The sequence below is a fragment of the Bacillus spizizenii TU-B-10 genome (assembly GCF_000227465.1).
GTDB lineage: Bacteria > Bacillota > Bacilli > Bacillales > Bacillaceae > Bacillus > Bacillus spizizenii.
Window position 1 is genome coordinate 3,984,074 of record NC_016047.1, and the last position, 57,671, is coordinate 4,041,744.

Sequence of the window (57,671 nt, forward strand, 5' to 3'; positions counted from 1 at the left end):
TCTCGGCGCAGACAATAAGGCCGGTATCGCCGAAATCATGACAGCCATGGATTACCTCATCAAACACCCTGAAATCAAGCATGGAACAATCAGAGTCGCCTTTACGCCAGATGAAGAAATCGGAAGAGGGCCGCACAAATTTGATGTAAAACGGTTTAATGCGTCTTTTGCCTACACAGTTGACGGCGGCCCGCTCGGCGAGCTTGAATACGAAAGCTTCAATGCCGCTGCCGCAAAAATCACGATCAAAGGCAACAACGTACATCCCGGAACGGCAAAAGGGAAAATGATCAACTCTGCGAAAATCGCAATGAAGCTGAACAGCCTGCTGCCGGCAGACGAAGCCCCTGAATATACAGAAGGGTACGAAGGCTTCTACCACCTGCTGTCGATTCAAGGAGATGTAGAGGAAACAAAACTCCACTACATTATCAGAGACTTCGACAAAGGCAACTTCCAAAGCAGAAAAGAAACAATGAAGCGTGTCGTTGAAGAACTTCAAAACGAATACGGGCAAGACCGGATTCAGATTGATATGAACGATCAATACTACAACATGAGAGAGAAAATTGAACCTGTCATCGAAATTGTCAACATTGCCAAGCAAGCGATGGAAAACCTCGGCATCGAACCGAAGATTTCTCCAATCCGCGGTGGCACGGACGGATCCCAGTTGTCCTACATGGGACTCCCAACGCCAAACATCTTTACCGGCGGGGAAAACTTCCACGGCAAATTTGAATACATCTCAGCCGATAACATGGTGAAAGCCGTAAATGTCATCGTTGAGATTGCAAAACTGTTTGAAGAACAGGCATAATACCAAAAGCCAGTCTTAAAAAAAGACTGGTTTTTTTTTGTGAAAACGAAACATTTTGAATACGTCCTCCGTAAAACAAGTATCAACAGTTGAGGAGGAAAAACAATGACAAAACATGCAATCGCTGCAAAGAGTCTATTGAAAAAATGGATGATGACAAGGCCGCTTAACATGCAAAAGAAATCCAGCCCCTTTCAAAAAATCAGAAAAATGTTCAAACGCTTCTTCAAATAAAACATTCAAATCCCCAAAACATAATCCGCAATCACTCGTACCGCCCAAATGCTCCGTAATTTGGGTTTTTTGTGTTTGATTCCGCAAAATAGGGTATAAACCAAACAAGCAAGAAAACAGCAACCAAAAACAGGTAATTTGAATTATGAAATTTTAGGTTAAAAGTTATATAAAGGAATTTATTTTATCGTCGATAGTAACTATAGAACCAATCATCAACCAGAACAATCATCATGTTGTAAGACTATTTTCAGGTCATCAGGTTAGACTGTTTTTGAGGGGCAGTTATTTATTTTTAATGGATTTAGAATTTTTTGAATACTTTTTGACATTTTATCCGTACAATAGAGAATACCAAAACTTTTTTTGGGAGGTATGTAAAATGATCCTATTTATTATCATCGCATTATGCGGCTATCTTCTTTTTTCTTTCAGCAAGGACAATCGCCGCAAACCGCAAAAGACAAGCCCTCTGCCAGCAGCCGCACCTCATCACAACAACCTAATCGACCTTGACGCCATCCGCCAAAAACGCCGGATGCCTCTTTCCTAATCCTATATTTCAAACGAAAAGGCTGCTGAATCATGCAGCCTTTTTCAATTTTAGAAACATTTATTACTCGGGAAAAACAATCAGCAGGGTTTCTGATCACTAGATTTGGAACTTGAAACCTTTTTGCCGCCTGTCCGTAATCTCTTACAAGGCAAATCCAAAAGGAGACTTCAGCAATGATCGAATTATTTATGAAACAAAAAATGTTCTCGTTTAAAGATGCATTTCACATTTATGACCGAGATGAACAAGAGACATTCAAGGTCGAGGGCCGGTTCTTTTCGTTAGGAGACTCGCTACAAATGACAGATTCATCCGGAAAAACACTCGTTTCCATAGAACAAAAAGTAATGTCTGTATTGCCGCGATACGAGATTTCAATTGGCGGGAAAACAGTTTGTGAGGTGGCAAAGAAATTAACGTTTTTTAAACCAAAATTTGAAATTTCCAAGCTCAACTGGGAAATTGACGGTGACTTGTGGAAGGATGAATTTCAACTGACGGACGGGGAGAATGTCCGGATGTCAGTGAGCAAAAAGTGGCTTAGCTGGGGTGATTCCTATCATTTGCAAATTGCAAACGAGGAAGATGTGCTGATCTGCACAGCCATTGCTATCGTGCTGGATATGGTATTATATGACGACGAAGATAATAGTATTTTCTAAAAAGGTGTTGACAATTGATCTAAAAGTAATAATATTAAGATAATTAAAATCTGAATATGAAGATGTACCTTATCAAGAGAGGTGGAGGGACTGGCCCTATGATACCCGGCAACCGCTGTTTCAAACAGAATGGTGCTAAATCCTTTAGAACATTGCGTTCTTGCAGATGAGGCGGAGATTTGATCATTCAAGCTCTTCCTTACTCAAAGGAAGAGCTTTTTTCATGCACAACACATTTCAGAAAAGAGGCGAATGACATGGCTCAACAAACAAATGTTGCAGGACAAAAAACAGAAAAACAAATTAACGCTCCTTTTCGTGCCGATCATGTTGGCAGTTTACTGCGATCTGCTCCGGTGAAAGAAGCCCGGCAAAAAAAAGCGGCTGGCGAGATCACTGCGGAACAGCTTCGTGATATCGAAAATCAAGAGATCACCCGCATTGTGGAAAAACAAAAAGAAATCGGTCTCGATGTGGTAACAGACGGGGAATTCCGACGTTCCTGGTGGCATTATGATTTCCTGGAAGGGCTTGACGGTGTGGAACCGTTCATCCCGGCTGAAGGGATTCAGTTCCATCATGCGAAAACAAAAGCACGCAGCATCAAAGTGACGGGAAAACTCGATTTTACGAGCCACCCCGCGCTTGCCGATTATCAATTTTTACATGAGATTGCCGGTGACGCGACACCAAAGCTGACGATTCCGAGCCCGAATATGCTGTTTTTCGGTGAAAAAGCCGATAAAGGGATTTATGACGACCAAGAGGAATACTTTCATGATCTGGCCCAAGCGTACAAAAAAGCAATCAAAGCCTTCTATGACGCTGGATGCCGCTATCTTCAGCTTGATGATACGTCATGGTCTCTCTTCTTTGAGGAAAAAGGCAGAGAGGTCGTCCGAGCGCTTGGCGGCGATCCAGAAACATTGCCTGCCTTATTCGCCAAAACGATTAACGATGCAGTGGCAGACCGACCTGATGATTTAGCAATCACGATGCACATTTGCCGCGGCAACTTCCGTTCAACTTGGGCGGCATCAGGAGGCTATGACGCTGTAGCGGAAACGATTTTGGATGGCTTACATTTGGACGGCCTGTTCTTGGAATACGATGATGACCGCTCCGGTAACTTTGATCCGCTCCGTTTCGTGAAACGCAAGGATCTGCAAATTGTACTCGGTTTGATTACATCGAAATACGGCGAGCTTGAAAATCCTGAGGATGTGAAGCGCCGAATCAATGAAGCGGCGCGCTTTGTCAGCCTGGATCAGCTGTGCCTCAGCCCGCAGTGCGGTTTCGCCTCTACAGAAGAAGGCAATCTTTTGACAGAGGAGCAGCAATGGGCGAAGCTGCGCCATGTGATCGACATCGCCAACGATGTGTGGAGATAATCTATCATTGACAGAAACATAAAATGTGTGAATAATATATACTATCAGAAAATTTCATAAAAAGGTTTTCCTTATCAAGAGAGGTGGAGGGACTGGCCCTGCGATACCCGGCAACCGCTGTTTAACAGAATGGTGCTAAATCCTTTAGAGCAATGATTGCTCTTGAAGATAAGGTTGAGATTGTCACACAAGCTCTTCCTTATCCAAAGGAAGAGCTTTTTTATATTCGAATGGAAAGAAGGAATGGACAACATGCCACAACAAACAACACCCACAGAACAAAAATCACTTCAAAGAAAAAAACCGCCGTTTCGCGCGGATCAAGTCGGAAGCCTGCTGAGATCTGAGCCCGTTAAAAAAGCGCGGCTGCAAAAAGCGGCCGGCGAGATTACGGCTGAGCAGCTTCGCCAAATCGAAAACGATGAAATCACCCGCATTGTGGAAAAACAGAAGGAAACCGGCCTGAACGTCGTGACAGACGGTGAATTCCGCAGAGCGTGGTGGCACTTTGATTTCCTTGAAAACTTAGATGGCGTTGAGCCGTTTACTCCTGAGCAGGGCATTCAATTCCATAACGTACAGACAAAAGCACGCGGCATAAAAGTGACCGGTGATATCGACTTTTCAACTCACCCAATGCTTGAAGATTACTCCTTTCTCCATAGCATTGCCGGTGACGCGACGCCAAAGATGACAATCCCAAGCCCGAATATGCTGTTTTTCCGCGGAAAGCTGGAAAAGGATGCATACAAAAACGACTATCACCTTTTCCAGCACGATGTATCCAAAGCATATAAAAAAGCGATTCAAGCGTTTTATGACAGAGGCTGCCGCTACCTCCAGCTTGATGATACAGCATGGGCTGTTTTCTTATCTGAAAAAGGCTTAAAACAAATCGAAGCGTTCGGAACAACGCCTGACGAGCTTCGCCAGCTATTTGCGAAATCCATTAACGACGCAATTGCAGACCGTCCGGATGACTTGACCGTAACAATGCACATTTGCCGCGGCAACTTCCAGTCCACTTGGACAGCGGAAGGCGGCTATGACGCAGCAGCAGAAACCATTTTTGACGGCTTGAACCTGGACGGGCTTTTCCTAGAGTATGATGATTCACGCTCAGGCGGATTTGAACCACTCCGTTATGTGAAGCGCTCTGATCTTCAGCTTGTCCTTGGCTTAGTGACATCTAAATTCGGTGAGCTTGAACATCCAGACGATGTAAAACGCCGTATCGAAGAAGCGTCCCGCTATGTGAGCTTAGACCAGCTTTGCCTCAGCCCTCAATGCGGATTCGCTTCAACTGAGGAAGGCAACAAGCTGACTGAAGAACAGCAATGGGCGAAGCTGCGCCATGTGGTTGAGATCGCTAACGATGTTTGGAAATAAACAAAGAAAAAACACACTTGATTCCCTGGCGGAGCAAGTGTGTTTTTTATGTTATTGAGCGGTATAGCCTCCATCAAGGACGACAGCCTGCCCGGTGACACCCTTCGCTTTCTCGCTTGCCAAAAACGCCGCATAATCCGCGATTTCCTTGACGGAAAGCAATCGTTTTTGCGGCACAAGCGGAAAAATGACCTGTTCAAGCACGGAGTCGTAAGGGACATTTCTCGTTTTCGAAAGATCGCTCAGCTGATTGCGGACAAGCTGTGTATCGACATAACCCGGACAAAGCGCGTTGACTGTAATGCCGTGGGGCGCGCCTTCCAGCGCCCCGACCTTTGTCAGTCCAATGACGCCGTGCTTGGCACTATTATAAGCGGATTTCCCCGCAAAGCCGACTAAACCATTAACAGATGCGATATTAATAATTCTGCCAAACTGCTGTTTTTTCATGATCGGAAAAACATACTTCATCGCGATGAAGGGCGCCGTCAGCATAATCTTGATCAGCTGTTCAAAGGTTTCTGTCGGAAACTCTTCAATCGGGGCGACGTGCTGAATACCGGCATTGTTCACCAAAATATCCAAGCGGCCGTATCGTTTTTGGATGGCGTTTACCGTATCAGCGACTTGCGCTTCCTTTGTCACATCACACGGAATGGCTGCTGCGTCAAAACCTTCTTCTGCAAGCTTGGAAGCGGTCTTTTCGCATGCTTCCTGATGAAGGTCCGAAACGATGACACTAGCTCCTTCACGGGCGAATTCCCTCGCGATTTCGAATCCGATTCCGCCGGCTGCCCCAGTCACCAAGGCGACTTGTTTTTTCATGTCAAACACCTTCCCATTAAGAATTTTGTTTGATCACAGACTGGCTTACAGCGAAAGCGGCTTCTGTTTTTTCATAAACCTCTTCAATTGTGACACCTTCCTGAAGCTCCGTCAGTGTCATGCGGCCGTTATCAAAATCAAAAACAGCCAAATCCGTAATCAGCCTGTGTACGACTTTCTGGCCTGTCAGCGGAAGCGAGCATGTTTTTTTCACCTTTGACTCGCCATGTTTATTGACATGTTCCATGATGACAACGATCCGTTTCGCCCCGTTGACGAGATCCATGGCGCCGCCCATCCCTTTTACCATTTTCCCTGGGATCATCCAATTGGCCAAATCGCCCTGCTCAGAAACTTCCATGCCGCCGAGGATAGCCAAATCGATATGCCCGCCTCTTATCATTGCGAATGACTCAGCGCTGTCAAAATAGGAAGCCCCCGTCACTTCAGTGATTGTTTCCTTTCCTGCATTGATCAAATCCGCATCTTCCGTTCCTTCCACAGGATACGGACCGATCCCGAGCAAGCCGTTTTCTGACTGAAGCATGACGTGAACGCCATCGGGTATCTCATTTGCGACAAGCGTTGGCATTCCAATCCCAAGATTGACGTTCATGCCATCCTTGATTTCTTGTACAGCCCGTTTGACCATTCGTTTTCTCGCTTCTTTCATTTCGCCTCACCCTTTCCCGCCGCTTGTCGGACTGTTCGCTTTTCAATCCGTTTTTCATGGCTCGCGCCAAGCACCACATGCTGTACGTAAATTCCCGGCGTATGGATATGATCTGGATCGAGCTCTCCCGCTTCCACGATTTCTTCTGCCTCGGCAATCGTAATCTTCCCTGCCATGGCGGCAACGGGATTGAAATTTCTCGCCGTTTTCCGAAAAACCAAATTCCCCATGGTATCCGCTTTCCACGCTTTGACAATCGCCACGTCGCCGGTGATGCCTCGCTCCAGTACATATGTCCGGCCGCCGAACGTTTTATGTTCTTTTCCCTCTGCTATTGAAGTACCAACGCCTGTCGCCGTGTAAAATCCCGGTATGCCCGCGCCGCCTGCACGAATTCTCTCAGCGAGCGTTCCTTGGGGAACAAGTTCAACCTCAAGCTCTCCGCTTAAAAACTGCCGCTCAAAAATTTTATTTTCACCGACATAGGATGCGATCATTTTCTTGATTTGCCTGTTAGCCAAAAGCAAACCAAGCCCCCAGTCATCAACTCCGCAATTGTTGCTGACAACGGTTAAATCCTTTACTCCCTGATCTCTTATCGCCAAAATGAGCTGTTCAGGAATGCCGCACAGCCCGAATCCTCCTGCGATCAGTGTATCTCCATCATGAATCAGTTCCGCAGCTTCCTTACTTGATGACAGTACTTTTCCCATATTGATGCCCCTTTCGTTTTCTCTTACACTAGACCGGTCAGGCTGTAAATCGCGATCACAGCAAATACGGCAGCCGTTTTAATGAGCGTGATTGCAAAAATATCCCGATACGATTGCCGGTGAGTCAGTCCTGTCACGGCCAGAAGCGTGATAACAGCGCCATTATGCGGCAGCGTATCCATGCCGCCTGATGCCATCGATATGACTCGATGCATCACTTCCGGCGGAATGTTGTAAGCCTGAATCGCCTGCAAGTATTGATCCGACATCGCGCTTAGTGCAATGCCCATACCTCCTGAAGCCGACCCGGTGATCCCCGCCAGTGCAGTTGTCGTGACGGCCCCGTTCACAAGCGGATCGGTAAAGGTGTGCGAGATTCCGCTGCTCAGCTTGTGAAACCCCGGCAGCGCGGCGATAACGCCGCCGAAACCATACTCGGCACCCGTATTCATAGATGCCAGCAAGGCACCGCCGATCCCTTCATTCAGCCCTTCCTTCATTTGGGCAAACACCCTTCTCCAATCAAATAAAATCGTTGTAATGATGCCAATCACCAGAGCGAGCTCCACCGACCAAATAGCAGCCGCTGAAGAAATATCGAGCTTGCCGAACTCCTTTAATCCGATCGATGAAAAATCAAATCCATTCGGATACCACTTTGGAAGGTATATGGTGAAACATTTATTCACTGCACCTACGAGTATAAGCGGGACAAAGGCAAGCGCATGCTGCACCGGGCTTTTGTCCGGTTCGGCCGTGAACTCAGGCGATTCAAGATCAGCAGTATTCTCCGAATCAAAACCGCCGTAGCCTTCGCCGGATGTCTGCGCTTTTTTTCGCCTCGATTCCAAATACATCATGCCCGCTGCCAGCACAATCACTGCGCCGAACAAGCCAAGCCAAGGAGCGGCATAAATGTCTGTTTTGAAAAACGTCGTCGGGATGACATTTTGAATTTGCGGCGTCCCCGGAAGTGCGTCCATTGTAAACGTAAAAGCCCCTAAAGCAATCGTTCCCGGGATGAGGCGTTTCGGTATGTTAGCTTCTCGGAACAGATTTTTCGCAAACGGATACACGGCAAACACGACAACAAATAGGCTGACGCCGCTGTACGTCAAGATAGCGCCCATCAGCACAATGGCAAGTATCGCTCTTTTTGCCCCGACAAGCCTGACAATCGTTTTCGCAATCGATGCCGCAAGCCCGGACATTTCAACGACTTTTCCAAAAATCGCACCGAGTAAAAATACCGGGAAATACAGCTTAATAAAACCCGCCATCTTCTCCATAAAAATCGATGAGAAAAAAGGAAGCACATGGCTTGGATCTGTCAGCAGCACCGCAAATAACGCGCAAATCGGCGCAAATAAAATGACAGAAAATCCCCGATACGCCGTAAACATCAGCAAGCCTAACGCCAATAGAATGATGATCAGTTCCACACACATCCCCCATTTCCACGGATAGGAAAGCGTTCACAAAGACTCTCCGCATCGACCGTTCCCGTCCCCTTTCCATATGTACGGGAAGCGGGGGCCAACTATTCCGATTAAAAAAAGGAAAGCTCCTTTTTTCGGAGCTTTCCTCTGCCATTCATTTCATTCCTATTAAGATATCAACATCAACCGTAATATCGGCTGATTTCATCTCTTTCAGCAGCCTGACTCTGTCTTCCGGCGCAGACCAGGCGAGCGGCGTCATCTGGAGCAGCCAATGTATCGCTTGGCGATCAAGCGTTTTGACATAACGCAGCCTCACATGATGGCTGTGTTCAACATTCGCTGTAAAACGCTCAACAGCTGCCATATTGGAATACGTACGCCTTGGTGAATCAGTATATAAAAATTGCCTTAATTCTATTAAATAATCTTTTCGCGGCACTACTTTTATGAGCATGCCATCATCCTTCAGCAGCCTATGAAACTCTGCATAATTGGATGGTGAAAAAATCGACAGGACAACATCGAATTGGCGGTCATGAAAGGGAGCACGTGCCACATCGGCAACCGCCCACATCTGATCTTTGAATGTCCTAGAAGCTTTTACAATCCCATCCTTCGAAAGATCGATGCCGGCTCCCGTCGCTGTTCTCCCCGCATAATCAAACCCGCAAAGCGCATTCAGATGAGATCCCTCACCGCACCCGCTGTCCAAGATGGTGAATGCTTCTTGACCAGATTTGGGATAACTAATGAGATTTGCAATCGCATGATGGAGCGGCTCAAAAAACTGGCATTCTCCAATCAGCCTGCTCCTCGCTTCAAAAAGCACGGCATCATAACCGGTTTTGACCGGCTTCGTCAGGAAGTTCACGTATCCGTGTCGAGATCTATCAAACGTGTGGCCTCGTTCTGTACAAATCAAGCTTCTTCCTGAATTCGCATCCATGGAAGAGCCGCAAAGCGGGCATCGAAACATAGGGGCGAATTGGCTGAAATCAACTATTCGTTTCATGATAAAAACACCTCATTCATTCATTTTTAGATAAATGAAAAAGGCATAGACAAATAAACCTGGGCCTATCCCAAAAGTTTGGCCAGGTCTGGCAGATTGTCTATACCTGTCATTATCTATAACGAATGAATTGGATAATCATGAAAAAAACTCCCTTTTTGCTGTATGGGTTTCCCCATTTACATCATACAACAAACCTCTAGGAGCTGAAACCATATGTTGAAGAAAAATCAATGCCATACCGCTTTTGTCCCCATCAACATCATATCAACATAGCAATCCAGCATATTTTCCCTTTATTTTCTCATTTCAAAATATAAATTTTATTATTGTGAAAATAGTTAAAAAGGTTGATTTTCAAAAAGTGAAAGGATAAAATACTGCTATCATCTTAGAAAAAAGACATTCTTGTATATGATCAGTAATATGGTCTGATTGTTTCTACCTAGTAACCGTAAAAAACTAGACTACAAGAAAGTTTGAATAAATTTGAACGAGTTGAAAAGGACAAGTTCTTTTCTGTTTGCTCTTATTTTTCACACTTTCTGCACTTCCAGAATTTGTGAAGGATAGGGGCTTTTTTTGTTTCCATAATAAACCTCATAGGAGTTGCTATCATGTACTTTTTATTAAACCTTGTCGGTCTCATTGTGATTATGGCAGTTGTATTCCTATGTTCTCCGCAGAAAAAGAAAATCAAGTGGCGCCCGATCATTACGTTAATTGTTCTGGAATTGCTGATTACTTGGTTTATGCTGGGAACAAAAGTCGGGAGCTGGGCCATCGGTAAAATTGGTGATTTCTTCACTTGGCTGATTGCTTGCGCCAGTGACGGTATCGCGTTTGCCTTCCCGTCAGTCATGGCGAATGAAACAGTAGACTTTTTCTTTAGTGCACTTCTTCCAATTATCTTTATCGTCACATTCTTTGATATTTTAACATATTTCGGCATTTTGCCTTGGCTGATTGATAAAATCGGATGGGTGATTTCAAAGGCTTCCCGCTTGCCGAAATTAGAAAGCTTTTTCTCTATTCAAATGATGTTCCTGGGAAATACTGAAGCACTTGCGGTCATCCGCCAGCAGCTTACGGTACTAAATAACAACCGCCTGCTTACATTCGGCTTAATGAGCATGAGCAGCATCAGCGGCTCCATTATTGGATCTTACCTGTCAATGGTGCCGGCGACATACGTGTTTACAGCGATTCCGTTGAACTGCTTAAACGCGCTGATTATCGCAAACCTGCTGAACCCTGTTCATGTGCCGGAGGATGAAGATATCATCTATACACCGCCTAAAGAAGAGAAGAAAGACTTTTTCTCTACGATTTCTAACAGTATGCTTGTCGGCATGAACATGGTTATCGTTATTTTGGCAATGGTGATCGGATATGTAGCATTAACGTCTGCAGTCAATGGCATTCTTGGCGTTTTCGTACACGGCCTGACCATCCAGACGATTTTCGCTTATCTCTTCAGTCCTTTCGCTTTCCTGCTTGGGCTGCCAGTACATGATGCAATGTATGTTGCTCAACTGATGGGCATGAAATTGGCAACGAACGAGTTTGTTGCGATGCTTGACTTGAAAAACAATCTCAAATCACTTCCGCCTCACACAGTTGCGGTGGCGACGACATTCCTGACGTCATTTGCCAACTTCAGTACAGTCGGCATGATTTACGGAACGTACAACTCGATCCTTGACGGCGAAAAGTCAACGGTCATCGGGAAAAACGTGTGGAAATTGCTTGTCAGCGGAATTGCGGTATCTTTACTGAGTGCTGCGATTGTCGGCCTGTTTGTATGGTAGAAACATTGAGCCATATCCCTTTGCGGATATGGCTCTTTTGATTATTGATAAATAGAGGAAGGCACCTGCACATCCCGGATTCCGGCTGCATATGGTCCTAAGTCATACTGGCCGAAGACGATGGCGATTCCGTTTTTCGTAAAGTAAAACGTTGTGTCTTGATTAAGGGTAATATCCTCTTTCTTTACATCAGGGAAAAACAGCTCATCGTGTTTTTTGATATAGCTATACAGATAATCTTGCGTTTTGCTGACTTTTGTTTTGGTATTCAGAATCTGGTTCAGTGTCACCCGCTTTTGTGTTTTCAAGTCATAGTTGAAGGACTGAACAGACGTTAAACCATGGGCGCCGCCTGAATATATATAATTGAGTGTTTGAATGCTGAGCTTGCCCGCCGCATTGTATTTGACGCTGAAGGATGTTTGGTATTCCGCTTTGAATCCCTGCTGTTCGCCTGCTTTTTTGTTTTTCAGGTATTCCTGATATGATTGTTCAATGTAGGCTTTCAGCTCTTGATTGATTTTCTTTTCAAACGCGGCATTCCCGATGTGATGCACCTGAGGATACTTTAGCTCCTTGATCTTTTTGTACGTATGGCTGCTGACAGTCGGTGTTTTCGCTTGAACCGCTTTTAAAGATGGGGCCGCATATGCCAATACAGAAAAAAGCAAAACAGCAATCCCCGCGGCTTTCAGCATGTGATTCCATTTCATACGATCTCCTCCTTTGATGTCGTTGCTTATCATTCCCTCTTTTAAGCAATACACACTTTTATAGACTGATAAAATCAAAAGAAGTTTCTAGGTCTAACAGCTCGATTTCCCCAATAAAAAAAGAGACAACACATGTCTCCTTTTATTGTTTACGCTCAGCAATGGCTTCGTGAACCGCTTGGGCCAAATCTATATTTCCAAACATTTCTAATACCGCAATGACGGCTTGGTCCGGAATGTGCTCTGATTCGTGTTTCGGCACGACCAGTTCGTCCATGGTTTTTTTCAAGCTTTCATTGAGCTTTTGCTGCGGATACGCTTTGGCGTACAGCTCCAGCGGATCAAGATCATGGTTCACGCACCATTGGGCAAACACCAAAATCATCATATTTTCATCGCGTTCGTAAGCTTCAGCGAGCTGTTTTTCGTTCATCTGTCATGCTCCTTATGAAAAGTATCTTCCTTTAAGATACAGGAGCGGATCAAATTCGTCTATCCCAATGGCGGTGAGCGGCGACCGCCTCAATAAACGCCTTGCTGAAGGCGGTGTAGTCAGCTTCATCTTTAGCAGTCACGATGCCCGAGCCTTCTGTTGTCCCGACAGAGGATTGAAGAAGATCAATTCCTTCATTTGCCGCACCGATCGCCTTATAGTGATTATAGGCTTCTCTGATAAATGACATCGCTTGTTTGTTGTCTTTTAACTCTGGTCCTCCTGCGGCATAGACGGAATCATACAGAACTGAATCAGCCGTCAGGAACGTGCCGCTGGCCTCAAGCTGCTGTCCGGTGCCGCTTGTGATGTACCCCAGCGTTTGGCTGATGATATCTGCTGTGATCCCTTCATGCTTTAAGGCGTTCAGCACTGTTTGCAGCTCTTCTTCATGAAATCCGTTTCCGGCGAGAACGGCGACTTTTCTCGTTGACGCTGTTTTCACAGTGCGGGCCTGGCTTAACGCAGGTGAGGTAAGAATTTCTTTTGATGCTTTTCGTTTCGCCGGCGGCGCCACACCTACTCCATTGGCGATTTCTTCCGCTAAGCCTGTATCGACATTGCTGAAGACGTCAACAACCTGCCGCTGCACGTCCTTGCTTTTGACCTTTCCGACCTCGAAGCAGAAAGCAGAGATGATATGCTGTTTTTCGACAGGAGACATGCTGTTCCAGAAAAGCTTCGCCTGTGAGTAATAATCGTTGAAGCTGTCGCTCCGCTGGCGGATTTTTTTGCCCTCGACTTTCTCCTGATAGTGGACGTAGCCGCCTTCTTCAGCTGGCGCAGGCGACGGGTCATTGTTTTGCAGAGAGTTTTTATGATAAGCGACCGGCCCCTTATTAATCGTCATCCGGTGATAGCCGTCGTATTGGTTGTTATGGAATGGACATACCGGCCGGTTAATCGGAATCTCATGGAAGTTCGGGCCGCCAAGACGGATGAGCTGTGTGTCGGTATAAGAGAAAAGCCGTCCCTGCAATAGCGGATCATTTGTAAAATCGATGCCTGGCACAACATTTCCCGGGTGGAATGCGACTTGCTCTGTTTCCGCAAATACATTATCCTGGTTGCGGTTCAGCGTCATTTTCCCAATGACTTTCACCGGTACAAGCTCTTCCGGCCATAGCTTGGTTGGGTCAAGAATATCAAAATCAAATTTGAATTCGTCTTCTTCATCAATCATCTGCACGCCGAGCTCATATTCAACCGTGCCGCCGTTTTCAATCGTTTCCCACAAGTCGCGGCGGTGGAAATCGGGATCTTTCCCGGCAATTTTCTGCGCTTCATCCCATACAAGAGAATGCACGCCGAGCACAGGCTTCCAGTGGAATTTCACGAAACGTGCCTTTCCTTGTTCATTGACAAAACGGAACGTGTGAACGCCGAAACCTTCCATCATTCTGTAGCTGCGAGGGATGCCTCTGTCAGACATCGTCCACATCACCATATGTGCCGACTCAGGGTTATTGGCGACAAAATCCCAAAACGTATCATGAGCAGTCGCGGCTTGGGGCATTTCATTATGAGGTTCAGGCTTAAACGCGTGAACCAGATCCGGAAATTTGATCGCATCCTGAATGAAAAACACTGGGATATTATTTCCCACAAGATCATAGTTTCCTTCTTCAGTATAAAATTTTGTCGCAAAGCCTCTGGCATCCCGCACCGTGTCTGCGGAGCCTTTAGAACCCGCGACTGTAGAAAACCGGACAAATACCGGCGTCTTCACCGAAGGGTCCTGAAGAAATTTGGCCCGTGTATACTCGGTCATCGGTTCGTAGACCTGAAAAAAACCATGCACGCCATACCCTCGCGCATGCACAACACGCTCCGGAATCCTCTCATGGTCAAAGTGCGTCATTTTCTCCCGGAAGTGAAAATCCTCCATCAGCGTCGGGCCCCGGACCCCGGCCTTTAACGAGTGCTCATCCTCTGACACCCGCACGCCTTGGTTTGTCGTCATTTTCTTCCCGCTGTTATCGGCCCTGTACTGCTCAAGCTGCTCGTCCTTTGCGTGTTCATTTACACGTTTGTTTTGATCATCATTCATGTCTGCTCCCCCTTTTCAAACGAAACATTCTACAGCACATTTACCCGTGGCATCCTTCATATAAACTGCTAATCCGCTCAATAGGATTTTAGGTCTACATATACATATGTGGTCATACATATTTGAAATAAGCCTTCTTTTCAGAAAGAAAAAGTGGAAGCGCTTACCAAAAAAATATGCTATTGAATGGGGGAGGTCATATCGTGCTTGCCATACTCGGTTTTGTGATGATTATTGTCTTCATGTACCTTATTATGTCTAACCGGCTTTCCGCTCTTATTGCTTTAATTGTCGTTCCTGTTGTGTTTGCCCTGATCAGCGGATTTGGCAAAGATCTCGGCGAGATGATGATTCAGGGCGTTACAGACCTCGCTCCTACCGGTATCATGCTGTTATTCGCCATCCTGTATTTCGGCATTATGATTGACTCAGGTTTGTTTGATCCTCTCATCGCAAAAATTTTATCACTTGTCAAAGGAGATCCGTTAAAAATCGCCGTCGGCACAGCGGTTCTGACGATGACCATTTCGCTGGACGGAGATGGGACAACAACCTATATGATTACCATTGCGGCGATGCTGCCTCTGTACAAACGGCTCGGCATGAACCGTTTAGTGCTAGCGGGAATTGCGATGCTCGGTTCCGGGGTCATGAACATTATACCGTGGGGCGGACCGACGGCGAGGGTTTTGGCTTCCTTAAAATTGGACATGTCGGAGGTCTTCACGCCGCTGATTCCCGCTATGGTCGCCGGCATTCTCTGGGTGATCGCCGTTGCTTATTTCCTTGGAAAAAAAGAGCGGAAGCGTCTCGGCGTCATTTCGATTGAACACGCACCGTCCTCTGATCCGGAGGCAGCGCCGCTCAAGCGTCCCGCCCTCCAATGGTTTAATCTGCTGCTGACTGTTGCTCTGATGGCCGCTCTGATCACCAGCCTGCTGCCGCTCCCTGTTCTTTTTATGACCGCATTCGCCATCGCCTTGATGGTCAACTATCCAAATGTCAAAGAGCAGCAGAAACGGATATCGGCACATGCAGGAAATGCGTTAAACGTTGTCTCAATGGTGTTTGCTGCAGGCATATTCACAGGCATTCTCTCCGGCACAAAAATGGTGGATGCGATGGCGCATTCTCTCGTTTCACTTATCCCTGATGCCATGGGCCCGCACCTGCCATTGATCACCGCCATCGTCAGCATGCCATTCACCTTTTTCATGTCAAATGACGCCTTTTACTTTGGTGTCCTGCCCATCATCGCCGAAGCCGCATCCGCTTACGGAATAGATGCCGCTGAAATCGGAAGGGCCTCCCTGCTGGGACAGCCAGTGCATCTTCTAAGTCCGCTTGTGCCTTCCACCTATCTATTGGTTGGAATGGCAGGCGTCAGCTTTGGCGATCATCAAAAATTCACCATCAAATGGGCAGTGGGGACAACGATTGTGATGACGATTGCGGCGCTTTTGATTGGGATTATTTCGTTTTAATGAGAAGAGGATTTCCGCTGGCGGAAATCCTTTCGTTCTGTATAATCCGAAAACCCAAGATCATACTATGGAAAAATCAACACAAAAAGGTGATTGCATGAATTTTGCTTGGGAAGCACTCATTTTAATTATATCCGGCATTATATTGCTCAGAATTTCTGGCAGAAAATCGATCTCTCAAATGACGTTAGCACAAACTGTGGTGATGATTTCAATTGGAACGATTATTGTCCAGCCGATTATAGAGACAAGTTTATGGAAAACCCTTGTGGCAGCCAGTATTTTTACTGTGGCGCTAATACTCATGGAATGGTTCCAGATAAAAGCCAATTGGATGGAAAAGTTCATAACAGGCAAAGCAAAGTTAGTCATTGAAGATGGCAAACTCAATATAGAAAATATGAAAAAATTGAGGCTGACAGTTGATCAGCTTGAAATGCGAATGAGGCTTCACGGAATCTCCAGCATAAAGGACGTTAAGAATGCAACGATTGAGGCAAACGGCCAATTAGGATATGAATTACGTGATGACAAGAAGCCGCTAACCATGGGTGATTTTAAGAAAATGATGAATGTTCCTGATGCAAATACAATGAATCGGCCTGAACCTGATAAGCAAGATAACATTTTTGAAGAGTTAAAAAACTCTAGTCATTCCGCTAGCCAATTAAAATAAGGCTATTTCATTGTAATGAAATAGCCTAAGTGAATTCTTATTGAATATACGAAATGACCGGCAAGCTTTCAACGCCTGATGCATAGTAGTAATTTAAAACACTGAAAAAGTCGATTGCTTTGCCGGTTTTTACATCAACGATTAAAATGTGATCACCATAGTTTTGATCATCTGCATCAAGTCTTCTAGGTGTTTTTTTGCCTAATGTATCAAGAAAAGAGTCATCGTAACCTACCCCTGATTGATACGCTGATACATGATGCATAAACAGCGTTCCTGTATCTAAGTAAACCATCACTGCCGCATTTGAGCTCGCATAACTTGAACGATAAGTTACAGGATCAGAAACATTTTTCACCTTCACATCGGAAATAGAATGGGTGCGCTGATTATACCCGCCGCCATACGAAAAATAATATTTTCTTTCCCAGCTTAATGAAGATGTTTTTGTGCTGGTATTGTACAACAATGTTCCGTTTGCATAGACAGAACCATCTGCGTACTCAGCAACAAAGGCTTGCAAATTAGAGGTGATCGACTTCACACTTGTGTAATTTGAAGGGTTTTTGGCATTTAACTGAATGTTGTATGAATCTCCCAGCGTTCCTTCAGAATAGACCCGAATCATATAATCGCCGGCCGGAAGCTCTTTTAAAAGCACTAAGTTCCCCGCATCCATTGTAATATTAGTCGGCTGTGCTTCACCCGTATCCCAATTGACAACATACAGTTTTAAATAGTACTGACTGTTGCCAGACAAAATCCGTGTGATCAGAGTTCGATTTGACGAAGTGCTGAAGAAATACATATCGTCAGGGTTATTATCGTTAAGTACAGATGAAGTATCGAATACTTGGTCTTCGGAGTTGTACATGGAAGTTGTTTTAAAAACATTCTCATTGACAGGCTTCTTCACTTTTATTGTTTCTGCTTTTTTATCCTTTTTAAGGCTCCCTGCATCTGCTTGCTTTAAAGAAACATCCTCCATTTCCTTATGGTTTTTCAATGTTTCCTGCTGTTTCGTGATTGCTTTCTCTTTTGGCACATTTTGCGCTGCAGCAGCATTTGAATTCAGACAAAAGCTAAAGGCCACAATCAAGACAACACACAATAGGGGTAATGAAAATATTTTTTTGTTCTTCATATACAAACTCCTTCCAGGTTTTATACTGTACATATCGGCAGGAAACTCCAGCCAGTTTACATTTATGACTCAATGTTCATAATTTGTATATATTTAACTACTCATTCGAAATTTCACCATTTGAAGCAATCAGCTCTTTATACCAATAAAAGCTTTTCTTCCGGATACGGCACAGATCCTTCAGATCAAATTCATCACGGTTGACGTAAATGAAGCCGTAGCGTTTCGAGCAGCCTTGGTGTGTAGAAATCAAGTCAATGGCTGACCATGGGGAGTAGCCGAACACATCGACGCCGTCTGTGATGGCCCACTGAATTTGTTCGATGTGCTGTTTTAAATAATCAATGCGGTAATCGTCATTGACCGTATCGTTTTCTTCTAGTTGATCGAAGGCGCCAAGCCCGTTTTCTGTGATGATCAGTGGCAGCTGGTAACGGTCATAGATTTCTCTTAGCGTGGAGCGGAAACCGACCGGATCAATCTCCCAGCCGAAGTCATTTTTCTTCAAATGCGGGTTGCTGCTTCCGCGGTAGACGCCAGCTTCTCCCGTTTTCAAATGCTGGTCACCTCCGCGCGCCACTTCGTCCGATCCGTCGCCTTGGCTCGCTGCCGCTGTTTGAGAGGTATAGTAGTTAAAGGCGATAAAATCAGGTTTCGCGGATTGCAGAATCTCCATGTCACCATCTTCAATAACTGGCGTATAGCCTTTTTCTTTCATATAAGCCCACGCCGTCGTATTGTAGCGCCCATGAACTGCCATGTCTAAATAGAGCCAGTTCCGAATCGCATTATAGTTAAAAGCCGCCACAATATCCTCCGGTTTAGAAGACGCCGGGTAGATGAGCGCGATATTCGGAGCAGGGCCGATTTTTGCGCCCGGCAGCATGTCGTGGCAGAGGTTCATGGCTTTTGCCTGCGCCACCAGCATGTGGTGGTTTTGCTGATACAGCTCTTTTTTCGGATTTTTAAGATTCGGATCAAGTGTACCTAAAGCGCTTCCGTGAAGGATCATCATGTTTTGTTCGTTGATGGTCAGCCAGTACTTCACGCGGTCGCCGAAGTGCTCAAACAACACTTTGGAATACCGTTCAAACGCATCTATTGTGGCTCTTTGCGACCAGCCGCCTTTTTTCTGCAGAGCATTCGGCAGATCAAAGTGATACATCGTGACGATCGGCTCAATCTTATATTTGAGCAACTCATCAATCAGATTGCTGTAAAACTCAATTCCCTTTTGATTGATGTCTCCGTCGCCATCAGGAATAATCCGCGTCCATGCGATAGAAAACCGGTACGCTTTAAAGCCCATTTCAGCAAACAAGGCAACGTCTTCTTTATAGCGATGGTAATGGTCGCTGGCGACTTTAAAATCAGTCGTTCCCTCAGGATAGCTGTCACGTGCGTCAATCACTGACGGGCCTTTTCCGTCTTCGTTCCACGCGCCTTCAACTTGATAGGCAGAAGTCGATGCCCCCCACAAAAAATTCTCCGGAAATGCTGCAAGTGTTTTATAGTTCATCGTCTGTTCCTCCAATGGTTTTAGATTAAAGAAAAGATTCTTTCTTCTATTTTGACTTGCTTTTGATCTGTTTGAATGACGTCGGTATATTGATCTGCGTTTGTGATGACGATCGGTGTGTTCATATCAAACCCCGCCTTTAGTAAGTCATCCAGGTCAAATTCAGCAAGCAAATCACCTTGTTTGACTGCTTGCCCTTGCACTACTTTAGGATAAAAGTGTTTTCCTTCCAGCTTCACCGTATCAAATCCGAGGTGAATGAGGATTTCCGTTTCCTGATCGGTGACCATGCCGAATGCATGGCCCGTCGGAAAAACGGTTGATATCACGCCATCAGCTGGTGCAACGAGTCTGCCTTTCTCCGGAAAAATCGCTATTCCCTTTCCAAGTGTCTCAGATGCAAACACTTTATCCTTCACTTCTGTTAGCGGAACCACTTTTCCTTCTAACGGACTGCTGATCTCTTCACGCCGGACTGAGGGTACAGGTGGTTCTGCTTTTATTTCTATTTGTTCCGCGGGATCTTCAAACCCGACAATGTACGTTAAGATGATTGATAGAATAAAAGATACCGAGATTCCCAAGATAAAACCGGCAAAGCCCTGTCCGTAGAAAATCGGGATCGTCAATAGACCGGGTGCGCCAGAAGCGATGGCCACGCTGTGAGCCTGTCCGATAATCGCCCCGCCAACAGCAGCACTAATGACACCGCATACAAAAGGTTTTTTCAGCCTGAGCGTCACGCCGTAAACGGCTGGTTCTGTGATGCCAAAAATCCCTGTGACAGCGGCGGAACCGGCAAGCGCCTTTAATTTTTTGTTTTTCGTTTTCAGCATGACACCCACAGCAGCTCCTGTTTGTGCAAACACGGCTGCCGCTGTTGCCGGTTTGATCGAATCCTGCCCATTGACCGCAATGTTATTTAAAATGACCGGCACAATCCCCCAGTGGATGCCGAAGATGACAAGAATCTGCCAGAGTGCCGCGATCACGGCGCCGGCCAGCATCGGGTTAAAGCTGAAGATTGCCAGAATCGCAGACGCAATGGCATTTCCCGCGTTTACACCAAGCGGGCCGAATACAATTAATGTGAGCGGCACAATGGTTACCAGACAAATCAGCGGGGTGATGAAGGTTTTCACACTGTCATGAATCACCCGGTTCAAATACTTCTCAACGTAACTCATCACAAAAATCGCCAGAATGATCGGGATCACAGTTGACGTATAGTTCATTAACACGACTGGAATGCCGAAAAAGTCCGTTTCTGTATTACCATTCTTCAACTCAATGATCGTTGGATAGATAAGCGCACCCGCAACTGTGACAGAAACAAATAGATTCGCGCCAAATTTCCGGGCAGCAGTAATGGCCAGCAAGAGCGGAAGAAAGTAAAACAGGCTGTCCGCAGCGGCATACAGTATCGTATAAGTGGTTTCCTCTGTTTTGAGCCAGCCGGCATTTGTACATATCATCAGCAGGCCCTTTAAAATTCCCGCTCCCGCCATCACGCCAAGTAAAGGTGTAAAAATGCTCGATACGATATCAACAAGCCGTCCGAACAGATTCCCTTTTTGGGCAGACCGTTCAGCTTGGTCATCATTCAGCAGATTAGACATTCTCCCAATCTCTTGATATACCTCTGAAACGTGATTGCCGATCACGACTTGAAACTGCCCGCCGCTTTCCACTACAGTTACGACATCATCCAAAGCTTCGATTTTATCTTTATCCGCTTTCGACCGATCGTTCAGCGTAAAACGCAGGCGTGTCGCACAATGTACTAGAGAACGCACATTTTCTTCCCCGCCGACCAGCTGTAAAATCTCTTTTGCCGCTGCTTGAACCCCCATTTTCCTCTCATCCCTTCTGCTAAAAAATAAAAAACCTAAACTACCCCTATCGCAATAGGAACAAGTAGTTTAGGTTTTGCCTGCCTGACCAGTAACAATCCTATGAAACGCCATCATTCGGTTTTTTCTGCGAAACGCCATCATCACCATCCCTCTGAAAAAAATAAAAACCTAAATTACCATCAGCACAGACAGAGATCATCTGCACTCATTGTAATTTAGGTTTTGCCTGCTTATCAGTAACAATCCTAACATCATCATATATGAATGTAAGAAAAAATTAACACAAGGAAATGAAAATGTCAACGCTTTCATTATGTTTGTTTGACGACCCTTTCTATGTGAATCGTTAAATACAGCAGCTCGTCACTGGTGAGCTTGTGTTCATACTCCTGCTCAATATAAGTTTGGATTTTCTTCGTGCATACATACGCGCGATGATACTTTTCTTTCACCGTCTCCAGCAAAAAATCGTCCTGGCTTTCCATATGTGTGCCGTTAAATAGACGCTGCGCGAAAAACTTTAAGTGGGTGACGAACCGATAATAGTGAAGCGATTCTTCGTTGAATTCAATTTTAAAATGGTATTTTACAATACTCAAAATCTCTTGCATGACTTTTGTAATGTTGATGATATTAGGCATCTCTTCGTTCAGCTCGGCATTTACGATATGCAGGGCAATAAAGCCTGCTTCATCCTCCGGCAGAGACACGCCAGTTTTGTTTTTCACCATCTCCAGCGCTTCTTTGCCGATCGCAAACTCATCTTTGTACAGCCGCTTTGTTTCCCACAGCAAGGCGTTTTTGATATCAAGCCCCTTCTGATTGCGCTGGATGGCAAAGTTAATATGGTCGGTCAGCGATACATAGATGCTGTCGTTGAGCTTTTTGCCGAGCTGTAATTTCGCATAGCTGATAATCTCTTCGGATACTTCCATACACTCGATCGGTATATCATACAAAAGGGTTTTGAATTTTTCTGATACATCCTTGTTATCGAGCGTGAACACCTTCTCAATGCGGTCTTCATCGACATCATCGCCGGTCTTTTTCTGGAACGCGAGCCCCCTGCCCATGATGACCAATTCTTTTCCCTGTTCATTGACCACGCTGATCACATTATTGTTGATCACCTTCGCAATTTTCATGACATGTCCCTCCAATCAACTAAGAACAGACTACACCTTGATTGTACATTCTTTTTGTACTAGGTCAATATCATCAGGGAAAGACGGGAACAGGTTAATACAATTCACTCAGCATCGGCTGCCCGGGCTGTTTTTGAAGCATTGTCTCCAGATGGCGTTCAAATGATGCCTTGTCAGCCCCCTGCTTCTTGACAATGCTGTTCATGATTTTGACGCTTTCGGCGCTGTATTGCGTATATTGTTTTTTCAGCTGATCCAGCTGCTGTCTTGTCTTCTTCGCGTTTTTCGGTGTGACTTGGCTGATAAGTTTGATCATGCTTTCTGTGACCTCAAAAAAAGCGGTTCTATTCTCTTTCAGCTGTTGCATTTCGTTGTGGCTCATTTCTTGATTGTGGGTTTTTTGGAGCAAAGCAACTGCCTCGTTGTTTTGCTTTTTGAGCTGTTTATTTTCAAATTGAATCGATTCAAGGTTCTCCTTCGCAATGTCTGCTTCTCCTTCAGTCATGCTGCTCCGAACGAAGTATTCAGGATTGCCGATTCCATAATCAAATGCTTCGCTTACACGTATCATGGAACTGAATACAATGGCCAGCTGCATATCGTTTGGGAGTGTCTGGAAGTCCTGCTTATTCTTATTGCTCATCGGTTTGACTGTGGTATGTTTTACTGTCTCTTGATCACGATCTGCAAACGTCTGAGCCTCATCTTCACTTTCGCATGCGCTCATCACAAAAACTGTGACCAGCAGGCTTATACACAAGCCTATTCGCCTCATGCTCAGTCTCCTCTCCGCTGCACCTCTTCTGGAAAATACGGCAAAATATAGTTAAATGGTACCAGATACACCTATTCCCATCAATAAACCAAAAGTATGATTTGAAGCACAAAAACATAAATATTTTGTAAAAATTGACGTTCATTCCATTCTTTTCAGGCCCATTTCTCGTACAATAGAAGTATCGTTACCGGAGGAGGGCGCTGATGATGAAACGTTTTACGAAACAAGAAAACAGCTGGGTTTTATATGACTGGGCAAATTCTGCTTACTCGATTGTCGTAACCACCGCGGTATTTCCGTTATTTTATAAATCAGCGGTTGCGGAAAGCGGTATCGGCGCCGCTCAATCGACTGCCTATTTAGGCTATACCATTGCGATTTCAACGTTTATCCTTGCCATGCTCGGGCCGATTTTAGGCACGATCGCCGACTATGAAGGGTGCAAAAAACGGTTCTTTGGTTTCTTTGTGTCAGCCGGTGTCGCCAGCACCGCGATCCTTGCCTTTATCCCGAGTGAACATTGGCTGCTTTTATTGCTGTTTTATACCATATCGGCTATCGGTTTTTCCGGCGCCAACGTGTTTTATGATGCCTTTCTCGTTGACGTCACTTCAGAAAAACGGATGAATATCATCTCTGCACGGGGTTTTGGCTTAGGGTACATTGGAAGCACGATTCCATTTATCATCAGCATTGCTGCCATCCTGCTTGCACAGGCTGAAACGATTCCGATGTCTGTATCGGCCGCAAGCCAGCTGTCCTTTTTCATAACGGCTGCCTGGTGGGGGCTGTTTACCATCCCGATGCTGAAACATGTCCATCAGCGCTATTACATCAAAAGAGAACCTCATATCGTCATCAACAGCTTCAAACGGCTCGGCCAAACGGTGAAACGGATTAGGCAGTACCGGGCGCTGTTCCTCTTTTTGCTTGCTTATTTCTTTTATATCGACGGAGTTGGCACTATTATTACAATGTCGACATCCTATGGATCTGATTTAGGGATCAGCCCCACAAGCCTCCTGATCATCCTGTTTGTCACCCAGGTCGTCGCCGCGCCGTTTTCCATTGTATACGGAAAACTGGCAGAACGCTTTACGGGAAAAACAATGCTGTACGTTGGGATCGTTATTTATATGATTGTCTGCGTGTACGCCTATTTTCTGGAGACAACGCTTGATTTCTGGATACTGGCCATGCTTGTCGCCACCTCGCAGGGCGGCATTCAAGCCCTCAGCCGTTCTTATTTCGCGAAGCTCGTGCCAAAACGCCACGCCAATGAATTCTTCGGCTTCTACAACATTTTCGGGAAATTCGCTTCGATTATGGGACCGCTGCTCATCGCCGTTACCGCCCAGCTGACCGGGAAATCCTCGACTGCAGTGTTCAGCCTGATTGTTCTTTTTATAATCGGCATTGTGATTCTCGCGTTCGTTCCGGAGGAAAACCGTGCCGATGTCAGTAAACACCAAAATGACCTGCCCCTTTAACTGGAGCAGGTCATTCATCATTTATTCGCTTTATTCACCTTCAGCTTTTTCCCTTTGACGGTTGTATTCTTCATCACTTTGAGAACATGAGGGCCCTTTCCGTTTAAAATCTCCACGTAAGAGGCGTTATCCATGATCGTGATAATGCCGATGTCATCAGCTGACACACCGTCAATTTTGGCAATCGTTCCTACAAAATCAATGGCTCTGATTTTCTTTTTCTTTCCGCCGTTAAAATACAGCTTCATAATGTCTTTATTCAGCTCTTCGCTTTTGTCCTTTTTGAATTCCGGACGGTCATTCAATTTAGATAGAAAATCAGGTTTCTTCTTGGCCACTTCTTCTTGAGAAGGGGCTTCTATTTTTTGAATCTCAAACCCGATATATTCTTCAATGTCGGCTAAAAACCGTTTTTCGAAGGCCGTGACAAACGAAATGGCCTTTCCTTTGTTCCCTGCGCGCCCTGTCCGGCCCGTGCGGTGAACATAGCTTTCCTTTTCAAGCGGCAGATCATAGTTAATGACGAGGGAGATATTTTCAATATCAATCCCGCGCGCGGCGACATCTGTCGCGACGAGGTACCGGTACTCGCCCCGTTTAAATTCATTCATAACGTCGAACCGGTCTTCCTGAATCATTCCGCCGTGAATTTTATCGCATGGATATCCTAAGTCATCCAATTCATCGGTCAGCTGATTGACATGCTCTTTCGTCCGGCAGAAAATGATGGAGCTGTCGGGATTCTCCGTCATCAGTACATCTTTCAGCAAAGAAAACTTATTCTCTTCTCTTACCTGAATCACCGCATGATCAATATTCCTTGTGGTTAGGCCGGCCGCTTTGATTTCGATATGCTCCGGGTTTTGCATATATTGACGGCTCAATTTCTCAATATCCTCCGGCAGCGTCGCCGAAAACAGCATCGTCGTGCGCTCAGTCGGCAGATGCTTGATTATCGCCTCTACTTGCTCGATGAAGCCCATATTCAGCATCTCATCGGCTTCATCAATGACCAAATAGGAGAGACGGTCTAACGGCAGAGTGCCCTTTTCGATATGATCCAGTACACGTCCCGGCGTGCCGACAACAATGTGGCTTTTTTGTTTAAGTTCAGCCTTTTGTTTGTCAAAGGATGATTTTCCAAACACAGCTGTCGCTTTGATTCGTTTAAATCGTCCGATGTTCGTGATATCCTCTTTTACTTGTACGGCAAGCTCACGGGTCGGTGTTAAAATAAGCGCCTGCGGCTTGTTTTCATCCCAATCCGCCAGCTCACAGAGAGGAATCCCAAACGAAGCCGTTTTCCCGCTTCCCGTCTGTGATTTGACAACAAGATCTTTTCGTTCAAGGGCGGCGGGGATCACGCTCTGCTGCACCTTGGTCGGTTCTGTATATCCCAGTCCTTCTAATGCTCGTAAAATGTCATGACTGATTTGATAGTTTTTAAAATGACTCATGTATAAACTCCTGTCTCTTGCAGATGTTCTCATTATACTCTAATTGGCGAAGGCATATGTGTTTTGTCGAAAAATGACGTATTAAAAGCCATCGATTCCCAGGCGTTTTAACTCCTGAACAGCTAGTCGCGCCAGTGCGTCGGCTCCCGCGCGGTTTGGATGCAGCGTATCTCCGTCCATATATAATGCGAGCGTTTTTTCCGGGCCGATTGATGTAAAGTAAGCCGAGCTGAGAACATTTAAGTCAATGAGGTGTGTTTTTTCCTCTTCGGCCAAAGCCAAAATAGAAGCCCTGTACCATCGGTTTACAGACGAATGGATGCCTTCAGAAGTAAAATCTGTCGCCCGTCCCTGGGGTGTTGAAAGAATGACTTCCGCACCCTTTGCTTTCACCTGGTGGATCATATCACGCATAATCTCCTTAAACTCCGCTTCCGATTCATTATGCTTCGGGTTTGTGTCATTAATGCCAAGCTGCAACATAAAATAATCCCCCGGCTTAATATACTTCAAGATCGCCTCCAGCTGTCCATCATTTCGAAACCCTCTCGCAATCTGCCCGCCGGACGCCATGTTTCTCACTTGGAAGGTGTGTTTGTCGATATAGTGAGGCAGCATCTGCCCCCAGCCCGCCTGCTTGCTGCTGTTGAGCGGATAATAATTGCACACCGTCGAATCGCCGCCGACATAAATGGTTCGATTCGTCACAGGCTGATCAGACAATTTCTTGATTTTCAAAGCGCTGAGCGTAAAAGCGGTGCCTGCCTTCCCCTCTGTCACCAGCAGATTCAGCTGCCCGTCGGTGACAGGAATTTGGAACGTATCCTCCGCACCGTCCCCCGTCATATTGATGACCTGAAACACACCCTCCGCCGCCACACTGGCCCTTGCCGTATTGCCAAGCGTCACCTTTACCTCATAAAGGCCGTTCGGAAGATCCACATGAAACGTGTTGTCGCTTTTCGTCCCATACGCCAAAAACTGAACCGCATCACTCTTCACACCAGTCCCGGATGCCGCCACATCCTTCATATTCTCCGGCGTCTGAAAACCGTAGCCCTTTGACGGGTCATAACGCTCAGACGCCCTGACACCAATGTAACCAGGCTCAACTGAACCGCTCCCAAAGTCAAACTGATACACCTTCGGCTCCGCCGCCTTCACACTCTCAATCCCGCCGAAACATAATATCAACATCATCACAAAAACCGCAGCCATCCATTTTCTCATCAAGACTCCTCCTCTATGAAAACGTATACATTAATGCATACTCGGTGATTGTTTCTTTATGATGACTGAATGCAGAAAAAAATGGCGTTGACAAACAGAAAGGAAGATTTTATTATATCAATAGTTGATATATCATTTATTGATATAGGAAATGAGGTGACCACTTGCCAAAGCAACGTCCGCAGGAAATGGATCAGCTTACCGATCCAGCCTATTATATTGTCTTAACATTGCTGGAACCAAAACACGGATATTCGATCATGCAAGAGATTGAAGACATGACCGATGACTCCTTCACGATCGGCCCGGCTACCTTATATACATTGTTAAAGAAATTACTGCAAGAAGAGATCATTGAGCTTGTCAACAATGACAACCCGCGCCGCAAAGTGTACCAAACCACACGAAGCGGCCAAGAATTACTGAAAAAAGAAATTCATCGCAGAAAATGGATGGCTGAACACGGAGAACGCGCTTTTCAACAATTGAAAGGGGACTAGTCATGAAACAGAAAAATATATGATGTCTGAAGGATTGGCGTTTTCAGAGGAAAAGGATATGAAGAGACTAAGTGATATGGCCAGCAAAGGCTGGGTGCTCGATTCATTTGCGTTTATGGGGTATAAACTTAGAAAAGCTGAACCGCGGAATTTGATTTACAGCTTAGACTATCGTGCCGTCAATGATGACAGCATGGATGAATACCTTGACATATTCGAAAATGCTGGATGGGAGCATGTTTGTTCTGAATACACCACACATATCTTTGTCGCTGCACCCGGAACGAAGCCGATTTACTCCGACCGTTCAACCATGATTGATAAATACAAACAAAGTGAATATACCCTTCGCTATATCACATTGTTTATGCTCTGTCTTACTGCGGCTTTCACTGTCATCAGGAGTATGCTTTTTTCTGCTGAAGCTACCGTACTTCATAACACCATACACATCCTTTTTATCTTTCTCATCGCCATTACTATTCCGGCTTCCCTCACTTACGCAGCCGCTGTCTTCAGAATTTGGCGAGTCAAACGCAGAAACCCCAACCTTGAGTGAAGGCTGGGGTTTTGCTTTTTAATAAAGAGAAGCGAATGTATAATTAATCGTTTTTTTAGTTCCTGTATTACTGAATTTAAATCTGTATTTTGTTTTATAGCTCTTAGATGCTTTACTGTAGCTCAAGTTGGTATAACCCTTTTTCTTTGCATAAAAAGTTTTAATGGTTTTCCATCCTTTACTTGTCTTCTGTTGCATCTCGGCTTTTATATTCCCGCTTCCAGATCCGTTTGCATTAATGCTTGCATTCGTTCCTTGACCTGAATAAAAAATCTGAAATGTAGGTGAGTACGTATAGTTTTTGAATGAGCCTGAATGGTAATGGGTAGTCCAAATACTGCCTCTTTTCACCCAATCTTTTGCTTGTGCTTTGTTATCAGCAAGATCAATAGCTGTAAAGCTTGTCAAGGCGATAACAAAAGATGCGAATGTCATGATCAATTTCTTTTTCATTATGCAATTCCTCCTACTCTATTGTAGTTCTTTATTCATCTTTAATTATGATAATTGTGATCAAAAAAAGATGCATCCTTCTAAAATACTAAATTATGACGATAAAAGATGCATTTCCCATATACAGTGACTATAGACTCATTTCTTTAGGTTCATTTCTCAAAGTGATATACGCTATGGGGAATCTGTATCGAAAGTACATTTGGAAATAAAATAAAAGCAGCTGTTGAAAACAGCTGCTTTTATCATTTCGATATTCTTTTCATCAGGCCTATATTTGAGAATTCTCAGCAACCACATCCGCCTTCCCACGCCTCCTGACAAGCGTCAAAGCCATGCCCGCAAAGATCATTACGATGCCTAGTGTTTGATAGAGGTCTGGGCGGAAACCCGTAAAGACGGTATCGAGTACGATTGCGACAGCCGAGTCGAGGAAGACAATAATTGAAATAAATTTTGTTGATAAGAATCGCAAACTGTCAAAAAACAGCAAATAGACAATACCAGTATGGATGATACCGGTAGATACCACCATGATCCAGTTCCTCGGAGATTGTTTCTTTACGATGGCTGAAGGCAGAAAAAAATTGCGTTGAAGAATAAAAATGAGGTGGGGGGTCTCAAGCAAAAAGGGGAAAATCAGTGTGACTTCTTGTCACACTTGATCACATCCCATCCTCCACAATAGAAACTCATTTGGTTTTCTTGATCATACACATAATAGCGAAGCCTTTCCCATTGATCGTCAGTCGGTAAAATCTCAAATTCAACCCATTCGATGGATTCAAGGTCATCCAGCTTCGATGCACTGATGTCATCAAACCGCAAATGAATGTCACAGGTTTGAGCTGAGAGTTTTAATTCAAACACAGGAATATGAATATAACGATCATCTTCTTTCATATAGAAAGAAAACTCTTTTAATGTATATGGACCCGTATCCGCATCAGAAAGATGCTTTTTCAATTTCTCGTATTGTGTAATATTCAAATGGATTCCTCCTATTTGTATGTTCCATCTAAATTTCTCACTTTCACTGCTTACCAAATTTGATGAGTCTACTTGTTGAGCATCCCCTTTTATAAGCTTTGATTATTTAACAGAAAAAGCTTATTATTATGATCAATTCCTGCAACCTTATCTTTATAGGAAGCTACTTGTGTAAAACATAGACTTTCTCCATTGTTTTCATTTGAAATTTTTTGTTCTACATAATTTTGCATGTCATTCGTCTTGAATACTTTTTCAATATTGTAAGAGTCATCATCACGACTGAAAAGATAAATAGATGATCCATTTTTGATGCATGAACTACACTCTATTCCAACCTCAACTCTTTCTAATGTTTCTCCAAGTAAATTCAATTTTTGTAAATAATCTTCACCCATCGATCTGTAATACAAATAGATGGCATCCTCACTTACAAAAGTAGAAAAATATTGGTCAATCACATAAGAACTAACACCGTGGAAATACAATTCATATTTTCCATTTTTCAAAACGAATTTATTAATCCCTCTCGTGCTTATTTCCTGATCAACGCATGAAAATATACCCGTTTCATCATAGCCGACCCATAAATTCTTATTTTGATCTATTATCATTGAATTAATGTATCGCCCCGCATAAAAAGATTGATGGAATCCTTCAATCGGATTCCACAAATATATATTGGGTTCAACGTCTCTAACACTATCCTCGTACTCTTTATCAATTAAAAACAAGAATGAATCATCAACTTTTTGTACATTTATGACTTGTTCGTTTGTTTGTATGCTAAAGCTATTTAAGAATCGTCCATCAGTGTTACAGTAGAGAACAATATGATTTATATATTTAGCACCATAATCGATTTCCTTTTTAGTCAATACAATTATTTCTGATTCAGTCATCGATAGTAATACTGTATCTTCCTCATTTACTTCGACATTCAAATCTCTAAATTTTAGTTCATGCATAGATGACATCCTTTCTATTTTTAAAAAGGAAGAAAGAATCATCCCTCTTCCTTTTATTCACTTTTTAATAAGGGTAACTCGTTACAACATACCTTCCAGACTTAACAACCTTTACAGTATAAGTATGCCTACCATTCGTTTTTCTTCCAATAGGCTTTTTAAACTTCTTAAAGTGAACTGTTCTACCATCTTTTTGGACGTATGCCGGTCTAGTTCTTGCTGTTGCCTTAGTTGTTCTTCTTAAAGTTTTAGCACTTCTAAACTTGCTTTTTGGTTGCCCATTTGGCATTCGTGCCTTCGACTTAGGACCATGATCTTTTTTGATATGTTTCCAGTTGAAATTTTTACCTGATTTCGCAAATCTATAAACTCTCTTAGCACCCTTAAATATCTTCCCAGGCCCAAAGTTAGAAGCAGCCGCCCAAGCAGCACCTTTCCATCCTTTACCTGATTTATATGCCTTGTACCCATCATAGGCTGCAAACCCGGCATTTACCACAAGCCAAACCCAATGCCCATCCGGATCAACATTCATCACCGGGTTATTATTTCCATAAGCATACCCATTCTGATCCAATGAATCTCCGTCGCTACCCGGGTCTGGGTCGAGCGATAGGAATACGCCGTTTCTTGGCTCGTAGTAGCGGGCCATGAGATAGTACAGGCCGGTTTCTTCGTCATATTGGTAGCCTGCGTAACGGTAGCGGTTATCTTTTACTTCGTCGCTTGCTTCGGTTTTTGTTGGATTTCCCCATGCATCGTACTGATATTTGGCAAGAGTTTTTCCAGAGCTGTCTGAGATCGCGATGACGTCGCCGTGTGCGTTGTAGTGATAGAAATATTTCTTGCCATTCTCTGTGTAGGATAACAGCTGGCCGCTGTCCCCGTACGTGTACGATTTTGTGACTTTGTTGTCCGCGTCTGTTTCATACAAGACGTTCAAGCTGTCTCCGTCGTAGAAGTAGTTCGTGACGTTTCCGTTGACGGTTTTTTGGATTCTGTTTCCTTTCTCGTCATACTTATATGTTGCGAATGGCTTGTCTTCGCCTTTTTTTGTAACGGCTGTCAGGTTATCTTCCGCATCCCACGTATATGTGAATTTGCCGTCGGATGTGCGGTTGCCGTTTTTATCGTAAGAGATGCTTTCATCATTGACTTTTGTCAGCTGGTTCATGATGTTGAAGGAAGCGTTCACCGTTTTGCTTGAGCCGTCTTTTACAGTTGTAACGGTTTTCCGGTTCCCGAATCCATCATATGTGTATTCAATGACAGTACCGTCTTCATGGGTTTCTTTGACAAGCTGATTCAGCTTCCCATACTCATATTGCACCTTGCCGCTTGCTGAGCTGTTTATCGTTGTGCGATTGCCGTTGGCGTCATATTCATAGCTTTCTGTCAGAATGCTTCCGCCGTTTTTGTCGCCGATATGCAGCGAGCTTACAAGGTTTCTTTCGTCATAAGAAAAACTTGTTCCGCCACCGTTGCCTGTAATAAAGGTTTGGACGTTGCCATTTTCATCATAATCAAATGAATAGGAAGATGTACTGTCTTTCATCTCAATCATTTGATCCAGTTTGTTATACGTAAATTGATTCGTTCCTTTTTGATCCCCATGGCTCCATGAGAAGGTTTTCAGCTTATCGGAGTCACTAGGATATGTCCAAGTTTGGCTGCCGCCGCGGTCAGTCAATTCGGTTAAACGGTTTTTGTTGTCAAATGTCCGTTTCTTTGTGGTGTTCTGCTCTTTATTGACGACTGACGTTTCATTTCCATTTTTGTCATACGTGAAATTGTACTTTTCTGTACCGTTATATGATTTTGATTTCACCCGGTCTGTTCCATCATAAGAAAGAGACACTTCGTTGCCATTCGGTGAAATGGTTTTGGTCAGGTTGCTGTTGGCATCATATTCGCTTGCTAACACATTGCCGAGAGGGTCAGTTGTTTTGACAAGCTTGCCCATGACATCATATTCGTATTTATAGGTTTGATCTGCTCCCGCCCGGATGGTTTTGCTTACCTCATTGCCTTCCTTATCATAGCTGTGAAGGATAGAAGTGCCGTTGGAGAGCGTCATGTTTGTCAATTGGTCTGCCTGATCATACGTATAGGTTGTTTTTTCACCTTTTGCATCCGTTTCAGCTGTTTTCTTACCAGTTTCATCGTAATCAGTTGAAGTGGAGAAACCTAGTTCGTCCTCTTCCTTGGTCACATAGTTACCATTACTGTCATACGTGCTTTTTGTCAGAAGGCTTCCTTCAATCAGGCGGATATCATCAAACCAGACTGTTCCTGTCGCACTCTTTTGGAACAGAATGCTGATATCGACTTTATTGATCGGCTTTGTTTTTGGTATAACGACAGCTGCCCGGTTCCATTCCTGTGTTCCAGAAGGGAATTTGGCATTGTATACACCTGTGCTGCCGTCCGCGTAAGTGACATTAGCCTGCAGAGAATAGTCTTTTTCATCTGTAAATTTGACGCTGCTGGCTTTCGACATTCCTGTCAGTGTGAGATAAACTGGTTTGTCGTTTGCGTTTTGCCCTAAGACAACGGTTTGTTTTGTTACTGATCCGGCTTGGGACGCACTGGTCCGGGCAGCTTTTAATGATACGTCATCATTAAAGCCTTCCTCAGAATCAACGGAGGCCCCGCTTACGCTCCAGTTTTCCGTTGCTGCTGTGAAACTGCTGTTTTGAACTGGGTTATAGCTTGACGAAACTTCGCCTTTTTCCAGCTGGACTTCACCAAACCATGCTTTTCCTTTGCCATCTTTATCTCTATGATCGACTTCCATGTACACAACAGCTTTTCCTGCATTTGCCGGAGTCGTAAAAGTGATTTGCCGTTTTGTCCAGTCATTTTTTCCGGCTAATGCACTGTATTCATTGTGAATCCATTGAATTCGTTTTTGATCTTTGTCTCGCAAATCAATGTTAAAGTAGGCTCTTGATTTCGCTAGATCTGTTTTGATTTTCCCGCTTAATGTATAGGTTGTATTCGGCTCCAGCTCAACTGTTTGAGTCGCTGACGAATACCCGTGATCTGTTCCGGCAGACGTTGATTGACTCAAGACTTCCAATGCCTTTGATCCGGAAAGAACCCCGCTTTTATCGGCAATCACTGAGATTTTGCCGCTGTCTTTAGATGCAGTCAGATTCCAGCCGGATTTCTGCGCTTCAAAGCTTCCGTCTTTCAAAATATTAGTTGAAGCTGATAAATCTTTGCTGGATTGAATCTGGTTTCCATATTTATCATAAACAGCTGCTGACGATGACTTTCCACTCTGATCGGTTTCGGATACAGCATCCAGTCCGTCATAGGCAATATCCGTGACATTCCCCTCGGTATCCTTCATCTTTGTGACATCGTTGTTTTTGTTGTATTCGTACGTCTCAGTTCCATACGCGTCTTTAACCGACGTAACGTTGCCATCTTTGTCATATTGATAGCTTTCCGTTGCTTTTCCGGTTCCGACATCGTTTGGATCTACATCTTCTACGACATTATTGCCTTCATATTTTGTATTTGTTGTAATTTTTAGCCCTTCCGCATCATCAATAACCTGAATCGGATTTCCCGCTTCATTATAGCCATACTGTACTTTCCGGCCATTTGGCTGTGTCATAAGAAGCGTCTTTTTATCAGCATCATAGCTATAGACATATGTTTCTTTTTTAGCGTTGATCGCTTTTTCGAGACGGTGTCCGCTATACTGATATTCGGTAAAGACAGGCTTTGCTTCGGTGCTGTTGGCTGAATATTGTTTGACAAGACGCCCTTCCGCATCATAGTCAAAGCTTGTGACAGTCCCGTCTGTATCCGTGACTTTCTTCAGCAAATCACTCTCATATGAGTAGGTTACTTTCTTATTCTTAGGTCCGGTGATGGAGGTCACATGGCCATTTTCGTCATATGTGAATGTGAGCTTGCGGCCTGATGCGTCTGTAATGGCTGTCAGTTGATTTTTGTCATTGTAAGTGTAGACAGTTGCATTGTTATGGCCATCCACTACCTTTTGGAGTTTGCCGCCTTTTTTATTGAAATAAGCGTTGGTTTGATCCTTTGTTTTTAATATGAACTGATCAGCTGTTTCTGTTAATTCAAGATATACACCGGTCGGCGGCTGATACGTGCCATCGGCTTTTTTCGTAAATCGATGTGTCGTAGCGTCTTCATCGATATACATTGCCCCGCCATCCGTCGAGATGACAGATGTTTCTGCATCAGCATACCAGCCTTGCCCAAATAAATGATCAGAGGTGTCAAGACTGTTGTAGGTTCTCGATAAGCCAAGTCCCGGTCCGCGTCCGTCAATTGACAGGTCTTCTTCATTCACAATAACATTGCCTGTCGCACCATTTAACTGGCCGCTTGGGATATCAATGATAGACCAGTATTCTTCTGTTCCAAGGAATTCTGCGCCTTCATGGAACGTTGGGTTAAAGGGTGCCGTCGGAATCGTTTCACCATTTGCATTATAGGCGGAAAGCGTGAAAGAATAATTCTTCTTCCCTTTGTAATTCCCATTTGCATTGTTATAGACAGGTGATGGATCGAGTGCCAATTCACGGCCCTTTCCGTCTGTATGCAGCTTATAGCTTCCGGCTTTTATTTCCTCAGGCGTCGGCCAGATGTTTTTATTTTGGGTTGTCCAATGATCCACGTCACCCACATCATAGGACTGATATTCTTTCCCGTTATAGATGTTAACTTTATAGCCTTTCGCATTTTGAACCTTTTCCCATATCAAATTCACATAGCCCGTTTGACTCGATTTTGTGTTTGTATACAAATAGCCAGTTAAATTCTTTGGCTTAGCGATATCAGGAAGTGTCGGATTAGCAGCCGGTGATGCAATGGCTTCGCCGTCTTTGTTATAGGCGATTATTTTAAATGAGTAATTTTTTTTGGCTCCGTCTCCTCCGGCGTTTTTATAAGTTGGGCCAGGATTGATCGGCAGCTCTGCTCCGTTTCCGTCCTTTAGATGAAGAGCATATTTTCCCGCTTTGATTTCTGCACTTGTCGGCCAGATCTTTTTCCCCTTGGTGGTCCAAGATGTCTGATTTCCCAGATCAAGTGTCTCAAAGCCTTTCCCATTGAATACCTGAACTTTATAGCCGGTGGCTCCTGATACAGCTTTCCAAGAAAGATCAAAATATCCTGTGGCATTTCCATTATTATAGCCCTTGGTTGACGGTGCTTGTGCTTTTCCTACATTAGGGATAACGGGCTTTGCCGGTGCAGACATCGCACCTTCACCTTGGTCAAATATCGCACTGACGCCAATCCAATAGTTTTTGCTTGTGGCATAGCTTCCGCCAGAATTCTTATAGACCGGGGATGGGTCTAGTGCCAATTCGGCTCCGTCCTTGCCGTCCACATGCAGTTTATATCGCTTGGAAGCAATTTCTGCGCTCGTAGGCCAGATCTTTTTTCCTTTAGTACTCCACGATGTGACGTTGCCTGCAGAGATCGCTTGATACTCTTTACCATTGTAAATCCATACTTTATATCCTTTCGCACCTTCAACCTTTTTCCAGCTGATATCAAAATAACCAGTGGAGTCTCCGTTGTGATACGCTTTAATGGAAGGGGTGTTTCCCTTTGGTATGGTATACGTCACTTCAATATACGGTTTATTCGCGGAGTTCGCTGAGGAAATTAGTTTTTTCCAATATTCCTTGCCGTTTCCGTTTGTATGAAGCTTAAATCCATAGTTGGCCCCACCGGAGTTCCATGACTTTACAGCAGCAGTCACATCGTAACTTGCCCACTGTCCTTTATGAACCTCAGCTTTTCCGATATTTTTCGATGCTGGTTTGGTGTTCCATGTCACTTTTCCATTATCGTAATTGCTGTTGACTGTATCCAGCCAAAGACCGGTTGCCTTTGTTCCATAATAGGAATGGGCTACGTATGTTTTTAATGTAGCTTTGGTGACAGCCATATTTTGAATCGGTTTTAGGTTGTTAAATTTCATGAACGCATAGTTTGTGCCTGTCGTTTTGTCATAGTAGCCCGTTTTCAGCACATAAGACTTTAAGTTAGCATCCCATTTTTGCGAGGACGCCGAATAGTTCGTCGTCGGATAGGCACTCATGACAAACGTATCTGATGATACAGATAAAGATGTTGACGGGTCGATAGATACTGGATATACGCGTTCCGGGTCTTTCAGCCAGTTCTCGTCTGCTGTGAGGTGAAGCAAATACCCTTCTTCATTCTTTTCCAGCTTATAGCTGACTTTGTCTGACCGTTCAACCTCGCCAGAAAGCTCATCTAACTTTGAATCCGTCATAAAAGGTTTAGGCACAGAAAAAACAACTTTTCCTTTTTCATCAGAAAAATCAATGGATCCATCCTCTTGTTCTTTAGCCTGCAAATCGGTTTTTACCTGAAATGTAAATGTGTTGTATCCATCATACTGATGAAGGACTAAATCTTCTTTGATGTTTTCGTTGAATGTGAAAGTCTGAAGATCAATATTCGGAAAAACATCCGGATAAACAATCTCATTACTGTCAGTCTTATAATCTGCTGAGGTATCTTTCGGAGTAAGTGAAGTTTTATTTGGGCCTTTCGCTTCTACAAGTGAATATGTAACCTTATGGTCATTGTGCTCAAAAGTCGCATAAAGCCCGTTCTTCATTTGCTTTTGAAAATCTGAATTCAAAATGGCATTCTCTGTCTCGACTTGTTTGCTTGTCGATTCTTTTAACTCAGGAGAAATGTCTTCCCAGTCAGCATTCGGTGTTTCCTTTGTATGAATAGGATCAAGGTATACTTCCTGTTTATAGACACCGTCTCCTTCATAATAAAGCTTTGTATTTTCTGTTCTTTCTGAGGTGATCTCTCCCTCTTTGTTTATATCTTTTGAAGGAAAAGGTACGGCTTCCTCAGTTTGTTCATTCCGAGGAGTTTCTTCTGGGTCATCAGAAACGATACGATTTCCAGCCTCTTCTTCTGTGGTTTTTGCCAGTACATCTGCCGGCAATAATGAAATCATTAAAGACAACACTAAAAATGCTGCAATGAACCTTTTAAAGGTCCGCCTCTTTCTTTTTTTCATTTCCTCTCTCCTTTTGTAATAAAAGTAATATTTACTCAATAATCTTAACTAGACTGAAATATTATTACAATATTTTTCTAGAAAGTTTATCTTATTTTAAGGATTAGCGAGAGTAAATTGACCTAAAACAAAAAAGGCCAATTAGGCCTTTTTACATTCTTTCTATCATTATTGAATTTGTTCCATATCCTTACCCTCAGCAACCACATCCGCTTTTCTCTGCCTCCTGACAAGCGTCAAAGCCATGCCCGCAAAGATCATCACGATACCTAGTGTTTGATAGAGGTCTGGGCGGAAACCTGTGAAGACGGTATCGAGTACGATCGCAACAGCCGGGTCGAGGAAGACAATGATTGAAATGAATTTCGTTGATAAAAATCGTAAACTGTCAAAAAACAGTAAATACACAATACCCGTATGGATGATACCGGTAGATACCACCATAATCCAGTTTCCTTGAGACAGGTCAGCAAAAGCGCCGAAGTGAATAAATGGAATCAGGATGATAACCCCTAAACCCGTTTGCAAGAAGGTTGTCGTGTAAGGACTGAGGTTTTGAATGCCTTTTCCCAATAAAGTGGTGAACGCATAAAACAGTGCGGCGAGAACGGCCCATATGATCCCTGATCCCATCAGCTGTGTCAATGAAGTGCTGCCGTTAATTCCGGAAATCAGCGCAGTTCCCAGAAAGCAGATGATAATGGAGCTGACGGAGATCACATTTAATTTCTCTCTGTAGATGATGCTCCCCAGAAGAAGAACAAGCACCGGTGCAAGGTGATAAACGGAGATGGCGATCGTGACAGATGTTTCTTCAAAAGACTTAAATAAAAACACCCAGTTGAATACAAGAAAGAAACCGCACGCCAATGTTTGCAGCACTTCTCTCTTGCTCCACTTTTCAGTTTTATACTGGCCGGACGCCAGCCAGCAAAAGCTTAAAAATAGCGTCGCGCAAAGGCAGCGGACAAAGACCAATTCAAATGACGGCAGATTGGTATGCTCTGAGAAAAAGCCGATGGAACCGAAAATCACCATGGAGATGACCATTTTGATTACGGCTGTTGATTTTTGTTTTGACGATATGGAAAGATCCTGTTGCATCAAGCGTAATCTACCTCCAGTACCCATAGCATATTTTTTATAAATTCAGAAATCTACACATGGAATTCCTCTTTTTTACATGCAGATATTATAACACTTCTATTCTAAATAGAAAAAAGCGCCCGAGAGGCGCTTTTTTAACAAATCTATCGAACAATCAAAACCGGGCAAGTTGATAATTGAGACACTTTATGGCTGACGCTTCCTAGCATCATTTCTTTCAAGCCGCTGATGCCCCGGCTGCCGACTACGATCAGGCCGACGCCTTTCTCTTTTGCGGTATTTAGTATCTCATGAGCCGGCTCGCCCTGCGCGTAAAATATTTCAGCTTGAACACCGTTCTCGGCTGCTTTTTCTTTTGCATTCTCAAGGATTTTGAGACCCTCTTTTTTAACCTCGTTCCTGATTTCATCAATAAAATGTTCAGGCACATAGACAATTCCCGTCAGAGAAGAAGTCGTGACGACGGCTTCTCTCCCCACATGAAGAATGCTTAGTTCCGCCTGCTGCTCTTTGGCCAAATGCACTGCGGCATCAAGCGCTTTTTCACTCATATCTGATCCGTCAATCGCAACTAACATTTTGTTAAACATGCTCTTCCCGCCTTTCGGACTGTGGGTGGTTCATCTTTCTCTTTTATTGTCCGCCTGCTTTTAGTTATTGTCAATTGAAGCGCATGAGTTTTCAAAAAATTGTCAGAGACTCTCTCCGTTTGTGGCGATGACCTGCTGATACCAGTTGAAGCTTTTTTTCTTGATGCGGTTTAATGTTCCGTTTCCTTCATTGTCCCGGTCCACATAAATGAAGCCGTAGCGTTTTTTCATTTCCGCAGTAGATGCGCTGACAAGGTCAATTGGCCCCCATGATGTGTAGCCGATTAAATCAACGCCGTCCGCAATCGCTTCGCGCGCTTCAATTAAATGATCACGCAGATAGTTGATTCTGTAATCGTCCTGGATTGTGCCGTCCTCCTCAACTTTGTCTACAGCGCCAAGGCCGTTTTCAACGATAAATAGCGGCTTCTGATAGCGGTCGTATAAGGTGTTGAGCGTGATGCGCAAGCCTTTCGGGTCAATCTGCCAGCCCCATTCTGATGATTTCAGATAAGGATTTTTGACTCCGCCCAGCAGGTTGCCCCCTGATTTTGCAAGATCTTCAGGATCAGTGCTTGCCGCCATTGACATGTAATAGCTGAATCCGATGTAATCCACCGTATGTTCTTTCAAGAGCTCTTCATCGCCTTCAGCCATTTCAATTTCAATATTGTTTTCTGCCAGATAGCGTTTCATATATCCCGGGTACGCACCTCTTGCCTGCACATCTGAGAAGAAAAGTGTTTTGCGCTCATTCTCCATTGCCGCGAAGACATCCTCCGGCTTAGAAGTCATCGGATAGGTTGTCGTTGCCGCTATCATACAGCCGATTTTCGAATCAGGAATGATGTCGTGACCCGCTTTGACAGCAAGAGCACTGGCCACAAATTGGTGGTGTGCCGCCTGGTACATCGCGTTTCGCTTGTTTTCTCCTTCTTCAAAGACAAGACCGCCTCCGGTAAACGGCGCATGGAGCACCACGTTAATTTCATTGAAAGTCATCCAATACTTCACTTTGTGTTGATAGCGTTTAAAAACCGTTTTGGCATAGCGTTCATAAAACTCTATGACTTTGCGATTCTTCCAGCCGCCATAATTTTTCACTAAACCGAGCGGCATTTCATAATGAGAGATGGTTACGACAGGCTCAATATGATGCTTTAACAGCTCATCAAACAGATCATCATAAAAGCTGAGGCCTTCTTCATTGGGCTCCTCTTCATCGCCATTCGGAAAAATTCTCGTCCACGCAATCGATGTGCGGAACGCCTTAAATCCCATTTCTGCAAATAAGGCGATATCCTCTTTATAACGATGATAAAAGTCAATCCCGTTGTGATACAGATTCAAGGAAGTCATTGATTCATCAAATGGAGACATGATCCCGTTCGGCGATACATCAGCTGTCGAAAGCCCCTTACCGCCCTCGTTATAAGCACCCTCAACTTGGTTGGCAGCAACTGCGCCGCCCCATAAAAATCCTTCTGGAAATCGTTTTGCATTTGAACTCATATTGATCACCCCATCAGTTTTTTAAGATAAAGCAAGCAGCGCTTCTTTTGTCTGCACTTTGCCGATTTCTTTCACCGGTGAAAACGAATATTGGTCTGTGTTGGTCACGATCACCGGGGTAATGACGTCATATCCCGCGGCTTTGATTTGTTCCAGATCAAAGGACACGAGCGGATCTCCCGGCGCGACCTTGTCGCCTTCTTTGACGTGAGCTGTGAACCATTGTCCCTCGAGTTTCACCGTGTCCAATCCAATGTGTATGAGGATTTCAGCCCCCTGATCACTCGTAATGCCAATTGCATGTTTTGTTTTAAAAATGGTGGTAACGCTTCCATGAACAGGTGAAACAACTTCTCCTTCTTCAGGCTCAATGGCAAATCCTTTTCCCATGATCCCGGCAGAAAACACCCCGTCATTGACTTCGCTTAATGCTTTCACTTCCCCTTTAATCGGGCTGTGAATGATTTCTCCGCTGCTCTCATAGCTTTTTCCTGCAGCCGGCTGCTGGCTGCCGTCAGACGGTACATCCTCGAATCCAAGCAAATACGCAGCTGCTGTTCCTGCCGCGAAAGCAATCACAAGACCGATCATCGCGTAAATAAACGTTGGGCCGATAAAGACAGGGATACTCGGCAGACCCGCATTCCCCCCGACAATATAGGAAGCAACACCCGTCATCCCGTAAAAAGCGCCACCGGCCGCACCGCCAATCAAAGCGGCCGCAAACGGTTTCTTCAAACGCATATTCACGCCGTACATCGCAGGTTCTGTAATTCCCATCAACGCCGTTATGCTTGTGGTAAGCGCGAGTGATTTAAACTTTTTGTTTCTGGAGCGAAGGAAGACGGCAAATGATGCCCCGGCCTGCCCCATATTCGCCAAAAACATAGCCGGCAGTAAATAATCGTGGCCGTTTTGAGCGATGTTGTTGATCATAATCGGCACAAAGGCATAATGCATGCCTGTCATAATGATTAAAGAGAACGTTCCCGCCAGCAAAATCATCGCTACCAGCCCTGCATGATCAAATAAATAATTGACCCCAGCAGACAAGTATTCTCCTAAAATAGCGCCAAGCGGACCGACAGTAATCAATGTCAGCGGCACGACAATCAATAATGTGAATGTCGGAACCACAATCAATTTGAGAGACGAGTGTGTAAAACGGTCAATCCACTTTTCCACGTATGAAGCAATCCAAATCGCCAGCAAAATCGGAATGACTGTTGACGAATAAGTGGCAGCGGTTACAGGAAGCCCGATAAAGGAAATCGGTTTCCCCGCACCAAGCAGTGCCGTCAAATCCGGGTGCAAAATCGCCGCCGCAATGGCTGCCGCTACATACGGATTGCTTCCGAATTTTCTCGCCGCACTCATCGCAAGAAGAAGCGGCAGGAAGTAGAACGCGCCGTCACCGACAGCCGTTAAAATGACATGAACCTGACTGTTCTCAGCCATCCAGCCAAACGTGACCGCTAGCGCAACAAGCCCTTTGATCATCCCCGCTCCCGCAATCGCAGGCAGAATCGGGGTAAACACACCAGAAATCACATCAAAGACCGCACTCAGCACATTCTTTTTCTGAGAGGATGAACCAGCGCTCTTCTCATCACTGAGATTGCTATGCTGCAGCATCGCCTGATACACCTTCGGCACATCGTTTCCGATAATGATTTGAAACTGCTCGCCGCTGATATTGGTGCCCATCACACCCGGCAGCTGCTCCAACTGACTGCGATCCGCCTTTGAGTTGTCATGAAGATTAAAACGAAGCCTCGTCATACAGTGAATCACGCGCTGCACGTTGTCTTCACCGCCTACGAGTTGTAATATGTCTTTCGATAATTTATCATAATCCATGTGTATACCTCCTTTTTATGGGGGGACTGCTGGATGAAAGGTGGCCGCCTTTCACCAGCTTTTTTTGTATCAAAAAACGCATCACCTCCTAAATGAGAATAAAAAAAACCTAAATGACGCAGATTGCCAGAGTCTCCTCCTGCACCTGCACCATTTAGGTTTTGCCTGCTTTCGCAGTAACAATCCTGACGGGTCGCTGTATTTGTTTGTAGGTATACTTTAGCACTAGATTTAGAGGATGTCAACGCTTTCATTTTTGGTTTTTGAACTACTAATTTACTATTTAAATAACATTGTTTTTAATTTATCTAGCGCTCTACCACAAGAGGTTTTTGATAGCTATCAACTAGAAAGTTTTCAAAATATGCACGTAAAGCTCCTTTTACAAAAGTTTGTTGTTTTATTTTTTCTATGTTCTCATTATCATTTAAAAATTCGCCTACAAACTTCTTAAAAAGAGTATTTAAATAGTTATGATCTTCTTGATTTACTAAACTCTTTTTTTCTAATCTAAATCAATAACTTTCTCGACCTGTTTTTTAAGCTTTGTTTCGCTACACATCGCTAACTTCTACTCTCTGAAGTTTTATCTCATTACCCAAAACTCGAAAGTATAGTCCACAATCTTCTTTGCTAGTTTCATCAAATTCAGTTTTTAATAAAACCCCTCACTTATCATTTTGAGTTTTTAAAACTCAAGATAGGACTTGCTTTGTCCACCCAAAAGTTATTTTAAAAAACCTTGAAAGGCACTTTGCCAATCAAGGTAAAACAGTTACTACTCTAAAGCTGGATTTACTAGGAAGCAAACCGTAAGGCCCTGAAAACTATTCAATTAAAATATAGTTTGAAGTGAGATATTTATAATCAGGAATATCTTCTAACTTGAAAAACTCTTAGTTATTTTATCTTAAATTATCATATAACATTTGTATTAAGTCCGATATAGATCTCAGTTTCGATATCTTCATATTCTTTTAGTATAACTATAAGCGAATGTGTTTCTATGCCAACAACTCTTTTGGTGTTATCCTTGTAATTTAAAATATTGAGATAAATTATTCACATACTTATCATAGTCATCGTCTTTACATTTATTCATAATAGTCTCTACAGTAGAATTGACAGTTTTTATATTAAAATCTCTCATTATGAAATATCCATGCCCTAATTCAATTTCAGTACTTTCAAGTATCTTATCCAATCTTTTAGGGCTAAGAACGTTAAAAGTAAACAAATCAGAAGCACCTGGTATATCGTGCAATCCTACATCAAGTTCAAATGAAACGTAGAAATCATCAGCGTCTTCACCCCAATTTTCATAATCCTTAGTTAAAGCTTTAATTTCTAACATAATTATATCCCACCTTTTAATCTAAAATATCAACATGTACATTTCTTAATTCTGTTTTTGATCCTACAACCGTAATTTCATTTTCAGTAAAGTTTGCTCTCCACATTTTTTCTTTTGGTTTATATTGCAATCTAAAAGCTCTCATTTTATCTACACTTTTGTACCCTAAAAAATTTCCTGCTTTATCATACATTTTTTCTGCTCCTTCACCAACCCATCCTTTTCCTGCATCTAGTGCATTCTGACGTGTTGAACTACCAAGGGTTGATAAACCTTTGGGTGAATTTTTTATTCCTATAACAGTTTGGGAAGAGCTTAAATTATCTACATATCCGGGATGCCACCACTTACTATTAACGCTACCCTTAGGAGTTTTCTTCTTTACATCTCCCTTTATATCTTTCTCCGCAACATGCTTAGCCACATCTGTGACAACACGCTTCCCGCCTCGAACCGCCAATTTTTTAACAGCGCCCTGAGGACTTACCCACTCAATAAATTCATACTGCGTTCCAGCCAGAAATGAATCCAATGACTTAGCTCCGCCTACTTTATCCTCTGGTATGTAAGAAACTTCTTCTAGCCGCTTTTTCCCTCCAGCGTAGAATTCTCTCACAATTTGGCCGTTTTCATATACAAAATATTTGCCGCCGACGTAGTCGATGCTTGCAGTATCACGAGTTAGTTCGTCAATCACTTCTATCGTATCTATCTTTTTTAATCCTTTATGATTATATAGTTTATCATTTATCACCCGTATGTCTCCATAGACTTTCGGATGGGCTGCTGCTTCTTTCTGTAATACAGTTAAGTTACTATCATCAGCATGAATCTCACGCTCGATCTTCTGTTGTTTGCCATCCTTCATCACGGTATCAACGTTGGACTGCTTATGTTTCTCCAGCTTCTTCAACATCAACTCCATCGGTGAATCATCCGCCTGCTTCATTTGCGAGTTTATGCCGCCGAAGGTTTGGTTGATCTTTTCTTCTTCCTGTGATTTCAAAATCGAGCCGCTTTTGTACCCTGTAATTTCAATTTTCGGCCCTGTGTACATCGTTTCGAGCTGATCGATATACTTTTTCATCGTTTGAAAATCTGATTTTGCGGTTTCTAGTGCTTGGGTTTGCTGACCGTCAAATTGAAAGAGCTTGTTCAGGGTGTCCGAAATCAGTCGCTCAGCCTGTTCTGTTTCCATTCGGAAAAAGGTATCATTGACTGTCGGCAGGCTGACGATGTGGTCGATGGCTGATGTCTGGCGATTGACTGCGTCAGTGAGCTGCTCTGTCACTTCTCGTGCATGCTTGACCCCGTGTCTCGCATCGTGTGAGAGAAAAGCCTCTGCGATCATGCCATGGGAGTCAGATTCTACAGAGGAAATCGCATGCTGTGTTTGTTTCAGCACTTTTTTATATTCGTCGATAAATATGCCAAAGAAAAGGAGAAAAGGCTTGTGGCACTCCTCGTAAAAAGTCCGGATCGCATCTCCGCCTTTTCCTTTTAACGCATCCTTCATGCCTGCCAGATGCTCAACGCTTTTTTCCAGCTTCTCCAGCTGCTGTTTTTGCTTGTCCAGTTTCTCAATCGTATGCTGAATGCCCTCGTGAAGAGCGTGGACATCTAATGTTTTCAATCCCTTGTCCTCCCGCGCTTTATTTCATGGAAGATGATATGTTTTTATCCGTTTCCTTCATGGCATTTACTGCACTTTCAGTTTGTGCAATATGCTTGGCCAGAACGGACGCATATGCTTCAGTGAGCTCTTTGATGTCCTCATTTAATTGCTCGATGGACTTCACAACATTCAAATGATTTCTGCCTGAGATATGGCCGGGCAAGGAGGATTTGAGTTCAGCTGAATTCTTGAGCTGAGAGAGCCCTTGCTTCACTGTGCCATAGATCATTTTAATTTCCTGTGCCATTTGTGCTCACCTCACTTTTTATGTTTGTCCTTCTCTATTTCATGCTCTATCCTCGTAATTTGGCGTCTTATGGAATAGACATCGCCCTCTAATGAGTGGATTTTCCCTTCGATGCTTTCGATAATTCCACTGACCTGTTCGCTTTTAATTTGATGATATGCTTTGTTCATTCCTTCACGAATATCTTCAAACCGCTCAGCATGTGTTCCTCTCCATGCATCCGGGGTGAGATGAGGCCGGTGAATGAGATGCTGGGCCTCAGAAAAATCGTGTTTGATTTGCCTGATTTCGTGCAGCACTCGTTTTAACTGATGGATCTGTTCCTGCTTTTCATGTAAGTCGGCTTTTACCGAATGTAACAACATTTCACTATGCATGCCGCAACACCTCATGTTTCTATCAAACTGTGTCAATTCTTTACAATACAGACTATTTTCATATTACATGATGGGTCATATTGGATAAATAGGTAAAAGGGTCTGTCTTAAGGAGAGTTATCCCGGTTCTAAATTGCTAAAAATTCGATTTATATGATTTTATAAGGGGGATGATAATCATAAAGGGGGTCTTTTTGTTTAGGCCTTCAACCTCACTACCATTTCTAGTTTTTTCTCACTCTTAACCGTTACTTATAGTCAATAAAGATCATAAAAAACGCCTTCTCTCGAAGGCGATTCTCCATCTTATTTAGATCCCCAAACAGTCTCACCGCGCACATTCAATACACTAAACGTCATCACGTTCTTCTCTCTCACCGAATCCCACTGCTGTAAAAACACTCCGCTATACTTCTTGCCGGCTAACGTAAGTTCAGCTGTATTTTTTCCGGTTTTCTGCCATGTTCCGGTCATGTCCCCGGAAATGGTATGGTTTTTGTTGAGCTGGATGTTGATGGTTTTTTTGATGTCGGCTGAAATGTCTTTTCCGTGCTGGATGAGTTTGTATGTTCCTGTGATGTCTTTTTGTTTAACTTCTTTCAGTGTTTCTCCTGCGTAACGATATGGCGCTGTTACCGGCCAGCCGTCTTTGTTCATGAACATTTGGTGGACTCTGACTTCGTGTTCTTCACCTCTGCCCGGGAAGCGGGTGTGGAAGATTAAATAGGAGCGTCCGGTTTTTTCGTCATAATATGCGGAATTGTGGCCTGGTGAGACGTAACCGGTTCCTTTTTCTTTTTCTGTCTCAAATGAATAGCTGCCCATGAGTTTGACGCCGTACGGTTCAATGGAACGGTCGTCGAAGAATGTTCCTTCTTTTCCGCGGACGTCAAGCATCGAGTTGCCTTCTGCGTCATAGTAAGGGCCGTCCGGTTTTTTGGAGCGGGCCACACGGAGGTTGTAGCCGCCTGTTGCGTCGAGACCGCCATATGATAGGTATAAATAGTAGTATTGGGTGTCTGGATTGTAGAGAACATATGGGCCTTCAATTCTGCTGTGGTTGCCGCCGAGCAGTTTTTTCCCGTATCCCTGCCCAGGAAGCGGGAAGCCCGTTTTCGGATTCATTTCAAGAATGAAAATGCCGCCTGAGTATGATCCATACACCATCCACAGCTTGCCGTTTTTATCAAAGAAGGTATGCGGGTCTACGACATTCGGATGTTTGGTCGCGTCATACGGTGTTCCATCATCGCTTGTTCCTTCCATGCCTGATTTCAAAAAGATGCCTTTGTTTTTGTATGGGCCTTCGATGTTATCTGCGACAGCGACACCCATGGCGGATCTAGGCGAGTCGCCGCGGCAGGCGTTGTAGTACATGTAGTATTTTCCATCCGCCAGCTGTGTGACGTCAGCCGCCCACAGGGTATCAGATTGCGCCCATTCGAAGGTATCTTTTAATTCTTCGTAGACATTCGGAATCAGAGGATTGTCGTTGCTTACACTGGTGGTCAGCTGCTGCCATTGCATGAGGTCATTTGTTTTTGCTGAAGCGAGATGAGATCCAAATACATAAAAGGTGCCGTTTGTCTCAATGATGGAAGGGTCATGGACGCTGACTTCTGTAAATACGGGTTTTTCTGCCTTTTGTGCATAGACGGGGTTTGGCAGGGTGAAGGCCATGATAAGGGCTGCAAGAAAACATACACGGAACAATCGATTCAACATCTACACAATTCGCCTCTCTTTTTCATTAAATTTTTAAACGCTTACATTTTTCTATGAAGGAACCCCGGCCCGTCATAAAAGCCGGATGTTTTCATATTCAAACGGGTAGGTAATTCCCCACTGTTCTCTTACATTGTCCATGATGCTCATGACATCCAGGGAGAGACTGATGGTCTGGCTGTCTGTTTGATGCAGGACTGCTGCTTGCATATCCTCTACTTCATAGTTCAACCCTTTTGCCGTTTCTCCTTCTTTCATCATCTCTGTTTTTCCATTTGCGTACGTAATGAACGCTTTGTCCGGCCTTGTCAAGTCGTCGACTGTGATAAAGCCATTTTCTCCGGCAACTACGCCTCTTTTTGGCATTTTCGCCCTCATTGTCAGTGATATGACAGCCATTTCGTTGTCTGCGTTTTTTAGAATCATGCCTGACTGCTCGTCTACACCTGTGTCAGTCGGCTTGGCCGTGCTGAGGATCTCATTTGGCTGGCTCGTGAGAAAGTACCTTGCGAAAGCGAGCGCATAGGCTCCCGTGTCTAGTAGTGCGCCGCCAGCCAGTTCTTTATTAAAGAACCGATTTGTGACGTCGTATGGCTTGCGCGTTCCAAAGGAGACTTGAACCATTTTAAGAGGCCCGATGCGACCCGCCTTCACAATCTCACGGAGTTTTTTGTATAGCGGCATATGGTAGATGGTCATCGCTTCAGACACAATCAGCTGTTTTTCTTGAGCCATGCTGATGATCTCCTTTAGCTGTCTCGCATTGACGGTAATGGCCTTCTCACAAAGAACATGCTTGTGATGCTGAAGGCATTTCATCATATATTCATAGTGATTGGAATGCGGAGTGGCAATGTAGACAATATCGACATTCTCATCTTGCAGCAGTTCTTCATAGCTGCCGTATGCTTTATCGACATGATGCTCCTTGGCGAACTTCTTTGCTTTGTCTAAGTTTCGTGACCCTGCGGCATAGACCGTTCCGTTTACTTCTCTCAGTGCTTTGGCGAAATCTGAAGCGATTGCGCCAAGTCCGATGATTCCCCAATTTAAGCTCTTCACTGCACTTCGCTCCTCTTTTATTGAAATTTATATCTAGAGTACGACAGCAGCCGCCCGCACTCCTGTCTGGCTACGGTGTGCAATGTGCTGAAAGAAAACCCGTCCTGCTTTCTGCGTCACGCTATTACAATAGCAATCTAACTTGTTAAAGACTGTAAAAAACCTTTTGACTTCTGCTGCTGAACCAATTAATATAATACTCAGTTAATAGTTATCAGAATTTTTAGGAATTGAGTGATTCATATGACACTGCATAAAGAGCGTCGGATCGGCCGGCTGTCTGTTCTTCTGCTGCTGAATGAGGCGGAAGAGAGTACACAGGTCGAGGAGCTGGAGCGAGATGGATGGAAGGTCTGTCTCGGCAAGGTAGGATCAATGGACGCGCATAAAGTAGTAGCCGCAATTGAAACCGCTTCCAAAAAGAGCGGTGTCATTCAATCTGAGGGTTATCGCGAGTCACATGCGCTTTATCATGCGACGATGGAGGCTTTGCATGGCGTGACCAGAGGTGAAATGCTGCTTGGATCGCTGCTTCGGACGGTGGGCTTGAGGTTTGCCGTTTTGAGGGGAAATCCTTATGAAAGTGAAGCAGAAGGCGATTGGATCGCTGTCTCGCTTTATGGAACAATTGGGGCGCCGATCAAAGGACTTGAGCATGAGACATTCGGCGTTGGAATCAATCACATATGAAACAGCCCATAGATCTTAGGCGATAGGGGGCTATGCGTGAAAACAGATTTTCACAGCATAGCCCCTTTTTGTATGGGCGCTTTACCAAAGTAAAGACAAAGGAGTTGGACTTATGGTGATTTTAGACGGTTCTTCATTGACAACAACCGACGTCGCGCGTGTGCTGTTTGATTTTGAAGAAGCAGCGGCTTCTGAAGAAAGTATGGAGCGCGTAAAAAAAAGCAGAGCGGCAGTGGAACGGATTGTTCACGAAGAAAAGACAATCTACGGCATTACCACCGGATTTGGCAAGTTCAGTGATGTCCTGATTCAGAAAGAAGACTCGGCGGCGCTGCAGCTGAATTTAATCCTTTCTCATGCCTGCGGTGTCGGCGACCCTTTTCCTGAATGTGTTTCCAGAGCAATGCTGCTTTTACGCGCCAATGCGCTGTTAAAAGGGTTTTCCGGTGTACGTGCTGAGCTGATTGAACAATTGCTTGCTTTTTTAAATAAACGCGTCCATCCTGTCATCCCCCAGCAGGGATCACTTGGCGCAAGCGGGGATCTGGCACCGCTTTCCCATCTGGCACTTGCGCTGATCGGCCAAGGAGAAGTCTTTTTTGAGGGGGAAAGAATGCCAGCAATGACGGGATTGAAAAAAGCCGGTATTCAGCCGGTAACGCTGACATCCAAGGAAGGGCTTGCCTTGATTAACGGGACTCAGGCCATGACCGCTATGGGTGTGGTCTCATACATTGAAGCTGAAAAACTAGCCTATCAAACTGAGCGCATTGCCAGCTTAACGATTGAAGGGCTGCGAGGAATTATAGATGCCTTTGACGAGGATATTCACTTAGCCCGCGGCTATCAGGAGCAGATCGATGTCGCAGAACGAATACGTTTCTATCTATCTGACAGCAGCCTGACAACCTCCCAAGGAGAACTGCGGGTACAGGATGCATATTCATTGCGCTGTATTCCGCAGGTACACGGTGCGACTTGGCAGACGTTAGGCTATGTCAAAGAAAAATTAGAGATTGAAATGAATGCAGCTACGGACAATCCTCTCATTTTCAATGATGGTGACAAAGTCATCTCTGGCGGAAACTTTCACGGACAGCCGATTGCCTTTGCCATGGATTTTCTGAAAATCGCAATTTCAGAGCTTGCGAATATCGCAGAGCGCCGGATCGAGAGACTTGTAAATCCACAGCTGAATGACCTGCCGCCGTTCCTAAGCCCTCATCCCGGTCTGCAATCCGGTGCAATGATCATGCAGTATGCCGCGGCCTCACTCGTTTCTGAAAATAAAACACTGGCCCATCCTGCAAGTGTGGATTCTATTCCGTCATCCGCAAACCAAGAGGACCATGTCAGCATGGGAACCATCGCCGCTCGGCATGCTTATCAGGTGATCGCGAATGCAAGAAGAGTCATTGCGATCGAAGCGATTTGCGCATTGCAGGCGGTTGAATACAGAGGCATAGAACATGCAGCGTCCTATACCAAACAGCTTTTTCAGGAAATGAGAAAAGTCGTGCCGTCCATTCAGCAGGACCGTGTGTTTTCGTATGACATTGAACGCTTGACGGACTGGCTGAAGAAGGAATCTTTATTACCAGATCATCAAAATGAAGAACTGAGGGGGATGAACATATGACTGATGTAAAAAAATCAATCCGTGCCAACAGGGGAACAGAGCTTGAATGCTTAGGGTGGGAGCAAGAGGCGGTGCTTCGGATGCTTCGAAACAACCTTGATCCGGAAGTCGCCGAGAAGCCGGAGGACCTCATCGTATACGGCGGGATTGGCAAAGCCGCACGGGATTGGGACGCTTTTCACGCCATTGAGCATTCCTTGAAAACACTAAAAAATGATGAAACATTGCTCGTGCAATCCGGAAAGCCCGTTGGCATGTTCCGTACACACCCGCAGGCCCCGCGCGTGCTTTTAGCAAATTCTGTTCTTGTTCCGAAGTGGGCGGACTGGGAGCATTTCCACGAGCTTGAGAAAAAAGGGTTAATGATGTACGGGCAAATGACGGCAGGCAGCTGGATTTACATTGGCTCACAAGGCATATTGCAAGGAACCTATGAAACCTTCGCTGAGCTGGCGAGACAGCATTTCGGAGGAAGTTTAAAAGGAACATTGACGCTGACAGCCGGGCTCGGCGGAATGGGAGGCGCCCAGCCGCTGTCTGTCACGATGAATGAAGGAGTCGTCATTGCCGTTGAGGTTGATGAGAAACGCATCGACAAGCGCATCGAAACAAAATACTGCGACCGTAAAACAGCCTCGATTGAGGAAGCATTAGCGTGGGCTGAAGAGGCAAAGCTGGCAGGAAAACCTTTGTCCATCGCTCTTCTCGGAAACGCGGCTGAGGTTCATCACACACTTTTGAACCGAGGCGTCAAAATTGATATTGTGACGGATCAGACATCTGCCCATGACCCTTTAATCGGTTATGTTCCCGAGGGCTATTCACTTGATGAAGCTGACCGTTTGCGTCAAGACAATCCAGACCTTTACGTGCGCCTTGCGAAGCAAAGCATGAAAAAACATGTGGAAGCCATGCTGGCCTTTCAACAAAAGGGCTCTGTTGTATTTGACTACGGCAACAATATCCGGCAAGTCGCAAAGGATGAAGGGCTGGAGAATGCCTTCGATTTTCCGGGGTTTGTCCCTGCCTACATTCGCCCCTTATTCTGCGAAGGAAAAGGACCGTTCCGCTGGGCGGCGCTTTCCGGTGATCCGGCAGATATTTACCGTACGGATGCGTTATTAAAAGAACTGTTCCCGGAACATAAAGCCCTTCACCGCTGGATTGATATGGCACAGGAAAAAGTCACGTTCCAAGGCTTGCCGTCCCGTATTTGCTGGCTTGGATATGGAGAACGAAAAAAGATGGGCCTCGCCATTAACGAGTTGGTTAGAAACGGAGAGCTAAAAGCGCCTGTCGTCATTGGAAGAGATCATTTGGACTGCGGGTCTGTCGCCTCTCCAAACCGGGAGACAGAAGCGATGAAGGACGGAAGTGATGCTGTCGGCGATTGGGCTGTGCTAAATGCGCTTGTCAATACGGCGGCGGGTGCAAGCTGGGTTTCCTTCCACCATGGCGGAGGCGTTGGAATGGGCTATTCCCTGCATGCCGGCATGGTCGCGGTTGCTGATGGAAGTGAGCTGGCTGACGAGCGGCTTGCCAGAGTCTTAACGAGCGACCCGGGAATGGGCATTATCCGTCATGCGGATGCGGGTTATGAACGTGCCGTTGAAGTAGCGAATGAACAGGACATTATCGTGCCGATGCAAAAATAAAGGAGTGATGACATGCCGAAACAAATTGATACGATGCTCATTAACATTGGTCAGCTTTTAACGATGGAAAGCAGCGGCCCCCGTGCGGGCAAAAGCATGCAGGATCTTCATATGATCGAAGACGCTGTTGTCGGCATCCATGAACAGAAGATTGTGTTCGCCGGAAAAAAAGGGGCTGAAGCCGGTTATGAGGCAGACGAAATCATTGACTGTTCGGGACGGCTTGTAACGCCGGGCCTCGTTGATCCGCACACCCATCTTGTATTTGGCGGATCTCGGGAAAAGGAGATGAATCTTAAGCTTCAGGGCATCTCCTATTTAGATATTCTGGCGCAGGGCGGCGGGATTCTGTCTACTGTCAAAGACACTAGGGCGGCTTCAGAGGAAGAGCTGCTGCAAAAAGGCCATTTTCACCTGCAAAGAATGCTGTCCTACGGCACGACCACGGCTGAAGTGAAAAGCGGCTATGGCTTGGAAAAAGAAACAGAGCTGAAGCAATTGCGTGTCGCAAAAAAACTGCATGAAAACCAGCCTGTTGACCTTGTCTCCACGTTTATGGGAGCCCATGCGATACCTCCCGAATATCAACACAATCCGGATGAATTTCTGGATCAAATGCTTTGCCTTTTGCCGGAAATCAAAGAGCAAGAGCTCGCCAGCTTTGCAGATATTTTTACAGAAACAGGCGTTTTTACCGTCAGTCAATCCCGCAGATATTTAAGAAAAGCGGCTGAGGCGGGATTCGGGTTAAAAATACACGCAGATGAAATCGATCCGCTTGGAGGAGCTGAATTAGCGGGTGAGCTAAAGGCTATCTCAGCCGACCATTTGGTAGGTGCCTCAGACGAAGGCATAAAGAAATTGGCTGAGGCAGGAACGATCGCCGTCCTCTTGCCGGGCACGACATTTTATCTTGGCAAAAGCACATACGCCAGGGCAAGAGCTATGATTGATGAAGGTGTATGTGTCAGCTTGGCAACGGATTTTAATCCTGGCAGCTCGCCGACTGAAAATATCCAGCTGATCATGTCGATTGCCGCGCTTCATCTGAAAATGACTGCGGAAGAAATATGGCATGCGGTCACAGTCAATGCCGCACACGCCATAGGAAAAGGAGAAGAAGCCGGTCAGCTCAAAGCCGGCCGATCAGCTGATCTTGTCATTTGGCAAGCCTCGAACTATATGTATATTCCGTATCACTACGGCGTCAATCATGTACACCAAGTCATGAAAAACGGAACAATTGTAGTCAACAGGGAGGGAGCCATTCTTGGATAAATACCCTTTTCTCAGAGAGGCAGGTTCTTCGTTTAAAGACCGGGATGTCACAAAAATGAGCGACCTGATATCAAAATGGGACGGCCAAAGCATTAAAGGGCCGGCATTGATAGGTGTCCCTCTATCAAAATCCTCTATCAGTCATTCAGGCGCTTCCTTTGCTCCCGGAACAATCCGCCAGGCACTAAAACATTCATCGGCCTATTCTGCGGAGCTTGAAGGACATGTCGTATCAGATTTTCTTTACGATCTGGGGGATATCGATATTCATGTAACTGATATCGTAAAGTCACATCAACAAATCTTCCATACCATGCACGCTCTGCTTTCGGACCATCCAGATTGGGTGCCGCTCATACTCGGGGGAGATAACTCAATCAGCTACTCCACCATAAAAGCGATAGCACAAACAAAAGGAACGGCAGCAGTGATTCAATTTGATGCCCATCACGATGTTCGAAATACGGAGGACGGGGGGCCGACAAACGGCACCCCCTTCCGCCGCCTTTTGGATGAAGAGATCATTGAAGGCCAACATTTGATCCAGCTGGGTATCAGAGAATTCAGCAACAGTCAGGCATATGAAGCATATGCAAAAAAACACAACGTGAACATTCACACAATGGGCATGATTCGTGAAAAAGGACTAGTCCCGACGATAAAAGAGATTTTGCCTGCCATTCAAACAAGAACAGACTCCATTTTTATATCCGTTGATATGGATGTCTTAGACCAGTCCCATGCACCCGGCTGTCCAGCGATTGGCCCGGGCGGCCTCTATACAGACGAATTGCTCGAAGCAGTCAAGTACATCGCACAACAGCCCAATGTTGCCGGGATTGAAATCGTTGAAGTTGATCCTACCCTCGATTTTCGAGATATGACAAGCAGAGCCGCAGCTCACGTTCTGTTACACGCATTAAAAGGAATGAAACACTCCCCATTCAAGTGATCTTCTGGCAGGTTGTATTTTGGGTATGAGAAACTCATCTGCCTAATGAATGGCAGCTAAAAGGAGGGCGAGACGGTGGATCTTCAGGAGAACAGCGGCCAACAGCTAAAACGCACGATGAAAAGCAGGCACTTATTTATGATCTCATTGGGAGGCGTCATAGGGACAGGGCTTTTCCTCAGCACGGGTTATACGTTAAACCAAGCTGGACCCGGCGGTACGATACTCGCTTATTTAATCGGCGGGTTGATGATGTACCTCGTCATGCAATGTCTCGGTGAATTGTCGGTCGCCATGCCGGTGACCGGATCTTTTCAAAAATATGCTACCACATTCATCGGGCCATCTACCGGTTTTATGGTCGGCATCATGTACTGGGTGAATTGGGTGGTGACGGTAGGTTCTGAGTTTACCGCATCAGGTATTCTTATGCAGCGCTGGTTTCCTGACAGCAGCGTATGGATGTGGAGTGCGGTTTTTGCAGCTCTCCTTTTCATATGCAATGCATTTTCAGTCAAGCTATTTGCGGAAACCGAATTCTGGTTTTCCAGCGTGAAGATTGTCACGATCATTTTATTTATCATTTTAGGAGGAGCCGCCATGTTTGGTTTGATCTCTTTAAACGGGACGGCAGATGCTCCTATGTTGTCAAATTTCACAGGTCATGGAGGGTTGTTTCCGAATGGTTTTCTCGCCGTTTTTATCGCCATGATATCTGTGAGCTTCGCCTTTTCCGGTACAGAATTAATCGGAGTCACAGCCGGAGAATCAGCAAATCCTCAAAAGGATATTCCGCGATCCATCCGTAATGTTGCATGGAGAACAGTCATTTTTTTCATTGGCGCTGTCTTCGTATTATCCGGGCTGATTTCATGGAAAGAAGCAGGCGTGATTGAAAGCCCGTTTGTAGCCGTATTTGCGGAGATCGGAATCCCTTACGCCGCTGATATTATGAATTTCGTCATATTAACTGCCTTGCTGTCCGTCGCCAACTCGGGCCTATATGCTTCAACCCGTATGATGTGGTCGTTAGCAAACGAAAACATGATCAGCTCCCGTTTTAAGAAAGTCACATCTAAAAGCATTCCCTTAAATGCCTTAATGATCAGTATGGCCGTATCTTGTTTATCTCTCGTTTCCAGTATCGTGGCGCCCGGAACTGTATATGTGGTGATGGTAGCGATTGCTGGATTTGCAGGAGTCGTGGTCTGGATGAGTATTGCGTTGTCTCAACTCTTGTTTCGAAAGAGATTTCTTAAAAAAGGGGGGAATGTAAAAGATCTGACATTTCGCACGCCGCTTTATCCTCTTATGCCTATAGCCGCTCTTTTATTATGTTCAGCTTCTTGTATCGGTCTTGCTTTTGATCCCAATCAAAGAATCGCACTATTCTGCGGAATTCCTTGTATCATCCTATGCTATCTCATCTTCTATTTCAAAAGAAAGGTTGAGAAAGCAAAAAAAATCAACCAAGAAGAATATCAGATCGATCATATCCTTTAATCAAAATAGCACACCCCACTCAGATGGGATGTGCTTTATTTTTATTCCGTAATCAACGTATGAATCAGTTTCGGCGCCTTCGCTTCCGCTGCGATACGGATGTTGTCATAGACTTTTGCGATGACTTCATCGACGTTTTCGCGGTTGGCGTAAAGCGTAACAAGAGACTCGCCTTTTTCTACCTTGTCGCCGACCTTTTTGCGGAGCATGATGCCGACGGCTAAGTCAATTTCATCTTCTTTTGTGGCGCGTCCGGCACCTAACAGCATTGCTGCGACGCCGATTTCGTCCGCGACAATTTCGGAGACAACACCGGCTTCTTTGGCAGGCACATCAATTT

General features: G+C 44.7%; 47 protein-coding genes, 2 pseudogenes and 3 riboswitches (2 of these 52 running past the window's edge). Of the genes and pseudogenes, 18 read left to right on the forward strand and 31 right to left on the reverse strand.

The genetic code is table 11. From position 1 onward, the window contains the following. The 6 genes from pepT to GYO_RS42025 form a co-directional block, all read left to right on the forward strand. Positions 1–820, forward strand: partial view of a peptidase T gene (pepT, locus tag GYO_RS42000; RefSeq protein WP_014115692.1) — the 3' portion only. The gene continues 413 nt to the left of window position 1, outside the view; 820 of the gene's 1,233 nt are visible here — the last part of the coding sequence; the start codon falls outside the window, past its left edge; its stop codon occupies positions 818–820. Positions 821–925: 105 nt separating this feature from the next. Then, positions 926–1,054 (forward strand): hypothetical protein, encoded by a 129-nt coding sequence (locus GYO_RS44255; protein WP_014115693.1) that lies wholly within the window; start codon positions 926–928, stop codon positions 1,052–1,054. A 298-nt stretch (positions 1,055–1,352) separates the two neighbouring features. Continuing rightward, a complete protein-coding gene (locus tag GYO_RS42010; RefSeq protein ID WP_072181679.1) occupies positions 1,353–1,607 on the forward strand; it encodes a hypothetical protein in 255 nt (84 codons plus the stop codon). 176 nt (positions 1,608–1,783) lie between these two features. Beyond that, positions 1,784–2,272, forward strand: coding sequence for an LURP-one-related/scramblase family protein (locus GYO_RS42015; RefSeq protein WP_014115695.1), 489 nt, complete (start codon positions 1,784–1,786; stop codon positions 2,270–2,272). Positions 2,273–2,338: 66 nt separating this feature from the next. Continuing rightward, positions 2,339–2,445, forward strand: a riboswitch (SAM riboswitch). A gap of 84 nt (positions 2,446–2,529) precedes the next feature. Beyond that, positions 2,530–3,663, forward strand: a complete 1,134-nt coding sequence (locus tag GYO_RS42020) for a 5-methyltetrahydropteroyltriglutamate--homocysteine S-methyltransferase (protein ID WP_041521210.1) — start codon at positions 2,530–2,532, stop codon at positions 3,661–3,663. 68 nt (positions 3,664–3,731) lie between these two features. Continuing rightward, positions 3,732–3,838: riboswitch (SAM riboswitch) on the forward strand. A 77-nt stretch (positions 3,839–3,915) separates the two neighbouring features. Then, positions 3,916–5,052: a 5-methyltetrahydropteroyltriglutamate--homocysteine S-methyltransferase gene (locus GYO_RS42025; RefSeq protein WP_014115698.1), complete on the forward strand. Its 1,137-nt coding sequence runs from the start codon at positions 3,916–3,918 to the stop codon at positions 5,050–5,052. A 51-nt stretch (positions 5,053–5,103) separates the two neighbouring features. Here the strand turns inward: GYO_RS42025 and GYO_RS42030 are convergent, their stop codons facing one another. The 5 genes from GYO_RS42030 to GYO_RS42055 form a co-directional block, all read right to left on the reverse strand. Further along, the gene (locus tag GYO_RS42030) at positions 5,104–5,877 is read right to left on the reverse strand and encodes a 3-hydroxybutyrate dehydrogenase (protein WP_014115699.1); all 774 of its coding nucleotides are present in this window, start codon (positions 5,875–5,877) and stop codon (positions 5,104–5,106) included. Between the two features lie 16 nt (positions 5,878–5,893). Continuing rightward, positions 5,894–6,550, reverse strand: a complete 657-nt coding sequence (locus GYO_RS42035) for a CoA transferase subunit B (protein WP_014115700.1) — start codon at positions 6,548–6,550, stop codon at positions 5,894–5,896. Further along, positions 6,547–7,263, reverse strand: a complete 717-nt coding sequence (locus GYO_RS42040; RefSeq protein WP_014115701.1) for a CoA transferase subunit A — start codon at positions 7,261–7,263, stop codon at positions 6,547–6,549. The genes GYO_RS42035 and GYO_RS42040 overlap by 4 nt, the downstream gene beginning before the upstream one ends. A gap of 23 nt (positions 7,264–7,286) precedes the next feature. Beyond that, positions 7,287–8,705 carry a GntP family permease gene (locus tag GYO_RS42045; RefSeq protein ID WP_014115702.1) on the reverse strand — a complete coding sequence of 473 codons (1,419 nt, stop codon included), beginning with the start codon at positions 8,703–8,705 and terminating at the stop codon, positions 7,287–7,289. A 151-nt stretch (positions 8,706–8,856) separates the two neighbouring features. Further along, entirely contained in the window at positions 8,857–9,717 is an 861-nt protein-coding gene (locus tag GYO_RS42055; RefSeq protein ID WP_014115703.1) for a methyltransferase domain-containing protein, read from the reverse strand. Positions 9,718–10,105: 388 nt separating this feature from the next. After that, positions 10,106–10,207: riboswitch (purine riboswitch) on the forward strand. Between the two features lie 127 nt (positions 10,208–10,334). Between GYO_RS42055 and nupG the strand changes: the two genes are divergently transcribed. Beyond that, entirely contained in the window at positions 10,335–11,528 is a 1,194-nt protein-coding gene (nupG, locus tag GYO_RS42060) for a NupC/NupG family nucleoside CNT transporter (protein ID WP_014115704.1), read from the forward strand. Between the two features lie 41 nt (positions 11,529–11,569). Here the strand turns inward: nupG and GYO_RS42065 are convergent, their stop codons facing one another. The 3 genes from GYO_RS42065 to GYO_RS42075 all read right to left on the reverse strand — a co-directional run bounded on the left by GYO_RS42065 (position 11,570) and on the right by GYO_RS42075 (position 14,784). After that, positions 11,570–12,241, reverse strand: coding sequence for a DUF3298 and DUF4163 domain-containing protein (locus GYO_RS42065; protein ID WP_014115705.1), 672 nt, complete (start codon positions 12,239–12,241; stop codon positions 11,570–11,572). A gap of 142 nt (positions 12,242–12,383) precedes the next feature. After that, entirely contained in the window at positions 12,384–12,674 is a 291-nt protein-coding gene (yxiS, locus tag GYO_RS42070; protein WP_014115706.1) for a protein YxiS, read from the reverse strand. Positions 12,675–12,723: 49 nt separating this feature from the next. Further along, positions 12,724–14,784: a catalase gene (locus GYO_RS42075; RefSeq protein ID WP_014115707.1), complete on the reverse strand. Its 2,061-nt coding sequence runs from the start codon at positions 14,782–14,784 to the stop codon at positions 12,724–12,726. A gap of 203 nt (positions 14,785–14,987) precedes the next feature. On the opposite strand from GYO_RS42075, the gene citH reads away from it, so the two are divergent. Beyond that, entirely contained in the window at positions 14,988–16,268 is a 1,281-nt protein-coding gene (gene citH, locus GYO_RS42080) for a citrate transporter CitH (RefSeq protein WP_014115708.1), read from the forward strand. Between the two features lie 97 nt (positions 16,269–16,365). Next, positions 16,366–16,944 (forward strand): DUF421 domain-containing protein, encoded by a 579-nt coding sequence (locus GYO_RS42085; protein ID WP_041521211.1) that lies wholly within the window; start codon positions 16,366–16,368, stop codon positions 16,942–16,944. Positions 16,945–16,981: 37 nt separating this feature from the next. Here GYO_RS42085 and GYO_RS42090 read toward each other — a convergent pair whose 3' ends face one another. From GYO_RS42090 to GYO_RS42110, 5 genes are all read right to left on the reverse strand, one after another. After that, positions 16,982–18,088, reverse strand: coding sequence for a hypothetical protein (locus GYO_RS42090; protein ID WP_014115710.1), 1,107 nt, complete (start codon positions 18,086–18,088; stop codon positions 16,982–16,984). A 97-nt stretch (positions 18,089–18,185) separates the two neighbouring features. Further along, a complete protein-coding gene (locus tag GYO_RS42095; RefSeq protein WP_014115711.1) occupies positions 18,186–19,607 on the reverse strand; it encodes a glycoside hydrolase family 1 protein in 1,422 nt (473 codons plus the stop codon). Positions 19,608–19,627: 20 nt separating this feature from the next. Continuing rightward, entirely contained in the window at positions 19,628–21,460 is a 1,833-nt protein-coding gene (locus tag GYO_RS42100) for a beta-glucoside-specific PTS transporter subunit IIABC (protein ID WP_014115712.1), read from the reverse strand. Between the two features lie 314 nt (positions 21,461–21,774). Continuing rightward, complete coding sequence (gene licT / locus GYO_RS42105) at positions 21,775–22,608, reverse strand: BglG family transcription antiterminator LicT (protein WP_014115714.1); 834 nt, start codon at positions 22,606–22,608, stop codon at positions 21,775–21,777. Positions 22,609–22,702: 94 nt separating this feature from the next. Then, complete coding sequence (locus tag GYO_RS42110) at positions 22,703–23,383, reverse strand: hypothetical protein (protein WP_014115715.1); 681 nt, start codon at positions 23,381–23,383, stop codon at positions 22,703–22,705. Positions 23,384–23,589: 206 nt separating this feature from the next. Between GYO_RS42110 and GYO_RS42115 the strand changes: the two genes are divergently transcribed. Continuing rightward, positions 23,590–24,876 carry an MFS transporter gene (locus GYO_RS42115; protein ID WP_014115717.1) on the forward strand — a complete coding sequence of 429 codons (1,287 nt, stop codon included), beginning with the start codon at positions 23,590–23,592 and terminating at the stop codon, positions 24,874–24,876. Positions 24,877–24,893: 17 nt separating this feature from the next. Here GYO_RS42115 and dbpA read toward each other — a convergent pair whose 3' ends face one another. Next, on the reverse strand, positions 24,894–26,333 hold the full coding sequence (gene dbpA / locus GYO_RS42120; protein ID WP_014115718.1) for an ATP-dependent RNA helicase DbpA: 1,440 nt from the start codon (positions 26,331–26,333) through the stop codon (positions 24,894–24,896). Positions 26,334–26,414: 81 nt separating this feature from the next. Beyond that, positions 26,415–27,563: a rhamnogalacturonan acetylesterase gene (locus tag GYO_RS42125; protein WP_014115719.1), complete on the reverse strand. Its 1,149-nt coding sequence runs from the start codon at positions 27,561–27,563 to the stop codon at positions 26,415–26,417. Between the two features lie 164 nt (positions 27,564–27,727). Here GYO_RS42125 and GYO_RS42130 point away from each other — a divergent pair, with 164 nt between their 5' ends. Both GYO_RS42130 and GYO_RS42135 read left to right on the forward strand, forming a co-directional pair. Then, a complete protein-coding gene (locus GYO_RS42130) occupies positions 27,728–28,063 on the forward strand; it encodes a PadR family transcriptional regulator (protein ID WP_014115720.1) in 336 nt (111 codons plus the stop codon). A 58-nt stretch (positions 28,064–28,121) separates the two neighbouring features. Continuing rightward, a complete protein-coding gene (locus GYO_RS42135) occupies positions 28,122–28,622 on the forward strand; it encodes a DUF2812 domain-containing protein (protein ID WP_238528865.1) in 501 nt (166 codons plus the stop codon). An 18-nt stretch (positions 28,623–28,640) separates the two neighbouring features. On the opposite strand, the gene GYO_RS42140 is transcribed toward GYO_RS42135, so the two are convergent. The 15 genes and pseudogenes from GYO_RS42140 to GYO_RS42210 form a co-directional block, all read right to left on the reverse strand. After that, positions 28,641–29,075, reverse strand: coding sequence for a hypothetical protein (locus GYO_RS42140; protein ID WP_014115722.1), 435 nt, complete (start codon positions 29,073–29,075; stop codon positions 28,641–28,643). A gap of 271 nt (positions 29,076–29,346) precedes the next feature. Further along, positions 29,347–29,628 (reverse strand): annotated as a pseudogene (locus GYO_RS42145) (EamA family transporter); the annotation flags it as partial. 308 nt (positions 29,629–29,936) lie between these two features. Beyond that, positions 29,937–30,065 (reverse strand): annotated as a pseudogene (locus tag GYO_RS44205) (hypothetical protein); the annotation flags it as partial. A gap of 89 nt (positions 30,066–30,154) precedes the next feature. Then, positions 30,155–31,075, reverse strand: a complete 921-nt coding sequence (gene wapI, locus GYO_RS42155; protein WP_014115726.1) for an immunity protein WapI — start codon at positions 31,073–31,075, stop codon at positions 30,155–30,157. Between the two features lie 22 nt (positions 31,076–31,097). Next, positions 31,098–38,105 carry a tRNA nuclease WapA gene (gene wapA / locus GYO_RS42160; RefSeq protein WP_014115727.1) on the reverse strand — a complete coding sequence of 2,336 codons (7,008 nt, stop codon included), beginning with the start codon at positions 38,103–38,105 and terminating at the stop codon, positions 31,098–31,100. A gap of 168 nt (positions 38,106–38,273) precedes the next feature. Further along, on the reverse strand, positions 38,274–39,209 hold the full coding sequence (locus GYO_RS42165) for a DMT family transporter (protein WP_041521213.1): 936 nt from the start codon (positions 39,207–39,209) through the stop codon (positions 38,274–38,276). A gap of 146 nt (positions 39,210–39,355) precedes the next feature. Then, positions 39,356–39,802, reverse strand: a complete 447-nt coding sequence (locus GYO_RS42170; protein WP_014115729.1) for a universal stress protein — start codon at positions 39,800–39,802, stop codon at positions 39,356–39,358. Positions 39,803–39,904: 102 nt separating this feature from the next. Then, entirely contained in the window at positions 39,905–41,314 is a 1,410-nt protein-coding gene (gene bglH, locus GYO_RS43885) for an aryl-phospho-beta-d-glucosidase (RefSeq protein WP_014115730.1), read from the reverse strand. Positions 41,315–41,335: 21 nt separating this feature from the next. Then, complete coding sequence (gene bglP / locus GYO_RS43890) at positions 41,336–43,174, reverse strand: PTS beta-glucoside transporter subunit IIABC (protein ID WP_014115731.1); 1,839 nt, start codon at positions 43,172–43,174, stop codon at positions 41,336–41,338. A 1,027-nt stretch (positions 43,175–44,201) separates the two neighbouring features. Further along, positions 44,202–44,528, reverse strand: a complete 327-nt coding sequence (locus GYO_RS42185; RefSeq protein ID WP_041521106.1) for an Imm8 family immunity protein — start codon at positions 44,526–44,528, stop codon at positions 44,202–44,204. Positions 44,529–44,544: 16 nt separating this feature from the next. Further along, positions 44,545–46,161 (reverse strand): ribonuclease YeeF family protein, encoded by a 1,617-nt coding sequence (locus tag GYO_RS42190; protein WP_014115732.1) that lies wholly within the window; start codon positions 46,159–46,161, stop codon positions 44,545–44,547. Positions 46,162–46,180: 19 nt separating this feature from the next. Then, a complete protein-coding gene (locus GYO_RS42195; protein ID WP_014115733.1) occupies positions 46,181–46,450 on the reverse strand; it encodes a YwqI/YxiC family protein in 270 nt (89 codons plus the stop codon). Positions 46,451–46,461: 11 nt separating this feature from the next. Further along, positions 46,462–46,827 carry a YwqH-like family protein gene (locus tag GYO_RS42200; RefSeq protein ID WP_014115734.1) on the reverse strand — a complete coding sequence of 122 codons (366 nt, stop codon included), beginning with the start codon at positions 46,825–46,827 and terminating at the stop codon, positions 46,462–46,464. Positions 46,828–47,133: 306 nt separating this feature from the next. Beyond that, positions 47,134–48,552 carry an arabinan endo-1,5-alpha-L-arabinosidase AbnB gene (gene abnB / locus GYO_RS42205; protein ID WP_041521107.1) on the reverse strand — a complete coding sequence of 473 codons (1,419 nt, stop codon included), beginning with the start codon at positions 48,550–48,552 and terminating at the stop codon, positions 47,134–47,136. Positions 48,553–48,624: 72 nt separating this feature from the next. Beyond that, positions 48,625–49,614, reverse strand: a complete 990-nt coding sequence (locus tag GYO_RS42210) for a Gfo/Idh/MocA family protein (RefSeq protein ID WP_014115736.1) — start codon at positions 49,612–49,614, stop codon at positions 48,625–48,627. A 243-nt stretch (positions 49,615–49,857) separates the two neighbouring features. Here GYO_RS42210 and hutP point away from each other — a divergent pair, with 243 nt between their 5' ends. The 6 genes from hutP to GYO_RS42240 all read left to right on the forward strand — a co-directional run bounded on the left by hutP (position 49,858) and on the right by GYO_RS42240 (position 57,331). Further along, complete coding sequence (gene hutP / locus GYO_RS42215) at positions 49,858–50,304, forward strand: histidine utilization transcription antiterminator HutP (protein WP_003243875.1); 447 nt, start codon at positions 49,858–49,860, stop codon at positions 50,302–50,304. A 112-nt stretch (positions 50,305–50,416) separates the two neighbouring features. Next, positions 50,417–51,943: a histidine ammonia-lyase gene (hutH, locus tag GYO_RS42220; protein ID WP_014115737.1), complete on the forward strand. Its 1,527-nt coding sequence runs from the start codon at positions 50,417–50,419 to the stop codon at positions 51,941–51,943. After that, positions 51,940–53,598 (forward strand): urocanate hydratase, encoded by a 1,659-nt coding sequence (hutU, locus tag GYO_RS42225; protein ID WP_014115738.1) that lies wholly within the window; start codon positions 51,940–51,942, stop codon positions 53,596–53,598. The genes hutH and hutU overlap by 4 nt, the downstream gene beginning before the upstream one ends. A gap of 12 nt (positions 53,599–53,610) precedes the next feature. Then, on the forward strand, positions 53,611–54,876 hold the full coding sequence (gene hutI / locus GYO_RS42230; protein ID WP_014115739.1) for an imidazolonepropionase: 1,266 nt from the start codon (positions 53,611–53,613) through the stop codon (positions 54,874–54,876). Then, entirely contained in the window at positions 54,869–55,828 is a 960-nt protein-coding gene (gene hutG / locus GYO_RS42235) for a formimidoylglutamase (RefSeq protein ID WP_014115740.1), read from the forward strand. The genes hutI and hutG overlap by 8 nt, the downstream gene beginning before the upstream one ends. A gap of 75 nt (positions 55,829–55,903) precedes the next feature. After that, positions 55,904–57,331, forward strand: coding sequence for an amino acid permease (locus GYO_RS42240; RefSeq protein ID WP_014115741.1), 1,428 nt, complete (start codon positions 55,904–55,906; stop codon positions 57,329–57,331). Between the two features lie 41 nt (positions 57,332–57,372). Here GYO_RS42240 and GYO_RS42245 read toward each other — a convergent pair whose 3' ends face one another. Beyond that, positions 57,373–57,671, reverse strand: partial view of a pyrimidine-nucleoside phosphorylase gene (locus tag GYO_RS42245; RefSeq protein WP_014115742.1) — the final stretch only. Its footprint extends 1,003 nt past the window's final position; the window shows 299 of its 1,302 coding nt (coding positions 1,004–1,302); its start codon lies off the right edge, out of view; its stop codon occupies positions 57,373–57,375.

Bases quoted from the DNA above. Each gene is read 5' to 3' on its own strand.
- GYO_RS42075 (WP_014115707.1), bottom strand. From the start codon at position 14,784: ATGAATGATGATCAAAACAAACGTGTAAATGAACACGCAAAGGACGAG.
- GYO_RS42055 (WP_014115703.1), bottom strand. From the start codon at position 9,717: ATGAAACGAATAGTTGATTTCAGCCAATTCGCCCCTATGTTTCGATGC.
- GYO_RS42035 (WP_014115700.1), bottom strand. From the start codon at position 6,550: ATGAAAGAAGCGAGAAAACGAATGGTCAAACGGGCTGTACAAGAAATC.
- GYO_RS42095 (WP_014115711.1), bottom strand. From the start codon at position 19,607: ATGAACTATAAAACACTTGCAGCATTTCCGGAGAATTTTTTGTGGGGG.
- GYO_RS42110 (WP_014115715.1), bottom strand. From the start codon at position 23,383: ATGAGGCGAATAGGCTTGTGTATAAGCCTGCTGGTCACAGTTTTTGTG.
- GYO_RS44255 (WP_014115693.1), top strand. From the start codon at position 926: ATGACAAAACATGCAATCGCTGCAAAGAGTCTATTGAAAAAATGGATG.
- hutI (WP_014115739.1), top strand. From the start codon at position 53,611: ATGCCGAAACAAATTGATACGATGCTCATTAACATTGGTCAGCTTTTA.
- abnB (WP_041521107.1), bottom strand. From the start codon at position 48,552: ATGTTGAATCGATTGTTCCGTGTATGTTTTCTTGCAGCCCTTATCATG.
- yxiS (WP_014115706.1), bottom strand. From the start codon at position 12,674: ATGAACGAAAAACAGCTCGCTGAAGCTTACGAACGCGATGAAAATATG.
- GYO_RS42200 (WP_014115734.1), bottom strand. From the start codon at position 46,827: ATGCATAGTGAAATGTTGTTACATTCGGTAAAAGCCGACTTACATGAA.
- nupG (WP_014115704.1), top strand. From the start codon at position 10,335: ATGTACTTTTTATTAAACCTTGTCGGTCTCATTGTGATTATGGCAGTT.
- GYO_RS42030 (WP_014115699.1), bottom strand. From the start codon at position 5,877: ATGAAAAAACAAGTCGCCTTGGTGACTGGGGCAGCCGGCGGAATCGGA.
- dbpA (WP_014115718.1), bottom strand. From the start codon at position 26,333: ATGAGTCATTTTAAAAACTATCAAATCAGTCATGACATTTTACGAGCA.
- hutH (WP_014115737.1), top strand. From the start codon at position 50,417: ATGGTGATTTTAGACGGTTCTTCATTGACAACAACCGACGTCGCGCGT.
- GYO_RS42020 (WP_041521210.1), top strand. From the start codon at position 2,530: ATGGCTCAACAAACAAATGTTGCAGGACAAAAAACAGAAAAACAAATT.
- GYO_RS42065 (WP_014115705.1), bottom strand. From the start codon at position 12,241: ATGAAATGGAATCACATGCTGAAAGCCGCGGGGATTGCTGTTTTGCTT.
- GYO_RS42140 (WP_014115722.1), bottom strand. From the start codon at position 29,075: ATGAAAAAGAAATTGATCATGACATTCGCATCTTTTGTTATCGCCTTG.
- GYO_RS42165 (WP_041521213.1), bottom strand. From the start codon at position 39,209: ATGCAACAGGATCTTTCCATATCGTCAAAACAAAAATCAACAGCCGTA.
- hutP (WP_003243875.1), top strand. From the start codon at position 49,858: ATGACACTGCATAAAGAGCGTCGGATCGGCCGGCTGTCTGTTCTTCTG.
- GYO_RS42135 (WP_238528865.1), top strand. From the start codon at position 28,122: ATGAAGAGACTAAGTGATATGGCCAGCAAAGGCTGGGTGCTCGATTCA.
- GYO_RS42025 (WP_014115698.1), top strand. From the start codon at position 3,916: ATGCCACAACAAACAACACCCACAGAACAAAAATCACTTCAAAGAAAA.
- GYO_RS42195 (WP_014115733.1), bottom strand. From the start codon at position 46,450: ATGGCACAGGAAATTAAAATGATCTATGGCACAGTGAAGCAAGGGCTC.
- GYO_RS42170 (WP_014115729.1), bottom strand. From the start codon at position 39,802: ATGTTTAACAAAATGTTAGTTGCGATTGACGGATCAGATATGAGTGAA.
- GYO_RS42125 (WP_014115719.1), bottom strand. From the start codon at position 27,563: ATGAGAAAATGGATGGCTGCGGTTTTTGTGATGATGTTGATATTATGT.
- GYO_RS42100 (WP_014115712.1), bottom strand. From the start codon at position 21,460: ATGGGGGTTCAAGCAGCGGCAAAAGAGATTTTACAGCTGGTCGGCGGG.
- GYO_RS42115 (WP_014115717.1), top strand. From the start codon at position 23,590: ATGATGAAACGTTTTACGAAACAAGAAAACAGCTGGGTTTTATATGAC.
- GYO_RS42090 (WP_014115710.1), bottom strand. From the start codon at position 18,088: ATGAAGAACAAAAAAATATTTTCATTACCCCTATTGTGTGTTGTCTTG.
- wapI (WP_014115726.1), bottom strand. From the start codon at position 31,075: ATGATTCTTTCTTCCTTTTTAAAAATAGAAAGGATGTCATCTATGCAT.
- GYO_RS42085 (WP_041521211.1), top strand. From the start codon at position 16,366: ATGAATTTTGCTTGGGAAGCACTCATTTTAATTATATCCGGCATTATA.
- GYO_RS42010 (WP_072181679.1), top strand. From the start codon at position 1,353: ATGGATTTAGAATTTTTTGAATACTTTTTGACATTTTATCCGTACAAT.
- hutU (WP_014115738.1), top strand. From the start codon at position 51,940: ATGACTGATGTAAAAAAATCAATCCGTGCCAACAGGGGAACAGAGCTT.
- wapA (WP_014115727.1), bottom strand. From the start codon at position 38,105: ATGAAAAAAAGAAAGAGGCGGACCTTTAAAAGGTTCATTGCAGCATTT.
- GYO_RS42015 (WP_014115695.1), top strand. From the start codon at position 1,784: ATGATCGAATTATTTATGAAACAAAAAATGTTCTCGTTTAAAGATGCA.
- GYO_RS42185 (WP_041521106.1), bottom strand. From the start codon at position 44,528: ATGTTAGAAATTAAAGCTTTAACTAAGGATTATGAAAATTGGGGTGAA.
- bglH (WP_014115730.1), bottom strand. From the start codon at position 41,314: ATGAGTTCAAATGCAAAACGATTTCCAGAAGGATTTTTATGGGGCGGC.
- GYO_RS42040 (WP_014115701.1), bottom strand. From the start codon at position 7,263: ATGGGAAAAGTACTGTCATCAAGTAAGGAAGCTGCGGAACTGATTCAT.
- licT (WP_014115714.1), bottom strand. From the start codon at position 22,608: ATGAAAATTGCGAAGGTGATCAACAATAATGTGATCAGCGTGGTCAAT.
- bglP (WP_014115731.1), bottom strand. From the start codon at position 43,174: ATGGATTATGATAAATTATCGAAAGACATATTACAACTCGTAGGCGGT.